Raw genomic sequence first — 55,360 nt, 5'->3', positions numbered from 1 at the left:
CCAGCACGGCGGTGTGGTCGCATCCGATCAGCTCGGCCGCGTCTGGCACCCGGTCCCAGAGCGTGAGCACGCGTTCGAGCAGCGGGACCGCCTCGGTGTAGGCGAACGCCTTGGACGACTTGCGGGCCGCCTCCCAGGCGGAGATCAGCGCCCAGCGGTCGTTGCGGGCGCCGTACCAGTGGTGGGCCAGCTCGACGGCGGCCCGGTCGGGCGGGACGAGCGTGCGGTCCTTGGAGATCGCTTCGGCGAACCTGCTGTGCAGGCGCTGGTGCTCGCCCGGCAGCAGCTCGTCGTGCACGGCCTCGCGGATGAGCGAGTGGCGGAAGACGTACGCGCGGCTGTCGGCGATCTGCAGGACGTTGCCCATGATCGCGGGACGGAGCGCGGTCTCCAGCTCGACGTCGGACAGGCCGCTGACGGCGGCCAGCAGCGCGTGGCCGACCCGGTTGCCGCCGGCGGCGGCGACGCGCAGCACGCGCTGGGTCTCCTCGGGCAGCCGCTCGACGCAGCCGAGGATGAGGTCCTGCATGGAGTCGGGGAACGTGCACTCGTCGCCGCTCTCCAGCATGGCCTCGACGAACAGCGGGATGCCCTCGCTGCGTTCGTAGACCGTGTCCACCTTGCCGTAGGCGGGAGTGCGGCCGAGGATCGCGGTCATCTGCTGGGCGACCTCGTCCCGCGACAGGCGGGGCAGATCGAGGCGGTGCACGCCGTGGACCCGGCCCAGCTCGGCCAGCACCGGCCTGAGCGGATGCTGGCGGTGCAGGTCGTCGGAGCGGTAGGTCATGACGATGAGGACCTGCGGCGTGTGCAGGTTGCGGCTGAGGAAGGCGATGAGGTCGCGGCTGGACCGGTCGGCCCAGTGGATGTCCTCGATGACCAGGATGGTGGGGCGGTGCTCGGCGAGGCGTTCGAGCAGGCTGAGGAACTGCTCGAAGAGCCGGGCGCGGCCGGTCTCGGTCTCGCCGTCGCGGCTGGGCTCGCCGAACTCGGGCAGCAGCCGGGCGAGGTCGCGTTCGGCTCCCTCCGGCAGCAGTCCGGCGACGGCGGCCGGGCCCTGCTCTCTGACGAGCTGGCGCAGGGCGGCGGTGAACGGCGCGTAGGCCAGGCCTTCGGTGGACAGCTCGACGCAGCCCCCGAAGAGCACGTGGGCGCCGTCGGCCGCGCGGCTCTCGGCGAAGCGCTGCACGAGCCGCGTCTTGCCGACCCCGGCCTCGCCCCCCAACAGGACCGCCGTGACCGTGCCCTTGATGGCCTCGTCGAAGCTTTCAGACAGAGCCGCCAGCTCCTCTGCCCGTCCGACGAAGACGGGACTCACCGAACGTCCCCGCATGTCATCCAGCATGCCATCCCACATCCGCTGCTTTCGACGGTTTTTGGAGCACTTGCAGGGCTTTATGGGGCCCGTGCGACCCGGCCGCGCGGGTGCGGGCGGCCGGGTGCTCGTGGGGTGGTCATGAGGAACGGCGCTTGCCGAAGAGCGAACGGCGCTCGCTCTTGTTGCCCTGCTCGGCCTCGCGTACGCGGCGCTGGTGGGCGGCGGCCCGGCGCAGCTCGTTCGCCTGGTTCTTCATGAGCTCGAACTCGATCTCGGGGTTCATCATCGTCTTCCTTCGATGTGGTGCTTTTTCCTGACACCTTTAAGACTCGGGCTAAGGCCCGGTCCGCCACATCGGGTGGATGTCCTATCTCCTGTACGGGCCTCCTGCCGGCATCCCTATGGATTCACGCCGGGATGCCTAGAAGCCGGGGCCGCAGGCGTACGGCATGCCTAGGACCTGCGCCCGCGCTGCCCTAAGGTGATCCGGTTTGGAGGTAGAGGCCCTGGTCGGCGATGCTGTCTAGGTGTCAACTGTGACTACCTCGCTCGCGGACGTCGCTTCGTCCGACTCGGCGTTGCGAGCCTTCCTGCACGGCCTGCCCGGGGTTGACCGGGTCGGCGCGGACCAGCGGGCGGCGATGCTCGGCACCCGTTCGATCAAGACCACGGCCAAGGCCCAGGCCATCGACCTGGCCATCTCCATGGTGGACCTGACGACCCTCGAAGGAGCCGACACGGACGGCAAGGTGCGCGCGATGTGCGCCAAGGCCGTGCGGCCCGGCGGCGACGCCCCCTCGGTGGCCGCCGTCTGCGTCTATCCCGACCTGGTGGCGGTGGCCGTCGAGGCGCTGAAGGGCACGGGTGTCAAGGTCGCCTCCGTCGCCACCGCGTTCCCCAGCGGGCGCACCTCGCTGGAGGTCAAGGTGAGCGACACCGCGCTCGCGGTGGCCGCGGGCGCCGACGAGATCGACATGGTGATCGACAGAGGCGCCTTCCTGTCCGGCCACTACATGAAGGTCTACGAACAGATCGTCGCGGTGAAGGAAGCCTGCGGCGCGGCTCACCTGAAGGTGATCCTGGAGACCGGCGAGCTGGCCACCTACGACAACGTGCGGCGCGCCTCCTGGCTGGCCATGCTGGCCGGCGCCGACTTCATCAAGACCTCCACCGGCAAGGTCGCCCCGGCGGCGACGCCGCCGGTGACGCTGATCATGCTGGAGGCCGTACGCGACTTCCGCGACGCGACGGGCCGCCAGATCGGCGTGAAGCCGGCCGGCGGGATACGCACGACGAAGGACGCGATCAAGAACCTGGTGCTGGTCAACGAGACGGCGGGCGACGACTGGCTCACCCCCGAATGGTTCCGTCTTGGCGCCTCGTCGCTGCTCAACGACCTGCTGATGCAGCGCCAGAAGCTGGCCACCGGCCGCTACGCGGGCCCCGACTACTTCACCCTGGACTGAGACGATGTTCGAATATGCACCGGCCCCCGAGTCGCGCGACGTCGTTGACCTGAAGTCCTCCTACGGGCTGTTCATCAACGGTGAGTTCGTCGACGGCTCCGGCACTCCGTTCAAGACCGTCAATCCGGCCACCGAGGAGACGCTGGCGGAGGTCGCCACGGCCTCCTCCGACGACGTCGACCGCGCCGTGCAGGCGGCGCGCAAGGCGTTCGGCGTCTGGAGCGCGCTGCCCGGCGCGGAGCGCGCCAAATACCTGTTCCGCATCGCGCGGATCATCCAGGAGCGGGCCAGGGAGCTGGCCGTGCTGGAGTCGCTCGACAACGGCAAGCCGATCCGCGAGTCGCGCGACGTGGACGTGCCGCTCGTGGCCGCCCACTTCTTCTACTACGCGGGCTGGGCCGACAAGCTGGAATACGCCGGCTTCGGCAGCGCCAGGCCGCTCGGCGTGGCCGGCCAGGTCATCCCGTGGAACTTCCCGCTGCTCATGCTGGCCTGGAAGATCGCCCCGGCGCTGGCCTGCGGCAACACGGTGGTGCTCAAGCCGGCCGAGACGACGCCGCTGACCGCGCTGCTGTTCGCCGACATCTGCCGTCAGGCCGATCTGCCGCCCGGCGTGGTCAACATCGTCACCGGCGCGGGCGAGACCGGCGCCGCCGTGGTGGCCCACCCCGACGTGAACAAGGTGGCCTTCACCGGCTCCACCGAGGTCGGCCGGATCATCGCGCGGACGGTGGCCGGCACCGGCAAGAAGCTCACCCTGGAGCTCGGCGGCAAGGCCGCGAACATCGTGTTCGACGACGCCGCCATCGACCAGGCGGTGGAGGGGATCGTCAACGGGATCTTCTTCAACCAGGGCCACGTGTGCTGCGCGGGCTCGCGGCTGCTGGTGCAGGAGTCGATCCAGGAAGAGTTGTTGGCCGCGCTCAAGCGCCGGCTCGGCACGCTGCGCCTGGGCGACCCGCTGGACAAGAACACCGACATCGGCGCCATCAACTCCGCCGAGCAGCTCGCCAAGATCCGGCGGCTCAGCGACCTCGGCGAGTCCGAGGGGGCCGAGCGCTGGTCGCCCGCGTGCGAGCTGCCCGGCAAGGGGTTCTGGTTCCCGCCGACGCTGTTCACCGGGGTGGCGCAGTCCCACAGCATCGCCAGGGAGGAGATCTTCGGTCCTGTGCTGTCGGTGCTGACCTTCCGCACCCCGGCCGAGGCGGTGGAGAAGGCCAACAACACGCCGTACGGACTGTCGGCGGGCGTGTGGACCGAGAAGGGCTCGCGCATCCTGTGGATGGCCGACCGGCTCAGGGCCGGCGTGGTCTGGGCCAACACCTTCAACAAGTTCGACCCGGCCTCGCCCTTCGGCGGGTTCAAGGAGTCCGGATTCGGGCGTGAGGGCGGACGCCACGGTCTGGAGGCCTACCTTGAGGTGTGACAGTCGCCGGCCGCGCCGGCGCGATCAGGCGACCCGGGGCCACGCCTTCGCCAGGGCCGGCCGCCCGGTGCGCGAGGGCTGGTTCGCCCACCGCTGCGGCGTCAGCCGGTGCGGCCAGATCTTCGTACCGGTGCAGGTGGAGCAGGAGTCCACGTGGAAGGGGCGCGGCGATGAGTAGGTTGTCCGTCAAAAAGACCTACAAGCTCTACATCGGCGGGGCGTTCCCGCGCTCGGAGAGTGGGAGGTCCTATCCCGTGACCTCGGCCAAGGGAGACTTCCTCGCCAACGCCTCGCGGGCCTCGCGCAAAGACGCCCGCGACGCGGTGGTGGCCGCGCGCAAGGCGTTCCCCGGCTGGTCGGGCGCGACCGCGTACAACCGGGGGCAGATCCTCTACCGCGTCGCCGAGATGCTGGAGGGCCGGCGCGCGCAGTTCGCCGACGACCTCGGCGGCGGCAAGCGGGCGGCCCTGGAGCAGGTGGACGCCACCGTCGACCGGCTGGTCTGGTACGCCGGATGGTCCGACAAGATCGCCTCGGTGCACGGCGCGGCCAACCCCGTGGCCGGGCCCTACTTCAACCTGTCCACGCCCGAGCCGACCGGCGTGGTGGCCGTCGTCGCGCCGGCCGATCCGCTGCTCGGCCTGGTGTCGGTGGTGGCGCCGGTGATCGTGACCGGCAACACGTGTGTCGTGGTCGCCTCGGAGCCGTCACCGCTGGGCGCGATCACGCTGTCGGAGGTGCTGGCCACCTCCGACCTGCCGGGCGGCGTCGTCAACGTGCTGACCGGGCGGCAGGGCGAGCTGGCTCCGTGGCTGGCGGCGCACATGGACGTCAACGCGATCGACCTGACCGGGGTCGCTGACGTCGACCTGGCGCTGAGCTGCGAGCAGGCCGCGGCGGAGAACCTCAAGCGGGTGCTGCGGCCGGCGGCGGCGCAGGACTGGGGGGCCGATCCCGGGATCGGGCGCATGACGGCCTTCCTGGAGACCAAGACGGTCTGGCACCCCGTCGGCATCTGATCGTCGTGTCGGATCCCGGCATCTGATCAGCACATTTGATCACCGTGTTTGATCACCGCGTTTGATCACCGCGTCCCCTCGGCCTCGTCTCAGGCCGGGGGGATGTTGTGGTTCAGGCGGAACAGGTTCTCCGGGTCCCATGCGGCCTTGAGCCTGGTCAGGCGTTCGTAGTCGCCCGGCTCGTACGCCCTGCGCACGTTCTCCGGCGTGGCCTGGTCGCCGTACAGGAAGTTCAGCACCTGTCCGCCCGTCGCCCACGGCGCCAGCGCCCGCCTGACCGCCTCGTGGGCCGCGCGCACGGCCGTCAGGTCCGCGCCGGGGGCCAGGCCGGGGGTCAGCATGCCGGCGTAGTAGAGCGCGTCCCTGTTGCCCACCGAGTTGGCCACCGACTGAGGCTTGGCCAGCGCGCCGCCGAGGTGGCGCACCTCGATCACGGCCCGCGCGCCGAGCAGCGCCTCCAGCGCCTCCTCCGGCAGCTCGCGCAGCAGGGAATGGGTGGAGTGGTAGCCGGACGGCGTCGTGGGGTCGTTGTGGATGGCGGCCGAGCCGGTGTAGGGCAGCTCGCCCACGGTGTCCATCAGCCGGGGGCCGACCGCGCGCAGCGGAGCCAGCAGTTCCTCGCCTTCCGCCGCGTTCCCGGTGAACGCGACGCGGACGTGGGCCACGGTCTGGCCGCGGAAGGGCGCGGGGGCGTGCGGGGAGTCGGGGAACGGGATGACGGCGATCGAGGAGGTCAGCTCCTCGGGCAGGGACCGGGTCCAGTCCCGCCAGGCACGCAGCGCGGGCCCGGCCAGGTCGGTGCCGAAGTAGAGCGCGCCACCGTAGAGCCGTTCGACGGGGACGAGGCCGATCTCCAGCGCGGTGGCCACGCCGAAGTTGCTTCGGCCGCCCACCAGCGCCCAGAACAGATCGGGGTCGCCCTCAGGCGTGACGTGGCGGAGCTCGGCGTCGGCCGTGACGACGTCCACGGCGCGCACCTGGTCGGCGGCGTACCCGTAGCGCCTGGCCATGAGCCCGAGCCCCCCGCCCAGCGTGTACGACACCGCCCCCACGACCGGCGACGAGCCGGACAGCGGGGCCAGCCCGTGCCCGGCCGCCGCGGCGATGACCTGTTCCCAGCGCACGCCCGCCTCGATGCGCGCGGTGCCGGCGGCCGGGTCGATCGTGACGGCGTTCATCCTGCCGGTGGTGACGAGCAGGCCGCCCTCGGCGGGGACGGGCAGGCCGTGCCCGGTGGCCTGCACCGCGACGGGCAGGCCGCGCGCGGCGGCGTGGGACACCGCCCGCCGCACGTCATCGGGGCTCGCGGCCGGGACGATCACCTCGGGACGGTGGGAGGCGAGCGTCTGGAAGCCGGCTCGCTCGGCGTCATATCCGGAATCATGCCGATAAAGTGTGGAACTCATGGTTCCAGCCTGTCGGCGGCGCTTCCATAAGTCCAAGAGATAGATCTTCTGATCGCCAGAAGCAATCGTTATGGAAGCCTCAGTAGGCGAAGCCCGGCGGCCTGAGCGGTGGATGCGCGGCCTGGAGCTGGGCGGCCAGGCCCAGCAGGTGGGGCTCGCCGCCGGGCGGCGCGACGAGCTGCACGGCGATCGGCAGCCCGCTGGAATGGGTGGCCAGGGGCACGGCCATGGCGGGCCAGCCGCACATGTTCCAGGGGCCCGTGGCGGGGGCGTACCTGATGTTGGCCGAGGCGTTGTGCAGCAGGCCACGCCGGCCCCAGCGCTCGGCCCTCGGCGCGACGGCGGCCAGGGCCGGCATGACCAGCACATCCGCGTCGCCGAGCCACTGGTCGGCGCCGTAACCGTGCCAGCGCTCGCGGCCCCGCGCGCCGTCCAGCTTGAGCGCGGCGAGCACCCGGCCGGCCCTGGCCAGCGCGCGGGTACGGCGTTCGAGCCGCCACCGGTCCAGCCCTTCGACCGACTCGGCCGCCCTGACCAGCCACGTCGCGACCGTGGCCGGGCCGAGCCAGGCGGGCAGCGTGCCGTCGTGCTCGACCACCGTGTGCCCGGCCAGGCGCAGCGTCTCCGCCGCCCCGCGCACCGCGGCCCTGAACTCCTTGTCGACCGACAACCCCGGCGGCAGCGGCTGCGGCGCGTACGCCACCCGCAGGTCGAACGGCTCCGGGCCGGCGGGCGGCGGCTGCGGCTCCCACACCTCGTCGTCGTCGGCCCAGACCGAGCGCAGCATGCGCGGCGCGGGCTCCACCCGGCAGCCGCCGCGCCACGCCTCCGCCAGCGACGGGTCCGCGGCCAGCACCGACAGCGCGAGCGACAGGTCCGCGGCGGTGGTGGCGATCGGGCCGTTCTCCGTCAGCCGGTCCCAGTCGTCCGTCGGCGGCGGCACCAGGCCCGCGCCCGGCTTGATCGCCAGAACGCCGCAGCAGGCCGCGGGGATGCGCAACGAGCCCATGCCGTCGTTGCCGAGCGCGATCGGCACCATGCCCGCCGCCACCGCCGCGGCGCTGCCGGCCGACGATCCGCCCGCCGTGCGCGAGGGGTTCCATGGATTGCGTACGATGCCGTACGCGCTGTCGCCGAACGCCACCAGCCCCAGCTCCGGCAGGTTGGTCACGCCGATCACCACCGCGCCCGCCGCGCGCAGCCGCGCCACCGTCACGTGATCCTCGGCCGCCGGCACGTCGGAAGTGGCGGCCGACCCGCCGCGGGTGGCCTCGCCCGCCACCTCCAGGTTGTCCTTGACCGCGACCGGCACGCCCGCGAGCGGCAGATCCGGCAGATCACGCCGTTTCTGCAGCTCCCGCGCCTCCTCCACGGCCTGCTCCCTGACCGCACGGAACGCCCCGACCCTGGTGTCCCGCTCCGAGATGGCATGAAGATGCTCCTCGACGACGGTCGTGGCCTTGATGTCACCGTGCCGTACGGCCGTCGCGATCTCGATGGCGGACCTGCCTGCCCACAACATGATTCGAGTGTGCACATTTTCACTCATCGTGGCGAGGCTCGATAGGGTCGATCCACGTGAACGGACCTTCGCTCGCCCTGCGACAGCGCTCGCTGGGCGACCCCACGGCCGAATATCCCCTGTTCCCGCCGCTGACGCGGGGCTGCCCAAGGACCAGCACCGACGAGATCGCCTATCCGCTCGACGTCGTCTACGACTACGCGAAGGTGGAGCGCGCCCTGTTCGACCAGGCGCCTGGCCCCGATATCGCGCGCTGGTCCCCGCTGCTGCCGCCGCTGGCGGTGCCCACGCTGGGCGAGGGCGGGACACCGCTGGTGGAGTTCGGGGACGTGCACGTCAAGGACGAGTCACGCAATCCGACGTGGTCGCACAAGGACCGGCTCAACCGGGTCGCGGTCAGCGCCGCCGTGGTCGCCGGCGCGCCCGGCGTGGTCGTGGCCTCATCCGGCAACCACGGCGCCTCGGCCGCCGCCTACGCGGCCAGGGCCGGGCTGCCCGCGATCGTGCTCTCCTCGGCGGACTCGCCGCCGGCCGTGCAGACGTTCGCGCGCGCGTACGGGGCCAAGGTCGTGTCCGTGCCGGTCGCGGCGCGCTGGCCGCTGCTGCGGGAGGTCGTGGACCGGCTCGGTTACCATCCGGTCAGCAACCAGACCGTGACCCACACCGGGCACCCGTTCGGGGCCGAGGGCTACAAGACGATCGCGTACGAGCTGTTCCTGCAGCTCGGCAGGGCGGTGCCCGCGGCCGTCTTCGTGCCCACCGGTTACGCCGAGCTGCTCTACGGGGTGTGGAAGGGCTTCACCGAGCTGCGGCTGCTCGGGCTGGCCGAGCGGACGCCGCGGATGTTCTCCTGCGAGACGGCCGCCGGCGGGCCCCACGCCAGGGCCCTGGCCACCGGTGCGCCCGCCGCGATCGTCGAGCTGGGTCCCACGGAGGCGTACGGGGTCGCCGGCACCGTCGGCGGGCACCGGGGCGTGCTGGCCGTGCGCGACAGCGGCGGAGAGGCCGTGCTGGTGACCGATGAGGAGCTGCGGCGGGCCCAGCGGGATCTGGCCGGGCAGGGGCTGTGGCAGGAGCTGTCAGGCGTGGCGGGGGTGGCGGGGTATCGGAGGTCGCGGCGCGCTTTTGACGGGCCTGTGGTGTGTGTGGCGACGTCCAGCGGGTTCAAGGACATGGGGGTGGGTGGGGAGCGTTATCCGGTGATCGAGAACCCGACGCTGGACGATCTCGTGAGCTGAGGTACGGGGCCTCAGGGCTTGATCCAGACACGGAGTGGGCCGGTCGTGGTGAAGCCGTGGCTCATGGCGGTGGTGGGGTCGATCTCGTAGCCGACCAGGGGGCGGCCGGGGAAGAGCTCGGCGGCCATGGCCAGGGTGCCTTGCCAGGCGGCGTCCTCGTCGGGGCCGAAGACGTTGGAGACGCCGACGGCGGGGCCGGTGGCGCTGGTGGTGAGGACCGCGCCGGTGGTGATCTCGCCGTTCGTCCGGCCGTACACGATCGTCGCCTCCGCGAGCAGCGCGGGCGGGAACAGGCCGGGCTCGCCGAACGCCCGCTCCCAATCGCGCAGCGTGGCCGCGTCCTCGACCCTCGCCCAGTCGGTGGGCCTGCGATCGGGGGCGGCGCGGTGGATCCAGCGCGCCTCGAACAGCACCTCGAAGCCCGGCAGGTCGAGCGTGGCGAAGCTGTCCTTGACCGACGCGCCGGGACCCGCGTCGATGCGGCCGAGCACGTCGGCCGCCGTGGCGTCAGGGGAGAGCGTGACGGCGTCGGGGTAGAAGGGCGGGGTCCTGGCCGGGTTGGTCCAGGAGCGCTCGGTGAACGTGCCCGGCCTGCCGTGGGCGCGGCACATCAGGTCGCACCACGCGGCGTTGTCGCGGGCCGCCACGGCCTGCCAGCCGTGCCAGCCGGTCATGGGCGGCGGGACGGCCTGCGCGTCGGTCATGGGCGTCTCCTCGTCCGGCGGGACGGCCTGCCGGTCGGTCATGAGCGTCCCTTCGTGCGGCGGGTGGGCGGCGCGGTGAGCGGGTCTTCCGGCCAGGGGTGCTTGGGGTAGCGGCCGCGCATCTCCGCGCGTACGTGACGATAGGCGTCGCGCCAGAACGAGGCCAGGTCCGCCGTCACCGCCAGCGGACGGCCCGCGGGCGACAGTAGGTGGACGACGACCGGCACGCCCGCGATCCGCGGCGTCTCCTGCCAGCCGAACAGTTCCTGCAGCTTCACCGCCAGCACCGGCTGCTCGCCGGAGTAGTCGAGGCGGATGTGCGAGCCGGTGGGGACCTCCAGGCGTTCGGGGGCGACCGCGTCCAGCCGTTCGCTCCACGGGATCAGGCGGCGCAGCGCCGAGGCGACGTCGATGCGCTCCACGTCGGCGCGGCGGCGGGCTCTGGACAGCTCGGGCTCCAGCCACTGGTCCGCCAGCTCGATGAGCGCGTCCATGGACGGCCAGGGCGGGCCGATCGCCCGGTGACAGAACGCCAGGCGGTCGCGCAGGTCCTTGGCCTGTTTCGTCCAGGTCAGCAGCTCTTCCGTACGCAGGCCGTACCGGATGGCCGCACTGACGTCGGCGTCCTTGAGCGGCCTGGCGGACAGCTCGATCGCGCCCAGGCGCTCGACCCGGCGCGCGGACACGTCGCCGCGGCGCTCGCCCGGCGGCACCTTCCACTCGACCTCGTCCTCCACCGTGGTGCCGGCCGCCAGCCTGGCCGTCGCCTCGTCGATCACCACCGCCTGCCTGACACGGGCCGAGGTCGAGCCGGTCGGGCGGTCGGCGACCGCGACGGCCAGCCACTCAGCGGTCCCGAGCCTGGAACCCTCGGCCGGCTGGGCCTGGGTGCCCGAGGCCATGAGGAACCCGCCGCCACGCCTGCGCGCCACCCGCTCGGGAAACGCCAGCGCCACCGCCATCCCGGCCAGCGCGTCATCCGACAACTCCCGCCCGCGAGCAGCCACGCCGGTGGGGTGGGCGCCGGGGGAGGCGTGGCCGGCGGCTTCTGGGGAGGTGCGCCGAGCGGCGCCGGCGTCGGCGTCTGCGGTGGTGGCGGTGCGGCGGAGGCGGGTGGATTCCTGGCGCCAGCGGGCCGCGAAGCCGGTGCCGCCGCGGCGGGCCGTGCGCCAGACCTCCACCAGGTCGTCGGAGGCGTCCCTGGGCAGTTGTTCCGACAGGAGCGCCACCACCTCGGCGGCCCGGGGGCCGAGGTCGAGGAGGGCCCTGGCCAGCCGGGGGTGCACCCCGGCCAGCGCCATCCGCCGGCCACGGGCGGTGACGCGGGAGGCGTCGTCCAGGGCGCCGAGCAGCCGCAGCGTGCCGGTGGCGGCGGACATGGCGGCGGCGGGCGGCGGGTCGAGCAGGGCGAGGCCGTGGGCGTCGGGGCTGCCCCAGCAGGCCGCCTGGAGCGCGAAGCCGGTCAGGTCGGCGAGCGCGATCTCCGGCCGGGCCTGGCCGGCCAGGCGCTCGTGCTCGGCCGCCGTCCAGCAGCGGTAGACGGTGCCGGGCGCCTCGCGGCCCGCCCGGCCGGCCCGCTGGGCGGCGGAGGACTTCGAGACCCTGACCGTGGTGAGGGAGCCCAGGCCGCGTGCGTGGTCGGTACGCGGCTCGCGGGCCAGCCCGCAGTCCACCACCACCCGCACGCCGGGCACGGTCAGGCTCGACTCGGCGACGGACGTGGCCAGCACCACCCTGCGCCCCGCCCCCGGCGACAGCACGGCGTCCTGGACGTGGGCCGGCGTCTGGCCGTGCACCTGGAGCAACTGCTCGACGTCCCCGGCCAGCATCCCGGCCACCCTGGCGATCTCGCCCACGCCGGGCAGGAAGCACAGCACGTCGCCGTCCCGTTCGGCCAGCGCCCTGCGTACCACCGAGGCCACGTGCGACAGCAGCGCGGGATCGACGCGCAGGCCGTGCGGGGGCGCGACCGGGCGCGGCGGCGGGGCCCAGACGGTCTCCACGGGATGGGTGTTGCCGGTGGCGGCGACGACGGGGCCGCCGAGCAGCTCGGCCCACGGCGCGGCGTCGGCGGTGGCGGAGGTGGCCAGGAGGCGCAGATCGGGGCGGAGCGTCTCGCGTACGTCGAGCAGGAACGCCAGCGCCGTGTCCGCGTCGAGGTGGCGTTCGTGGCATTCGTCCAGCATGACCGCGTCGATCCCGGCCAGCTCCTGGTCCCGCTGGAGCCGTTGCAGCAGCACGCCGGTCGTGACGACCTCGACCCTGGGATCGGCGCCCACGTGCCGCTCGCCCCTGATCGTGTAGCTCACGCCCATGCGCCGGGCCGCCGCGCGTACGGCCAGCCGCCTCGGCTCGGCCACCACGACCCGCATGCCCGCCTCGGCCAGCGCCAGGGGCACCACTGTGGTCTTGCCGGTGCCGGGCGGCGCGGTCAGCACCGCGCTGCCGTGCCCGTCGAGCGCGGACAGCAGCTCGGGCACCACCTGGTGGATGGGCAGGGCACCCTGAGGGGAGGGCGGGACCCTGCCTGGGGAGGGGGCGCCGTCAGGCACGGGCATCGGCCCGCTCGGTGACCTGCTTCTCAGTGACCTGCTCCCTGGCGACCTGCTCCTCGGGGCCTCCCGCAGCGGCCCGGTGCGCGGAGGCCGTGCGTCCTGAGGGTCGGTTCGCCGAGCGCAGGATCGCGTCGAGGAGCCCGGGGAAGCGGACGTCGAGGTCGGCGCGGCGCAGGCTCATGTACTTCAGCCGCCCCTCCTGCTTGGTCACGACCACGCCGGCCTCCCGCAACGCCCGATAGTGGTGCGAAGCGGTGGATTTGTGCACCCCGAGGTCGTCGGCGGCCGTGGTGCAGTTCAGCTCCCCGGCGAGGGCGAGACGGATGGCGATCTGCAGGCGTACGGGGTCGGACAGCGCCCGCAGAACCTCTGTGAGCTCGATGTCCTCCGTAGCCGGGTGCGGTAGCAGGCGCATGGCGGAAGCCTACCTTCGTCTCATTGTTTGACAACGATCCAACTATAGGTCAGTTTGATGGGCGTCAAACTTTTGCTGGAGGAGGCTTCCGTGAGTTCACGGCTCTATCCGATGGCCGCCGGAAATTTCGCGATCGGTACGGGCATGTTCGTCACCGCCGGGTTGCTAGGCCCGATCTCGACCGACCTGGGGGTCTCCCGGTCGGCCGCGGGCCAGCTCATGACGGTGTTCGCGCTGGCGTACGCGGTGCTGTCGCCCCTGCTCGCGGCCCTGACGATCCACCTGCCGCGCAGGACGCTGCTGTTGCTGGCCATGGCGGTGTTCGTGGCCGGGAACGTGCTGAGCGCGCTGGCGCCGACGTACCCGCTGGTGGTCCTCACCCGGGTGATCGCCGCGGCGGGGGCGGCCATGTTCACGCCGACCTCGTCGGCCGTGGCGAACGCGCTGACCCCGCCCGACCGGCGCGGGCGCGCGCTGGCGCTGGTGATGGGCGGACTGAGCGTGTCGTCGGCCATCGGCGTGCCGCTCGGCACCTGGCTGGGCGAGGCGGTGACCTGGCGCGCGACGTTGTGGATGGTCTCGGGGCTGGGCCTGCTCGGGCTCGTCTGGGTGGCCGCGCTGGTGCCCGACGTGCGGCTCCCGACGTCCGGACGGCTGCGGGAACGGTTCGAGCCGCTGCGCGACCGGCGGGTGCTGGCGGTGATGGCCACGCAACTGCTGGTCTTCGCGTCGGGGTTCAGCGCCTACACCTACATCGGCTCGCTGTTCGACCTGCCGCTGCCCGCGCTGCTGTGGGCCTGGGGACTGGGCGGGATCGTGGGCAACCTGCTCGGCGGGCGGCTGTCAGACGCGTACGGGCCGCGCCGGATGATCCTGATCGGGATGACCGCCGCCTTCGTGTTCGTCCTGCTCATCCCCGTCGCGAACCTCGCCCTGCCCATCGCGCTGGTGTGGGGCTTCCTGTGGGGCTCGGTCGGCTGGATGATCGCCCCCGCGCAGCAGTTCAGGACCGTCACCACGATGCCGGGCAACGTCTCGATCGGCCTCGGCCTGCTGTCGTCGGCCCAGTACTTCGGCCTGTTCGTGGCGGGCCTGGCCGGCGGGGTGGCACTGGACGCGTACGGACGGATCGGCGTGATCGCCCTGTCCGCAGGACTGGGCCTGCTGGCCCTGCTGTTCACCCTGGCCACCTACCGCGCACCGAAGCTCGTCCCCCAGGTGACCGAACCGGTCGGCTGAACGTCCGGGGAAGGGTTCTGGAGGAGAGTACGTTGGAGCACTCCGGGACCACGATGACGACGGGGCGGACCGCGTTGCCTCCCCGGGAGGAGACGGGAGCCGATGAGTCTGCGCCAGTTCGAGTACGCCCTGGCGGTCGCCACGGAGGGCTCGGTGACGGCGGCGGCGGAAACGCTGCGCGTCGCCCAGCCGTCGATGTCCCAGCAGATCCGCAACCTGGAGCGCGACCTCGGCGTGACGCTCTTCGACCGGACGCCGGGCGGGCTCGTGCCCACCGCGGTCGGCCGGGCCTTCCTCCAGGAGGCCGAGATCGCGGTGAACGCGGCGCGGCGAGCGCGGGAGACGGCGCGGGCCGGCGCGGACGACCTGGTGGGCGAGCTCGCCGTCGCGGCGCAGCTGGGATTCGGCACCCGCCAGTTGCCGGGCGCGCTGGGCGTGCTGCGCCGCCGTTTCCCGCGGCTGGAGGTCACCGTCTTCGAAGAGTCGAGCTCCGCCGAGCTGGAGCAGCTGTGCCGCAGGCGGGTCACGGACTTCGCCCTGATGGCGGCCTGCCGTCGGGGCCCCGCGGACGCCCATCGCCTCGGCGAGGAGGAGTTCGTCGCGGTGCTGGGCGCCGGGCACCGGCTGCTCGCCGCCGACCGGGTGGACCTGCGTGCGCTGGAGGGGGAGCCGTGGGTCAGGTTCGACCGCGACAGCGCACTCGACGGGGTGCTGCAGGAGGTGTCGGAGGCGAACGGGCTGACGCCGGCCACGGTCGCCCGCGTGTCCCAGACGGCGACGGCGGTGCGCTGGGCCGCCCACGGCCTGGGCGTGACGCTCGTCCCGGCCTCCGCGGTGCCCCGCGGCTACGAGCACCTCGCGCGTCCGATGTCCCCGGTCGTCTCGCAGCCCGTCATCGCCGTGGTCCACCCCGACGCGGGTCCGGCGGCGACCGCGCTGCTTGAGCTCCTGCGCCAGGAGACCTGGGACAGCTCCGCCTCCCTCCGCCGGTCGGACGCCGATGAGCCGCACGACGAGCCGCACGACGAGCCGCACGACGAGCCGCACGACGAGCCACACGACGAGACAGCCGCGACGAACGTCGTGCGCCCGCTCAGAGCCGGGTGAACGCCGTGCGGCCGCTCAGAGCTGGGTGACGCCGCCGTCCACGGCGAGTTCGACCCCAGCGGTGTACGTCGCGTCGAAGGCGAGGAACGCCGCCGCGGCCACGATCTCGTCGAGGGCGCCAAGCCGCTTCATCGGATTGTCCGCGACCCGTTCCGCGATGAACTCCGCGGCGGCCTCCTTGGACATCGTGCGCTCCAGCACCCCCGTGTCGACGGGCCCGGGGCTGATCGCGTTGACGCGGATCTCGCGCGGCAGCAGCTCGCGGGAGAAGCTGCGGGCCATGGAGCGCAGCGCCGCCTTGCCGGCCGCGTAGACGCTGGTGTCCTGGATGCCGACGACGCCGGCCACCGAGGTGGTCAGGACGACGCCGGCGCCCCTGCTCAGCAGCGGGGCGAGCTTCTGCACGGTGAAGAAGGCGCCCTTGACGTTGACCGCGAACAGCTCGTCGTACGCCTGCTCGGTCGTCGAGTCGAGCGGCGTGAGCGCGGTGATGCCCGCGTTGACGAACAACGCCTCGACCGTGCCGAGCTCGGTCTTCACCCGGTCCGCCAGCGTGTCCAGGTCGGAGAGCGAGGACACGTCGCCGCGGACGGCCACCGCGTTCTCGCCGATCCGCTCCCGCGCGGCGTCGAGCGCGGCCTGGGAACGGCCGGTGATCGCCACCCGGGCCCCGCCGTCCGCCAGCGATTCGGCGATGGCGAGCCCGATGCCGCTGCTGCCACCGGTGACCACGACATTCTTGCCACTGTATTTACCCATGAATACAATTCCTTCGTTACAGAACAACGACAGTTCGCCGTCAATTCCTGGGGTATTCGCCGCCGTCCACGGAGAAATTGGTCCCGGTGATCCAGCTCGACTGGTCGGACACGAGGAAGAGCACCGCGTTCGCGATGTCGCCCGGCAGGCCTTCGCGCCCGAGCGGCGGCGTGTCGGTCGCGCCCGACTCCGCGGCGGTGCTCGCCCACCGCCGGCGCGTCTCCTCGCCGCCGGGGGTGGCGGTCCTGCCGGGGGCCAGGGCGTTGACCCGGACCCCGTACGGGGCCAGCTCCGCGGCCAGCGCCCGGCTGTAGCTCTCCAGCCCCGCCTTGGCCGCCTGGTAGTGCGCGAAGACCGGCACCGGCGGGAGCAGCGCGGCGGTGGAGATGTGCACGATCGCCCCCGACCCCTGGTCCCGCATCCCCGGCGTGAGCAGGGCGTTCAGCCGTACGGCCGCGAGCAGGTTGAGGTTGAGCGTGTCCTGCCAGTCCGCGTCGGGGATCGTCACGGCGCTGTCGCCGGCCCGGGCGCCACCCGCGTTGTGCACCACGATGTCCACCCCGCCGAACGTCTCCTGGACGGTCGCGGCCAGCGCCCGCGTTCCGGCCTCGGTGCGGATGTCGGCCGTCACGAAGGCGGCCCCCTCCGGCGCCGGGTACGCGGTCGTCCTGGCGGTGGCCAGCACCTCGGCGCCCTCCTCAAGCAGCCGCCGCACGACCGCCGCCCCGATTCCCCGGGAACCTCCCGTGACGAGGGCTCGTTTTCCCTTGAGCTCTCCTGATCCGTTTCCGAGCGTCATGGCCCCTCCTGAATCGCCGAATTCGCTCGGCGCGGATATTCGCGGGCCGAGCAGGTTCACCGTACGCAAGAAAAAGAATGCGAAGCAAAGACGAAATCCGAGCGGCCGCCATAGGAGATTCCTATGGCGGGTCATTCGCGAAGGGGACGGGCGGTAGCCCGGCAGGCGGACGACGGGCGGTGCTCAAGGCGCCTACCGTCGGCGCCATGTTCAGCGATCAGGTGACCTTTCGCCGCGTCACGGCAGGAGTCCTGCTCATCGTGGCCCCGCTGCTCCAGGCCCTCGCCGTCGTCGTCGATCCCGGCACCTGGGGCGACGAGCGGGAGGCGGTCAGCTTCGGCGCGAACCCCGTGCTCGCCCAGATCCAGTCCGTGCTCTACCACTGGAGCTGGATGCTCATGGCCGTGGCCGTGCTCGGCCTCGTGCATCTGACCAGGCGCGCGGCGACCCGGCTCGGCCACGTCGCCGGTGCGCTCACGGTGCTCGGCTACCTGCAGTTGTCGGGGCTGCTGCTCACCGATCCCGTGGAGTGGTGGCTGGGGCGGCACCACCCGCCGGAGGAGGCGCAGCGGATCATGGACGAGATGCTGGGGCTGCCCGGCGTGATGTTCGGGTTCCAGCTCCCGTGGATGTTCTTCGGCTTCCTCGGCCTGCCGGTGCTGACCGCGGCCGTGTGGCGGGCCGGGTTCGTCGGGTGGTGGGCGCCGGCGGTGGTGACGGCCGGCTATCTCGGGTCGTTCGCGGTCTCGTACGGCCCCGCCACCGTGCCGTTCTGGGCCGCCCCCGTGGCCGCGCTCGGCTGGATCGGCTGGAAGATCCTGCGCATGGGCGACGAGGAGTGGGCGGCCTACTATCCGGCGCCGCGGGTCAGCCCTGAGCGGGAATCCAGCCGAGGCTGACCGCGAAGATGACGAAGACGCCGAGGAGGATTCGGTAGATCACGAAGAGAGTGAAGCGGTGGGTGCTGATGTAACGCAGGAACCAGGCCACCGCCAGATAACCGACGACGAACGAGATGACGGTGGCGAGGATCGTCGGCCCCCACGCGGGGGCCGGGCCCTCGCCGATGTCCTTCAGCTCGAACAGCCCCGAGGCCAGCACGGCGGGGATGGCCAGCAGGAACGAGTATTTGGCCGCGTCCTCGCGGCGGTAGTCGAGCAGCAGGCCGGCGGTCACCGTGCCGCCCGAGCGGGAGACGCCGGGGATCAGGGCCAGTGACTGGGCGAAGCCGTAGATGATGGCGTGGGGGAAGCTGAGGTGCTTCTCCAGCGTGAGCTTGTTGCGGGCGGTGTGGTCGGCGTACCAGAGGATGCAGGCGAAGACGATCAGCGTCGTGCCCACCAGGCGCAGGTCGCGGAAGCTGGTCTCGATCTGGTCCTTCAGCGTGACGCCGAGGATGCCGATGGGCAGGGTGCCGACGATGACGTACCAGCCCATGCGGGCCGCCCAGTGGCCGCGCAGGCTCTTGTCGAACAGCGAGCGCGTCCAGGTGGAGATGATCTCCCAGATCTCCTTGCGGAAGTAGATCAGCACGGCCGTCTCGGTGCCGAGCTGGATCACCGCCGTGAACGCCGCCCCTGGGTCCTTCCAGCCGGCGAGCGCGGAGACCACCCGGATGTGGGCGCTGGAGGAGATCGGCAGGAACTCCGTGAGCCCTTGGACCAACCCCAAGATCACCGCTTCTAGCCAGCCGATCACGACGACACCTTTCCAGCACGCGGAAGTGACGAGGTGAGGTTAGCGGAATCGAGGGTCAAGCAATTGCCGTCGCAGCGCGTTGAGCTGGTGGGAGTTCTCGACCGAACGGGGCTCGTCGAGCGAGTCGAGCGCCAGCAGCAGCGCGTCGGCCACGATGATGCCGGTCAGCGGCTCGGCCGTGATGCCGGTGGGCGTGTGGGGGGCGGCCAGCACGGCGTCCACCCGGTCGGCGAACGATCCGCCGAGTTCATCGGAAATTAGCACGATGTTCGCACCCACGGCGTGCGCCCGGTCGATCAGCACGGTGAGCTCCTTGAGTTTGCGGGCCGGCTGGAAGATCACCAGCACGTCGCCGTGCGCGAGCTGGATCAGGTCGTCGGCCAGGGCGAAGCCGGTGGTGGCGACGGCGCGGGCGCGGTGGCCGCGCCGGTTGAGCTTGAGCGCCAGGTGGTGGCCGGCCGGCTCGGAGGCGCCCGCGCCGTAGACGAACACGCCGGGCGCGTCCACCAGCAGCTCGACCGCCTTCTTGAACGCCTCGGCGTCCAGCAGCCCCCTGCAGTGCTCGACCCGCTCGCGGGCCTCGTCGAAGACCCGCTCCCAGATGCCGGTCAGGTCCTGGCCGACGTGGCTGACGCGCTGCCGCAGGCGGACGTCGGGGGCCACCGCCGAGGTGAACTCGGCCGCCAGCGCCCGCTTGAGCCCCGGCAGGCCGCCGAAGCCGAGCCGCTGCATCGTCCGCACCACCGTGGCGTTGCTGGTGCCGGTGGCGGTGCCCAGCTCCTGCGCGCTGGCGAAGAGGATCTGCTCGGGTGAGGCGGAGATCAGGTATTGGCACACCGCCCGCTCGGCCGGTGACAGCTCCTCCCAGAGCTGTCGTACCTGGGCCCTGAGCTGTTCGACCGGGCTGTGTGTATTTTCCATTACGGCTCTTGACTCCTGTGTAGCGCTCATTACCCTGTCTTGGAAACGACCGCTACAGACTCGCCGCCTCCTGAAATGGACATTACAGGCTCCGGGTCGGTCCAAGGAGCACCATTGAGCCTCACATCCCTGCCTCTCGTCGAGATCTCCGGCGCTCCTCGCGACCGCGGCCGCCAGTACGGCGAGCAGGCGCGCGAGCGCATCGAACGCGCGCTGACCTACTACGCGGAGGCGTTCGCGCACTCCAGCGGCCTGTCATGGGATCAGGTCGTCGAACGGGCGGCGCACTGGATCGAGCCCAGCAGGGCGTTCGCGCCGGAGCTGGTCGAGGAGATGGAGGGCATCGCCGAGGGGGCCGGGGTCGGCTTCCTCGACGTGCTCGCGCTCAACGCCCGTGGCGAGATCATCTACGACACCACCTTCAGCTCCATGGAGCCCGACGGCTGCACGTCGTTCGCGCTGCTCGGTGAGGTGTCCGGCGACGGCCACGTCTACGCCGGCCAGAACTGGGACTGGCGCGACGGCGTGTCCGACACCCTCATGGTGCTCAGAGTCGTCCAGCCGGGCCGGCCGACGGTCATCATGCACGTGGAGGCGGGGCAGGTCGGGCGGCAGGGGGCCAACTCGGCGGGCATCGCGCTCAACGCCAACGGGCTCGGCGGGCGCTTCGACGACACCGTGGGCGTGCCGCAGACTCTGATCAGGCGCAGGGTGCTCGACAGCGACAACCTCAACACCGCGCTGGAGGCGCTGACCAAGTCGCGGGCCCACATCGCCAGCAACGCGCTGATCACCCACCGTGACGGGTTCGCGATCGACCTGGAGACCACGCCCGGCGCCATCGGCTGGATGTACCCCACCGACGGGCTGCTCGTCCACGGCAACCACTACCAGGCGTTCGTGCCGCCGCAATTGGCCGCCACCTACCGGCCCGGCTCGGCCGACTCGCTGTTCCGGGTGCCCCGGGCCGAGGGCGGGCTGCGTACGGTGCGCGAGGCGTCCGGCACCGACGAGGTGCGCAAGCGGATCAGGTTCGCCATGTCCGACCACCTGGGCTACCCCGAGTCCCTCTGCACCCACCCCGACCTCACCCAGCCCGCCGTGAAGCGGTGGGCGACCCTGCTGTCGAGCTGCGTCGACCTGACCACGGGCGACTACTTGATCGCGGCCGGCACGCCCTGCGACCACGAGTACGAGCGCGTGCCCTGGAACCTCTACGACGGACCGCATGGAGAAGTGACCCCGTGAAGAAGCTGCTCGCCCTCGCCGGGCTGGCCGGCCTGGTCGCCGCGTGCGGCGGGCCCGCCGCGACCACCAAGGCGCCCGACCTCGCCAAGCTCACCCTGGTCGATCGCACCGCCAAGGCGGCCGGGGCGCTCGACCGCGCCGTCTGGCTGCTCGACGAGGAGCCGGGCACGCTCGACCTCGACTCCGACGGCGGCACCCCCAACCGCACGGTCATGGCGAACGTCTGCGAACGCCTCATGCAGACCCAGCCCGACATGACCGTCAAACCCTGGCTGGCCGAGAAGGCCGAGCTCCCCGACCCCAAGACGATGGTCCTCACGCTGCGTCAGGACGCCACCTTCCACGACGGCTCGCCGGTCACGGCCGACGACGTCGTGTGGAGCCTGAAGCGGCACGCGGGCGAGGGCATGGACGAATCCGATGAGTTCGAGGACGTCGAGTCCATCGAGAAGAGCGGCGAGCACGAGGTCACGATCGCGTTCAAGCGGCCCAACGCGCTGTTCGAGCAGGCCATCGCCGGCGGCGCGGGCATCGTGCTCAACCGGAAGGCGGTGCAGGCGCAGGGCGAGGACTTCGGCTCGCCGGGACACGACGACGCCTGCTCCGGCCCGTACCGGCTCAAGGAGTGGAAGTCCGGCTCGCACATGACGATCGAGCGCTACGACGCGTACTGGAACAAGGATGTCAAACCGCTCACCAAGACCGTCGAGTTCCGGTGGGCCCAGGACACGGCGCTGGTCAACAGCCTCGTCACGGGAGCGGCGCAGGGGGCCTACCTGTCCGACACCGGGCCGGCCGTGGCGCTGCAGAGCAACCAGGCGGTCAGCGTGGCCTACGGCGCGACCACGCGCGTGTTCGTGCTGCTGCCGACCGATCGCGGCGTGATGAAGGACCCGAAGATCCGGCGCGCGCTGTCGCTGGCCGTGGACCGGGCCGGCATCGCCAAGTCGGGGTTCGCGGGGCTGGCCAGGCCGTGGAAGGTGCCGGTGGGGGCCGGGGCGTGGTCGTACGAGAAGGAGGCGTTCCAGACGGCCTACGACGAGCTGACCGGCGCTCCGGACACGCCCCGGATCGAGGAGGCCAAGAAGCTGGTGGCGGAGGCGGGCTCGCCGAAGGAGCCGATCGTGGTGGCGACCGACGGCGAGCAGTCGCGCTCGGTCATCGCCAACGCCGTCGTGGACGCGGCCACGAAGATCGGCCTGACCGCCCAGATCAAGACCGTGCCCTCGTCCGAGTTCGGCAGCTTCTACACCGACAAGTCGCTGCGCGCCCAGGTCGACCTCGTCCCCGACGACTGGTACATCACCAAGTCCGACCCCATCGGCTTCTACGACAACGGCCTGACCGGCTCGGCCAACAACTGGGTGAAGTACAGCTCGCCCGCCTACGACAAGCTCGTGGCCGAGGCGCTGGAGACCACCGACCCCGCGGCCCGCGCGGGGCACGTCATCGAGCTGCAGCGCATGTTCACCGCAGACATGGTGTGGATCTCGCTGGTCGAGGTGCCGAACGCGGTCGTGCTCGGGGCCAAGGTGACCGGCCCGCCCGCCTCGCAGGTGCACATGGGCTACCCGTGGGCGGCCGATCTCGGGGCCAAGGGCTGAGCCGGTGGTCCGCAAGCTGGCCGGGCTGGTCGCCACGCTGCTCGCCACCTCGTTCGTGATCTTCGCGGCGTCGTACGCGGCCCCCGGCGACCCGGTCACGTTCCTGGCGGGCGGCAAGGAGAACCTGACCCCCGAATACCTGGCCGCGATCCGGGCTCAGTACCACCTGGACGATCCGTTCCTGGTGCAGTACGGCCGCTGGCTCGGCGACGCGCTGACCGGCGACCTCGGCCGCTCCACGCAGTACCACGACCAGGTCGCCGACCTGATGGCGGCCCGGCTGCCGAGCACGCTCGGGCTGGTCGCCTACGCCTCGGTGCTGTTCGTGGTGTTCGGGATCGCGCTGGGGGTGCTGGCCGCGGTGCGCGGCGGGCGTACGGACTCGGCGGTGGTGGCGGGCACGACGTTCGCCACCTCCGTGCCGGCGTTCGTCACCGCGACGGTGCTGATCTCGCTGTTCGGGGTGCAGCTCGGCTGGTTCCCCGTCATGGGCGGCGGCTCGCTGTGGCACCTGACGCTGCCCGCCGTCACGCTGGCGCTCGGCGCGCTGGCCATCATCAGCCGCGTCACCAGGCAGTCCATGATCGAGCAGCGCGAGCTCGACCACGTGAGCGTGGCCCGCGCCGGCGGGCTGTCCGAGCGGCTGATCGTCGTGCGGCACGTCTTCCGCGGCGCGCTGGGGCCGATCGTGACGATGTGCGGGCTGGTCACGGCCGGGATGCTGACCGGGACGGTGACGGTGGAGACCGCCTTCGGGCTCAACGGGATCGGCTCGCTGCTGGTGAACGCGATCAACACCCACGACTTCCCCGTCACGCAGGCGGTGCTGCTGCTCATGGTGACCGCGTACATCGCCGTGACCACCGCGGTCGAGCTGCTGCACCCCCTGATCGATCCCAGAGTGAGGAGCCGGGCATGACCACGCTGGTCGCCACGCTCTCCCCGAAGCCCGCGCGGCCGCTCGGCCACCTGCTGGCCACGGCGTTCCTCGGCCTCGTCGTCGCGGCGGCGGTGCTGGCGCCGCTGGTCTCCCCCTACGCGCCCGAGGCGGTCGACTTCGCCGCCACGCTGGCGCCCATGTCGCCGGGACATCCGCTCGGCGCCGACCAGTCCGGCCGCGACCTGCTCTCCAGGGTCCTGTACGGCGCCCGTACCTCCCTGATCGGCCCGCTGATCCTGCTGGCCATCGCCTCGGTGCTGGGCGTCGCGCTCGGCACGCTGGCCGCCTGGCACCGGGGCTGGGTGGACGCCGTCGTGTCCCGGCTGACCGACGTCATGTACGCCTTCCCGGGGCTGCTGTTCGTGGTGCTGATCGTGGCCGTGTTCGGCAACGGGATGACCACGGCCGTGGTGGCGCTCGGGCTGGCGTACACGCCGACGATCGCCAAGTACACCCGCAGCGTGGCCCTGGGCGAGTGCGGCAAACCGTACATCGACGCCTACCGGGTGCAGGGCATGGGCGGGTTCACCATCTGCGTGCGGCACCTGGTGCCCAACATGGCGCGCTCGCTCGTCGGCTACCTCGTCGTGCTGTTCGGCGAGGGGCTGATGAGCCTGGCCACGCTGAGCTTCCTCGGGTTCGGCGCGCAGCCGCCGTCCTCCGACTGGGGGCTCATGGTCAAGGAGGGACAGCCGGCCATCGTGCAGGGGGCGTTCCTGCCGGTGCTGGTGCCGGGCGCGGCCATCGCCCTGGTGGTCGTGTCGTTCAACGTGATCGGCGTGCGGCTGGCCGACCGCATGGGCGTGAGGGGGACGTGATGCTGCTCTCCGTGGAAGGGCTGACGATAGAGGCGGGCGGGCGGCGGCCGATCCTGCGCGAGGTGTCGCTGTCCGTCGGCAAGGGCGAGATCGTGGGGCTGGTCGGCGAGTCAGGCTCGGGCAAGTCCACGATCGCCCGCTCGGTGCTGCGCCTGCTGCCCGAAGGCGCCCGCGTCTACGGGCGGGTCGCGGTCGAGGGCGAGGACGTGCTGACGATGGGCCAGGCCGCCTTGCGGGACCTGCGCGCCTCGAAGGTGTCGATGGTCTACCAGGACCCGCGCTCGTCGCTCAACCCCGTCCGCAGGATCGGCGACTTCATGACCGAGCGCATGGTCCACACGCTGGGCCGGCCCAAGGCCGAGGCACGGGCGCGAGCGCTGGAGCTGCTGGACGCGGTGGGGATGCCCGATCCCGAGGCGCGGTTGCGGCAGTATCCGCACGAGCTGTCCGGCGGCATGCTCCAGCGGGTGGTGATCGCCGCCGCGCTGGCCGCCGGCCCCGCGCTGCTGCTGGCCGACGAGGCGACGAGTGCGCTCGACGTCACCACGCAGGCCGAGACGCTCGCGCTGCTGCGCAGGGTGCAGGCCGAACGGGAGCTCGGCATGCTGTTCATCACCCATGACCTGCACCTGGCCGCGGCCTTCTGCGACCGCGTCCACGTGCTCTACGCGGGCACGGTGGTGGAGTCGCGGCCGGCCAAGGAGCTGTTCGCCGACCCCCGCCACCCCTACACCGCCGGCCTGCTGGCCTGCACGCCCGAGCTGGGCGACCCGCGGCCGATCCGGCCCATCCCCGGACGGCCGCCCTCGCTGGACGACGCCTTCACGGGCTGCCCGTTCGCGCCCCGCTGCCCCGAGGTCACGAGTGCCTGCGAGGAACGGCCGCCGGCGCCCGTGGCCGTCTCCGGCGGCTCCGCCGCCTGCCGCCTGGTGGAGGTCTAGATGTTGTCCGTACGCGAACTGCGCAAGTCCTTCGGCGCCACGGTGGCGGCCGACGACGTCACGTTCGACCTGGCCGCGGGCGGCTCGCTCGGGCTGGTCGGCGAATCGGGGTCGGGCAAGACCACGATCGCCCGCATGCTCGTCGGCCTGGTCGCCCCCGACTCGGGCACGATCGCCGTGGCCGGGCGTGAGCGGGGCACGAGAGAACGCGGCCGGGCCGCCAGGCTGCGCAGGGCCAGGGAGATCCAGATGGTCTTCCAGGACCCGTACCTCTCGCTCGACCCCCGGCTGACGGCCGAGGAGTGCCTGCACACGGCGCTCAGGCTGCACGGCAGGCCCGAAGCGCGGGCCGCCGAGCTGCTTGAGCAGGTGGGGCTCGGCGCCAGGGAGGCGGGGGCGCGCCCCCACCGGCTCAGCGGCGGCCAGCGGCAGCGCCTGGCCATCGCCAGGGCGCTGGCGGTGGAGCCGTCGGTGCTGGTGCTGGACGAGGCGGTGGCCGCGCTCGACGTGTCGATCCAGGCGCAGATCCTGGAACTGCTGGCCCGCGTGCGCCGGGAGTCGGGGGTCGCGCTGCTGTTCGTCAGCCACGACCTGGCCGTGGTGCGGCACCTGTGCGAGGAGACGCTGGTGCTGCACCGGGGGGTCGTGGTCGAGCGGGGGCCGGTGGAGCGGGTGCTGGCCGAGCCTGAGCACCCGTACACGCGGCTGCTGCTGGACTCCGTGCCCAGGCCCGGCTGGGACCCGGCGGCGGTGGTGCGCTCCTGACCTTCGCCTGACCTTCAGCGGTCCTGAGGCTTCCGCACCTGCGGGGAGTCCCGGGGCTTCAGCGCTTCCAGACCTGTGCGTTGGCCCGCGCGAAGTCGGCGAAGTCCCTGGCCGGGCGACCCAGGGCCTGGCGCACGCCGTCGGAGACGGTCGCGTTGCGGCCGTCCAGGATGTCGGTGAACAGGTGGGCCAGGCCCTGCGCCTCGTCGAGGGTCACGCCGTGCTGGACGGCCGAGGTCATGTACTCGTCGGGCGTGACCCGGAGGAACACGATCGTCCTGCCGGTGGCCCGGGAGAGCTCGGCCGCCACGTCGGCGAACGTCAGCAGCCGCGGCCCGGTCAGCTCGTACAGTTTGCCCGCGTGGCCCTCCTCGGTGAACGCCGCCACCGCGACGTCCACGATGTCCTCCACGTCCACGAACGGCTCGGGCACGTCGGCGGCGGGCAGCGCGATCACGCCGTCGAGGACCGAGCCGAGGAGGAAGTCCTCGCTGAAGTTCTGCATAAACCAGGAGCAGCGCAGCACCGTCCATTCCGCGCCCGACTCGGCCATGGTCCGCTCGCTGGCCTGCGCCTCCGGCTCGCCCCGCCCGGAGAGCAGGACCAGCCGCCGCACGCCCGAGCTCACGGCCAGCTCCGTGAACGCCTTGACGTCGTCGTACGCGCCGGGAAAGGCCAGGTCGGGATAGTAGGACAGGTAGACGGCCGTCACGCCGTCGAGGGCGTCCCGCCAGGTCGAGCGGTCCTGCCAGTCGAAGGCGGGGGAGGCGGAGCGCGAGCCCAGCCGTACGGGCAGGCCGCGCGCGCTGAGCCGGTCGGCGATGCGGCGGCCGGTCTTGCCGGTGCCGCCGAGAACGAGAATCGTCATGCCTCTAGTAAGTCCCGATACCGATAAGACGCTCCATGGTTGAGAAGCGCAATCCCATATGCGATCGTCTACCCCATGGACCAGCTCGCGGCGCTCCTGGACGGCCCGAGAGCGCGCGGCGCCTTCCTGCTCCGGACGATCCTCTCCCCGCCCTGGGGGCTGCGCATCCAGGACGAGGCGCCGCTGTCGCTGGTGGCGCAGGTCCGCGGCCATTCGTGGATCATGTTCGACGGGGGCGACCCCGTGCACCTGGAGCCCGGACAGGTGGCCATCGCGCGGGGGCCGCAGCCGTACACGATGGCCGACGCCCCCGGCACCAAGCCGCAGATCATCATCGACCCGGGCCAGCGGTGCACCACCCTCGACGGCGAGTCCCTCTACGAAAGCATGGACCTCGGTGTGCGGACGTGGGGCAACGACCCGGAGGGCCCCACCGTGCTGCTGACCGGCACCTACACCATGGAGGGCGAGGTCACCCGGCGGCTGCTGGAGGCGCTGCCCCAGCTGATCGTGCAGCCGGGCGGCCCGCTGATCTCTCTGCTCGGCGCCGAGATCGTCAAGGACGAGCCGGGCCAGGAGGCGGTCCTCGACCGGCTGCTCGACCTGCTGCTCATCGCGGTGCTGCGAGCCCACTTCGCCACGAACGAGGCCCCCGCCTGGTATCGCGCGATGAGCGACCCCGTCGTCGGCAAGGCCATGCGCCTGCTGCACAACAACCCCGCCCACCCGTGGACGGTGGCCGCGCTGGCCACCGAGGTGGGCGTGTCCAGGGCCTCGCTGGCCCGGCGCTTCACCGAGCTGGTCGGCGAGCCGCCGATGGCCTTCCTCACCGACTGGCGCCTCGCGCTGGCCGCCGACCTGCTGCGCGAGCCCGACGCCACGATCGGCTCCGTGGCCAGGAAGGTCGGCTACGGCAGCCCGTTCGCGCTCAGCGCGGCCTTCAAACGCGTCCGCGGCATCACCCCGCAGGAACACCGGGCCGTCCGGTGAAGCCGCTGCTGCTGCTCGACGTGGACGGCGTGCTCAACCCGATGGGACGGCCGAACCCCGACTTCCGCCGCTACCGGTGCACGGTCGCCGGCGAGGTCTACACCGTGCACCTCAACCCCCGCCACGGCCGCCGCCTGCTCGACCTGGCCCTGACCACCGGCGCCGAGCTGGTCTGGGCCACCACCTGGGAGCACCACGCCAACGACTGGATCGCCCCCCGGATCGGCCTGCCCTCCCTGCCGGTCATCACCATGAACCCCGACGTGCCCTGCGAGCGGGGGGAGAACTTCAAGACGCCGCACGTGGCGGCGTACGCGGGGCGGCGGCCGTTCGTCTGGTTCGACGACCAGGTGTGGGCGGAGGACGAGGAGTACCTCAGGGGGCGTCAGGGTCTGACCGACTTCCTGCTCGTCCACGTGGACCCGGAACAGGGACTGACCAGCCGACATCTGGGCATGGCACATGAGTGGCTGACCCTTACAGGGTTTTCTCAGGGTTCCTGACGGGAGTCTGACGGCCCGCTCGTCCGTTCTCCCAGTAGGTCAACACCACATGGAGGAACAGCATGTACCGCTCACGAGAGCACAGGATCCTGGCCGGCGTCTGCGGCGGTCTGGCCGACAAGATGGGCCTGCCCCCTACCCTCGTCCGGATCCTCTGGCTGCTGCTGTCGCTCATCCCGGGACCGCTGTGGGTGGTCTACGTCGCCATGTGGATCCTCGTCCCGGAAGAGCCGAAGGGCTACCGGGCGGCCTGAACGTGAATGGGCGGGGACGCGAGTCCCCGCCCGTCCCGCGTGCGTCTTCATTAAAGGCCAGGCATATCCTCGAACCATGAGGGCAAGGCCGCTGACGCTCATCCAGGATGAGCTGGTCGACTACGACAAAGCGATGGAGCGCATGACCGACCTCGTCGGGCAGCGCCAACGGGACGAGCGCGCTGACACGCTCTGGCTGCTCAGCCATCCGTCCATCTACACGATCGGGCGCCGCACCCCGATGGCTCACCTGCCCGATCCCTCCCGCGGCATCCCCGTCATGGAGACCGGGCGCGGCGGCCAGCTCACCTATCACGGGCCAGGCCAGCTCGTCGGCTACCTCATCGTCAAGCTGGGCGAGGACGAGGGCATCGTCGACTACGTGCGCGAGGTGGAGTTGCGGCTGGTGGAGGCGCTGGGCAAGCTGGGGCTGCCCGCCGAGCGCCGGGACACGCCGCCGGGCTCCGAGCTGCTGACCGGGGTCTGGACGGCCGAGACCGGGCGCAAGATCGTGTCCATCGGGATGCGGCAGAGCCGGGGCGTCACCAGCCACGGGTTCGCGCTCAACGTCGACGGCGACCTGACGCCGTGGGACTGGGCGGTCGCGTGCGGGATGCCGGACGTGGACATGACCTCGCTCAAACGCGAGCTGGGCGCCACTTCCATGGACGACGTACGGGCGACCGTGGCGGCGGCCTTCGAGACGTCCTGACGGGGGCACCTCGCGGACGACGGCGGGGCCACCCACAGACGACGGCGGGGCCACCCCACAGGCGACGACGGGGTCGCCTCGCGGATGACGCCGCCTGACCGGTGGCGTCATCCTTTCGGAGGAAATCTGTCATTTCCCGCACGGTCAAGGCCGTGAATACGCGATGATCCGCTTCGATCGCACGCCCCGACGGGGGATCGACCGAAGACAGGAGCCTTGTGCGAAGCAGATTTTCCCTGGTCGCCGCCGCTTTTCTGGCGCTGGCCACAGTGTTACCCGGCTCGGCCGCGAACGCGGACACCGAAACGACGACGAGTACGACCACTGGCGCGGCCGACACCATCGCCTGGGCGCCGTGCGCGGAGGAGCCCGAGGCCGAGTGCGGCACGCTGAGCGTGCCGATCGACTGGGCGAAGCCCACGGGGGCGAAGGTCGACATCGCGGTCGCGCGGCGCAAGGCGACCGACCCGGCCGCCAGGATCGGCTCGCTGGTGATCAACCCGGGCGGGCCCGGCGGCTCGGGGGTCGAGGCCGTCTACGGTGCTCCCGGCTCCTACACCGAGGAGCTGCAGCGGCGCTTCGACATCGTCGGCTTCGACCCGCGGGGTGTCGGGCGCAGCCATCCGGTGATCTGCTCGGCGTCCGTCTACAACCAGATGCCGCACACCGTGATGAAGAGCCAGGCCGACTTCGACGCCTGGAACACGTTCACGAAGAAGCTGCACGCCGACTGCCGCGCCCGTACCGGACCGCTGTACGACCACGTCGACTCCACCGACGTCGCCCGCGACCTGGACGCGCTGCGGGCCGCCCTCGGTGAGGAGAAGCTCACCTACTACGGCATCTCGTACGGCACCCTGATCGGCCAGATGTACGCCGAGCTGTTCCCCGGCCGCGTCCGGGCGCTCGGCCTCGACAGCAACATGGACCACAGCCTCGGCGTCGCGGGCTTCCTGTCCACCGAGGCCATCGCCGTCGAGGACGCGTTCGACCAGTTCGTCGGCTGGTGCGAGCAGGACACCACCTGTGTGCTGCACGGCCAGGACATCCGCGCGATCTGGAAGTCGCTGCGGGAGAAGGCACAGCGCGGCGAGCTCGTCTACCCGAGCACCGGCACGAAGATGACCGAGCTGCAGGTCATCTACAACGCCGCGCTGGGCAACGAGGGGCCCGACTGGCAGACGCTCAGCCAGGTGATCAACTGGCTGAACGGCGGCGCCGAGCCGGAGTGGGTGCCCCCGCTGCCCGGCCGCGGGCCCGTGGAGGGGGACGTGGCCGAGCTGCCGACCACGATCCTGTGCCAGGACTACAACCTCAGGCTGCGCAACTACACCGAGTACGCCGCGCTCATGCGCGTGTCCAACGCCCTCGCGCCGGACACGCGGTACCACCCGTACCCGATCGACGACCTGCCGATCTGCATGAACTACCCGACCACCAACCCGCCGCACGAGCTCCGGTACACCGGCGAGGCCCCGCTGCTGCTCGGGAACTCGCTGCACGACCCGGCCACGCCGTGGATCTGGTCGGCCAACGCGGCCCGCCAGCTCGGGTCCAAGGCGGTGCTGCTCACGTACGAGGGCTGGGGCCACCGCATCTACGGCAAGGACAAGTGCCAGACGGACATCTTCGACGAGTACCTGATCTCGCTGAAGGTGCCGCCGCACGGCACGCGTTGCGCCGTGGGCACGCCTGAGGAGAGCCTGCTCAAGCAGCGCTCCCAGCGGCCTGCGTGGCCGACGGACCGGCTCTCCTGGGCCGCTCCGGGTACGAAGTAGCACATTCGACGGGTACGGCGCGGCCAGGGGGGTCGCGCCGTACCCCTTTCTTACGGGACGGGGAGCTCGTCGACCGTGCGGCGCGGACCCGTGAACCAGTGGCGGGCCGACAGCGCCCACCACAGCGCGATCCCGATCAGCACCATTCCCACCGCGATGGGCGCGTAGTTGACCGACGTCCAGGTGAAGTCCGGGCTGCCGGGCACGCCGGCGGGGGAGAACGGCATCACGAAGTAGATCGACACGATGACGATCTCGACGCAGGCGATCCAGCACAGCGCCTTGTACTTCCTGCCCAGCGTCCACGGCCCGGGTTTGAACTCGTCTCCCATGCGCAGCCGCAGCCAGATCGGGATGAGGAAGGCCAGGTACAGGCCGATGACCGCGATCGAGACGACGGCGTAGAACGCGACCGGCGTGGTCAGCCCGGGAGGGGCGTAGAGCGCGGGCAGCGTGAGCAGGGCGGCGGCGGCGCAGCCGGCGATGATCGCGTTGACCGGGGTGCGGTTGCGGTCCACCTTCGACCACAGCCGCCAGCCGGGCACCGCGCCGTCGCGCGAGAACGCGTACGTCATCCGCGACATCGACGTCACGCAGCTCATCCCGCAGAAGAACTGGCCGATCGTGGAGATGGCGAAGATCGCCGTGGCCAGCGGGGACGACAGCGCGCTCTCGAAGATGGAGCCGACGAAACCGCCGTCCTTGTTCAACTGGTCCACGTTCGTGGCGGCGAACAGGAACGACAGCAGCAGGATCCAGCCGCCGATCGCCGAGTAGAAGATCGACTGCCACAGGCCGCGCGCCGCGCTGGTCGCCGCGCCCTGGGTCTCCTCCGACACGTGGGCGCAGGCGTCGAAGCCGGTGATCGTGTACTGGGTGAGCAGGAAGCCGAGCGGCAGCACGTACATCCAGAAGGGCAGCCCGTCGGAGCCGTCGCCGAAGCCCGAGTTGTTGTTGGTGCCGAAGAAGACGAAGGACGCCGACTGGTGGTCGGACGGGGCGAAGATCAGGATGGCCACCACGATCGCGGCGCCGGCGACGTGCCACCAGACCGAGACGTTCTGCAGCAGCGAGATCAGCCGGTGGCTGAAGATGTTGATCAGAGCGTGCAGCGCCAGCACGATCACGAACAGCAGGAACGCCTGCGGCAGCGTGCCCTCCCAGGCGCCGCCGGTCAACCGGTTGAGGGTGATGTTGAGAAAGGTCGCGCAGCCGTAGTCGACCGACGCGGTGACGGCGATGAGGCCGATCAGGTTGAGCCAGCCGGTGAACCAGCCGTGGATCGGCTTGCCCAGCTTGGCGGCCCACCAGTAGATGCCGCCCGCCGTCGGGTACGCCGACACCAGCTCCGACATGCAGAAACCGATGATCAGGATGAACAGCGAGATGATCGGCCAGCCCCATGAGATGGCGATGGGGCCGCCGTAGTTCCAGGCTTGGCCGAAGGTCGTGAAGCAGCCGGCGAGGATCGAGATGATCGAGAAGGAGATGGCGAAGTTCGAGAAACCGCTCCAGGTGCGGGCGAGCTCCTGCTTGTAACCGAGCTCGGCGAGTCGCCTGGAATCCTCTTCGGTGGTCATTGAGGTCTCCCTGGGGGGCGGGACGCTCCTTTTGGTCTACCTCTAGACCATTTCCGCCCAGGGAACAAGGCGTTACAGCCGGTTTTCGATCGCGTCAGGCCCGCGCGTAGGCCGGGCCCGAGGCCCGGCCCGCGCGTTCACGTCACTGGCCGAAGAGGTCGGTGACGGCCTGGCAGAACGCCTTGAGGTCGTCCGGCTTGCGGCTGCTCACCAGCGTGTTCGGCCCGTCCGTGCAGACCACGACCTCCTTGTCCACCCAGGTCGCCCCGGCGTTGCGCAGGTCGGTGCGCAGGCTGGGCCAGGACGTGATCGTCCGGCCGCGTACGACGTCCGCCTCGACCAGCGTCCACGGCGCGTGGCAGATGGCGGCCACGGGCTTGCCCGCGTCGAAGAAGGCGCGGGCGAAGCGCACGGCGTCGTCGTTCATGCGCAGGAAGTCGGGGTTCGCCACGCCTCCCGGCAGGACGAGGCCGTCGAAGGAGGCCGCGTCCACGTCGTCCACCGTGTCGTCCACGGCGAAGGTGCCGGCCTTGTCCAGGTGGTTGAACGCCTGGATCTGGCCGGGGGCGGTGGAGACGAGCCGGGGCGTGCCGCCCGCCTGCTTGACCGCTTTCCAGGGTTCGGTGAGCTCGACCTGCTCGACTCCCTCGGGGGCGACCAGGAACGCGATGGTCTTGCCGTCCAGCATGTCCGTTCTCCCTTGAACCGGGTCTTTGCCGTTCTCCTAACCGAGGCGGGGTGATGTATGCGCCTCTACCCCTGGGGGGTATATAGTCGGGCTCATGACTGTCACGACATACCAGGTTGAGGGCATGACCTGTGGCCACTGTGTGAACGCTGTGACCCAGGAGGTGGGCAAGGTCGCCGGGGTGAGCGGCGTCGAGGTGGATCTCGGGTCCGGGTCGGTCAAGGTGACCAGCGCGGCGCCGGTCGACGCCGCGCTCATCGGCGCGGCCGTGGAGGAGGCGGGTTACGAGCTGGGCGGCACGGTCGAGCTGCTGCCCCAGGCGGGCGGGTCGTGCTGCGGCTCAGGCGGCTGCCACTAACTGCCGCTCACCTGACCGGCCGGCCCGTGTGGATGCGGGCCGGCCGCGTCACCACGCAAGGGGGCTTGCGTCACCACGGGAGCGGGCCGGCGAGCGTGAAGAAGCCCCCGGTGGGTCCGTCGGGGCCTACCTGGGCCATCCTGACGATGATCTCCGCGCCCTCCTCCACGGTCTGCGTACCCGTGCGGCCGTTCAGGTCCGTGGCGGTGTAGCCGGGCTCGACCGCGTTGATCCGCATCTCGGGGAACGCCTTCGCGTATTGCACGGTCAGCACGTTGACCGCCGCTTTGGAGGCCGGATAGGCCACGCCCGGGTACGCGTACGTCGGCGTCCCCTCCGCCGTGATGCCCGCCAGCGAGGCCAGGCCGCTGCTCACGTTCACTACGACCGGGGCCGCGGAGCGCCGCAGCAGCGGCAGGAAGGCGTGCGTCACGCGTACCACGCCGAAGGTGTTCGTCTCGAAGATCGTGCGCATGTCGGCGGCGGTCAGGTCGGCCGCGCCGATCACGCTGTTGTCCGCCCGCCGCCCCTCGACGCCGGCGTTGTTGACCAGCACGTCGAGCCCGCCGTCGGCCTCGACGGCCTTCGCGGCGGCGGCGACGGAGGCGTCGTCGGTCACGTCGATGAGGAGCGGGCGCGCGCCCAGCCGCTCGGCGGCCTCACGCCCTCGGCCCGCGTCGCGGCTGCCGACGTAGACGGTGTGGCCCGCGGCGATGAGCCGGCGGGCGGTCTCGAAGCCGAGACCCTTGTTCGCTCCGGTGATGAGTGTCGTCGTCATGTCATCAACCCTGCTCACGGCAGGGGTGGGTAACCAGGCGTCCCGCTTTCCGGGGACTGGCAGTGCCAGGATGAATCCGCCGGAAGGGTGTTGACTGGGGACATGGCGGCGAGCGAGTTCGGACAGGCGGTGCGGCGCTGGCGCGACCGCGTCTCGCCCGCGACGGTGGGGCTGCCCGCCGGCGGCCGGCGGCGCGCGTCCGGGCTGCGCCGCGAGGAGCTGGCCCTGCTGGCCGGCGTCTCCGTCGACTACGTCACCCGCCTCGAACAGGGCCGCGCCGACAACCCGTCCCCGCAGATCGTGGAGGCGCTGGCCCGGGCGCTGCGGCTGTCGGCGGAGGAGCGGGCCTACCTGTTCCGGGTGGCCGGCCTCGCGGTCCCCGGGCCCGAGACGGTGCCCGCCTACATCACCCCGAGCGTCCAGCGGCTGGTGGACCGGCTGGACGGCGCCGCCGTCGGGGTCTACGACGCGGCCTGGACGCTGCTCATGGCCAACCCGCTCTACGCGGCGCTCATGGGCGATCCGTCCGAATGGCGCGGCATCGAACGCAACGGGGTGTGGCGCAACCTGGTCGGCTCCGGCGGCCGGGTCCGGTACACGCCTGAGGAGCGGCGCGCGTTCGAAGCCGCGCTGGTCGCCGACCTGCGCGCGACCGCCAGCCGCTATCCGCGTGACCAGCGGTTGCGCCGGCTGATCGCGCGGCTGCGCGCCGACAGCGAGCGCTTCGCCGAGCTCTGGGACGCGGGTGTGGTCGAGTGGCTGCGCGCCTCCCGCAAGATCGTCGACCATCCGCAGGTCGGGGCCATCACGCTCGACTGCGACGTGCTCAGCGTGCTCGGCGACGACCTGCGCGTCATGGTCTACACGGCCGAGCCCGGCACGGCCGACGCCGAACGCCTCCGGCTGCTCGCCGTCCTCGGCACGCAGTCGCTCGTCGGGTGAGCCTCAGGATGGCGCGCACCTGAGCCCGGGGTCGGCTATCCGGCGGGAGCACGCCTGAGCCACAGCGTGTGGGCGATCAGGCAGATCGCCGCGCCCACGGCGTACCAGAGCAGGTCGGGTGGGGAGAACGTGCTGCCCAGCAGCGGCCACAGGACCTCGGGGATCCCTCCGAGCTGGGCGAGCTCGATCGCCCAGCTCAGCCCGCCCGACACCGCCGCGGCGGCCCAGGGCCGCGCGTCCGGCCGGGCGAGCAGCACCACCCCGTAGATCGCCGCCGTGTAGAGCGCGTCGCCCGCGATTTTGGGCGCCGGGCCGTCCCAGACTGCCCGTACGATGAGCCCGCAGGCCACGATCGCCACCATGATCAGGGCGGTCAGCAGGCGGGGTAGCGGGCGGGACACCAGCTCAACGTACTGCCAAGCGCACTGAAAATTTACACCGCCGAAAGAAACGAGACTGAAACAATTTTCCGCCACTCGTTGACACGCGGTCTCCCTATGGTGTGCCTTTTGCTACACAGGAAACCCCCGCCTGAAGGTGAGGCACTTATGAGGAAATGGTTCGCACGCCTGGCTGCGCTGGGCGTCGCGCTATTAGTGGCCGGTCAGGGCGCCACGGCTGCCCTAGCCCAAGACCCGGCGGCGGGGAAGAAGATCGTGCGGGTGGGCGCGACACAGTCGATGGACTCGATGAACCCGTTCCTCGCGGTCCGCCTGGTCTCCACGTCGATCCACCGCTGGATGTACGGATACCTCACGGTGCCCGACTCCAAGACGCTTGCGCCCAGCCCCGACCTGGCCGAGTCGTGGACCACGTCCGAGGACGGGCTCACCTGGACGTTCAAGATCCGCGCGGCCAAGTGGTCCGACGGCAAGCCCGTCACGGCCGACGACGCCGCCTGGACGTTCAACAAGATGATGACCGACGAGGCCGCGAAGACCGCGAACGGCCCGGCGGTGGAGAACTTCGAGAGCGTCACGGCCAGCGGCCAGGACCTGACGATCAAGCTCAAGTCCCCGCAGGCCAGCATGCTGGAGAACCCGGTCCCGATCATGCCCAAGCATGTCTGGGAGTCGGTCACCGACATGGCCAACTACGACGCGGAGAAGTACCCGTCGGTCAGCAGCGGCCCGTACATCGCGGTCGAGCACAAGAAGGACCAGTACGTCAAGCTGCAGGCCAACCCCAACTACTGGCGGGGCAAGCCCAAGATCGACGAGCTGCAGGTCATCTTCTACGACAACCCGCAGGCCGCCGTCGCCGGGCTCAAGACGGGTGACATCGACCTGCTCGGCCGGATGACCCCGCAGGAGTTCGAGGCCATCCAGAACGACGCCAACATCGAGGCGTGGAACACCCAGGGCCGCCGCGCGGCGTACCTTCAGGTCAACCACGGCGCCACCACGACCGACGACAAGCCCGTCGGCGACGGCCACCCCGCGCTGAAGGACGTCAAGGTCCGCCAGGCGCTGCACTACGCCATCGACAAGCAGAAGCTGGTCGACGAGGTGCAGAACGGCCTGGCCAAGCCCGCCGACGGCTCGATCGTGCCGCCGCTGTTCAAGGAGTTCTTCTGGGAGGCCAGCGGCGAGGAGAAGGTCAGCTACGACCCCGCCAAGGCCAACAAGATCCTCGACGACGCCGGCTACAAGAAGGGCGCCGACGGCGTCCGCACGATGCCCGACGGCGACCGCAAGCTGGAGTTCCGCTTCACCATCCACACCGAGACGCCGATCGAGGACAAGCTGGCCGAGTACCTGACGGCCTTCTTCAAGGAGATCGGCATCACGCTCACCACGGTGAAGCTCGAATCGAGCAAGTTCACCGAGGAGACCGGCGTCACCGGCAACTTCGACATCGCGATCAGCGGCTGGTCGGTCAACCCCGACCCCGAGGAGGTCATGGCCACCCACCTGTGCAGCCGCAGGCCCGCCCCCAACGGTGAGGGCGGCGGCACCGAGTCGTTCTTCTGCGACGACACCTTCGAGCAGCTCTACAAGGACCAGCTCAAGGAGCTCGACCGGCCCAAGCGGGTCGAGCTGCTCAAGCAGATGCAGGAACGCCTCTACACGCAGGCGCCGGTCATCGCGATCTACTACCCGAACGACCTTGAGGGCTACCGCAAGGACAGGATCACCAGCATCACCCCGATCCCCGAGGACAAGGGCCTGCTCTACGGCGGCAGCGGCTACTGGCCGTTCTACACCGTGGACGCCAAGGCGACGGGAGGCGGCAGCACCGGCGCCGAGGGCGGCTCCAACACGGGGCTGATCGCCGGCGTCGTCGGTGGCGTGGTGGTCATCGGACTGGCGGCGTTCTTCCTGACCAGGCGACGCAAGGCCGTCGCCGACGAACGCGAATGACAACACCGCTCGAAACGACGGAGCCCGCCGCCGCCCAGGCGGCGGCGGGCGCCGGCGATGAGCGCCCCGCCTGGCGCGGCACGCTGCGGTACGCGCTGGCCAAGGCCGGCGGGGCGCTGTTCAGCATCGCCATGGTGATCGTCGGCACGTTCTTCGTGTTCCGGCTGCTGCCCGGCGACCCCGTGCGCAACCTGGCCCAGGGCCGCAACATGACCCCGGCCCAGCTCGACCTCGAACGCCACCGGCTCGGCCTCGACCAGCCGCTGATCCAGCAGTTCTTCGACTTCGTCGGCGACACGCTGAGGCTCGACCTCGGCACGTCGTACGAGTACAAGCGGCCCGTCCTCGACCTGATCGGCGAGCGGCTCGGCCCGACGCTGCTGCTGGCCGGCACCGGCCTGGTGATCGCCGTCAGCCTCGGCATCTGGCAGGGCATCCGCGCCGGCTGGCGCCACGGCAGCCGCTTCGACCGCTTCTCCAGCGCCACGTCGCTGCTGCTCTGGTCGGTGCCCACGTTCTGGCTCGGCCTGCTGCTCATGATGGTCTTCGGCGTCGGCGTCGGGCCCATCCCGGGCATCTTCCCCTTCCGCGGCATCGAGAGCGTGGACGCGCCCGACGGGTTCGCGTACGTGCTCGACGTGGCCTCCCACATGGTGCTGCCGTGCCTGACGCTGGTCGCCGTGGTCTACGCCCAGTACCTGCTCGTCATGCGCTCCTCGCTGGTCGAGGAGATCAGCCAGGACTACGTCACCGTGGCCCGCGCCAAGGGGCTGCGCGACGACGACGTTCGCCGCCGGCACGCCGTGCCGAACGCCCTGCTGCCCACGGTGACGCTCGTGTTCATGCGCATCGGCTTCGTGGTCGGCGGCGCGGTCACCGTCGAGACGATCTACACCTGGCCCGGTCTCGGGCAGCTGTTCTACGAGGCGGTCAGTGTGCCCGACTTCACGCTCATGCAAGGGACGTTCATGCTGATCACGGTGGCCGTCATCGTGATGAACACGCTGGCCGACGTGGCGTACCACATTCTCGACCCGAGGGTGAGGTCGGCGTGACCAGTGTCGCCGCGGCCCGCAGGAGACTGGCGCTCAGCCGGTTCTGGGCCGAATACCGCCGCAACCGCGCCGGAGTGGCCGGCCTCGTGATCCTCGTCGCCGCCGTGCTGCTCGCGCTGATCGCCCCGCTGTTCATCGGCGAGGAGGTGACCAGCGTGGTCAAGAGCGTCGGCCCGAAGTTCGCGCCCCCGAGCCTCAGTGAGCCGTTCGGCACCGACGAGTCGGGCCGCTCCATCCTGCTCATGGTGTGGTGGGGCTCGCGCACCTCCCTGCTCATCGGCTTCCTGGCCGCGCTGCTCAGCATCGTGATCGGCCTGGTGCTCGGCGTGGCCGCCGGACACTTCCGCGGCTGGGCGGGCGCCGCCCTGATGCGGGTCACCGACTGGTTCCTCGTGCTCCCTTCGCTGGTCACCGCCCTCGTACTGGCCGCCATCCTGGGCGGCAGCACCTGGACGATCATCATGGCCATCGGCATCACCACCTGGCCGTCCACCGCCCGCCTGATCAGGGCCCAGACGCTCGCCGTGGAGGCCAGGCCGTACATCGAGCGCTCCAAGGCGCTCGGCGGCGGCCACTGGCACATCACCACCCGCCACGTGCTGCCCAACGTGGCGCCGCTGCTGCTGGCCAGCACCACGCTGGAGGTGGCCAGCGCCATCGTGACCGAGTCCACCCTCGCCTTCCTCGGCGCCAGCTCCAACCGCACCTCGTGGGGCACCATGCTGCGGGCCTCGTACGACTTCGGTGCGGCCACGCAGGGCGCGTGGTGGTACATCCTCATCCCCGGCCTGGCCATCCTCGCCGTCGTCATGGCGTTCACCCTGGTCGGGCGGGCGCTGGAGGCGGTCCTGAACCCCAGGCTCAGGAGGGCCGCGTGACCGAGCGAAGCGAAACGACCGCGAGCCTGCTCGAACTCGACGACCTGTCAGTGACCTACCGCATCGCCTCGGGCGAAGTGCCCGCCGTACGCGGAGTGTCGCTGACCCTCGACTCCGGAGCGGCACTCGGAGTCGCCGGTGAGTCGGGATCCGGCAAATCGACGCTGGCCATGGCGCTGCTCCGGCTCCTGCCCCGGGACGCGCGGGTCGGCGGCCGGATCCTGCTCAACGGCGAGGACGTGCTCGCCATGAAGTGGGGCCGCATGCGCGCCGTACGGTGGGCCGAGGCGTCCATCGTCTTCCAGGGCGCCCAGCACGGACTCAACCCCGTCCGCAGGATCGGCGACCAGATCGCCGAACCGCTGCTCGTCCACGGCCTGGCCAGGCCCGACGCCGCCCGCAAGCGCGTGGCCGAACTGCTCGACCAGGTCGGCCTGCCCGCCTGGCGGGCGCGCAGCTACCCGCACGAGCTGTCCGGCGGGCAGCGGCAGCGCGTCATGATCGCGATGGCCCTGGCCTGCTCGCCGCGCCTGATCATCGCCGACGAACCGACCACCGCGCTCGACGTGATGGTGCAGGCCCAGGTGCTCAGCCTGATCAAGGACCTCATCGCCGAGCACGGCATCTCCCTGATCATGATCTCGCACGACCTGTCGGTGCTGGCCGACGTCTGCGACCGGCTCGCGGTCATGTACGCCGGTCGGGTCGTCGAGCACGGCCCGTCGGCCGAGGTCTTCCACAAGGCCGCACATCCCTACAGCCGGGCGCTGGCGGCGGCGTTCCCGACCGTGGGCGACCCGGTCTCGCGGATGGCGCCCAAGGGGCTCGGGGGCGATCCGCCCGACCCGATGCAGCTGCCTGGGGGGTGCTCGTTCCACCCGCGCTGCCCGGTGGCCCTGGACGAATGCTCGACCCTGGACGTCCAGCTGTGGCCGGCGGGGGCGGGGCGTGCGGCGGCGTGCGTGCATGTCCGACCGGCGGGTACGTCGGGTGCTGGGACGACCGCCGAGACCGGCACCGTGGACATCGGACCGGACGATACCCCTGACACAGGAGGGGGCAGCACCTCGGACACGCCGGCTCCTTCGAACGTTGACCAGGCTGCTTCGAACGACGACCCGACTCCTGCGAACGACGACCAGACTCCTGCGAACGACGATCAGGACAAGGAAGACGAGGAAGACATCAGGGCGAAGAAGGAGGTCTCATGACCGAGACGCAGACCGCCGACGAGGCGGTCGCGACCACGCGCCCGACCCTGCTGGAGGCCCGCGACCTGCATGTCGAGTTCTCCTCCCGAGGCCGGCGGGCCCGTGCCGTGGACGGCGTGAACCTCGCCATCGGCGCGGGCGAGATCGTCGCCCTCGTCGGCGAGTCCGGCTGCGGCAAGACCACGCTCGCCCGCACGCTGCTCGGCCTCGAACGCCCAACCTCCGGCGAGGTCCGCTACGACGGAGACGTCCTGGACTACAGCTCCAAGGCGCTCAAGGCGTACCGCAGGCAGGTGCAGCTCGTCCTCCAGGACCCGACCGGCTCGCTCAACCCCCGGCACACGGTGTACGAGGCCGTCGCCGAGGGCGCGCGCATCCACGGCCTGCCGGACGAGCAGGACGTCGTGACCACCGCCCTGTCCAGGGCCGGGCTGCGACCGCCCGACCGCTTCTTCCTGCGTTACCCGCACGAGCTGTCCGGCGGGCAGCGCCAGCGCGTGGTGATCGCCGGAGCGCTGGCCCTGAACCCGAAGGTGCTCATCGCCGACGAGCCCGTGGCCTCGCTGGACGCCTCCGTACGCGGCGAGATCCTGGCCCTGCTGCTCAAACTCCGCGCCGACCTGGGCCTCTCGGCACTGGTCGTCACCCATGACCTGGGCCTGGCCTGGAACATCGCCGACCGCGTGGCCGTGATGTACCTGGGCAGGATCGTCGAGTCGGGGCCGGTGGAGCAGGTGCTGACCGCGCCACGGCACCCGTACACGCAGGCTCTGATGTCGGTGCTGCCCGAGTCGCCCGAGCGGGTCGTGCTGACCGGCGAGCCACCGGATCCGACCAGGATCCCCGGCGGCTGCCGCTTCCACGCCCGCTGCCAGGTCCTCGCCTCCGGCAAGGCGGCCGAGGCCGGGGTGGACGCCCGCTGCCGCACCGAACCCCTGCCCATCCTCCCCAGCATCCCCGACGCCCAAGCAGCCTGCTACTACGCCAACGCCACCTGATCCGCCCCGCCTCCGGGCTGGTGAGGACACGACCTGCCCGGCTCAGGCCGGCGGCCGGACGACATCCTTGCCTGACTCGGGCCGGCGAACGAACGACGCTCCCGCCCGTCCCCGGTAACCGCGCGAGGGGACGCCCCTGTCCGCTCCGGCAGGGAGACGACACCTGTGCCCGGCCCGGGGCGGCAGGCGGTTGGCTCCCTTGCCCACCTCCCCACCCGCAGGGAGACGATCCGCTCGTCCACCCCCGGGATGGTGTGGTGGTGCGGTTTCAGGCGAGGTCGGCGTCGTGGACCAGGATGGCGGCCTGGACCCGGTTGGCCAGGCCCAGCTTGGCCAGCACCCGGCTGACGTGGGCCTTCACCGTGGCCTCCGTCAGGCGTAGCTCGCGGCCGATCTCGGCGTTGGACAGGCCACGGGCCAGGGCCCTGATCACGTCCTCCTCGCGCCCGGTGAGCCCGGCGAGCTGCTTGCGGGCAGCCTGCGCCCGGGAGGGGGCGCGGTCGGCGTAGGAGGAGATCAGCCGCTTGGTGACCGACGGGGAGAGCATGGCCTGGCCCCCGGCCACCGTCCGGACGGCGGAGGCCAGCTCTCTGGGCGGCGTGTCCTTGAGCAGGAACCCGACCGCACCCAGCCGCAGCGCCTCATGCACGTATTCGTCCAGGTCGAACGTGGTCAGCATGATCAGCTTGGGCGGCTGGGACTCCGAGAGAAGATGCCTTGCGGCGGTCATGCCGTCCATGACCGGCATGCGTACGTCCATCAGCACCACCTCGGGCCGCAGCCGCCGCACCGCCGAGACGGCCTCGGCCCCGTCGCGCGCCTCACCGGCGATCGCGATGTCTCCCGACGCCTCCAGAATCAGCCGCAACCCGGACCGCACCAGCTCCTCGTCATCCACGAGCAGAACCCTGATCACCCGCACCCTCTCACCGTGAGCTCGTTCCCCCGGCCGGGAGTCTGGCGCTCACCAGGAAGCCGCCGCCGTCGTCGTCCGCGCTGGTGCGCAGGGTGCCGCCGAGCAGTTCGACCCGTTCGCGCAGCCCCACCAGGCCCCAGCCCGCGCCGGGCACGTCTTCTCTGGGCGCGTGCGGCGCCTGGTTGCGTACCTCGACCTCCAACTGCCCCGTGCCGTAGCGGATCAGGACGTCGGTGCCGGCGTTTCCGGCGTGTTTGTGCACGTTGGTGAGGGCTTCCTGGATCACCCGGTACGCCGTCCGCTCCACGGTCGCCTCCACCGGTCGCGGCTCGCCCTCGTCGTGCCTGGTCACCGTGATGCCCAGGGCGCGGGACTGGTCGAGCAACTGGTCGAGGTCGCCGAGCGTGGGCGGCGGGCGTACGTCGGCGTCGAGCGCCTCCTGCCGGGGTGAGCGCAGCACGCCGAGCACGTCGCGCAGGTTGGTCAGGGCCTCCCTGCCGATCCCGCCGATCAGGGCGGCGGCCCGCGCGGTCTCCTCGTCGGACGTGCGCACCTCCAGGGCCCCGGCGTGCAGCACGATCAGCGACACCCGGTGGGCCACCACGTCGTGCATCTCCCTGGCGATCCTGGCCCGCTCCTGTGTCCTGGCCTGCTCGGCCCGCATGACCTGCTCGCGTTCGAGCCGTTCCGCCCGCTCCTTGGCGGCCTCCAGCACCTCGTGCCTGGCCCGCGCCCACAGGCCCGCGACCAGCGGCAGGCCCATCACGGCCAGCGCCGTGAGCAGGGCATTGCCCAGGGTCGCGGTCATCATCTCCCGCAGGCCGCCGAGCCACCCGCCGGCCAGCGCCGAGACGCCGCACACCGCCACGCAGCCGCCGCCGTAGGCGAGCAGGCCGCGTCTGCTCAGCGTGCGGCCGGCGTGGAAGGAGGCCACCATCAGCGGCGGCCACATCACGAGCCAGCCGTACGTCACGGCGCCCACGGCGGCCAGCGGCCACCAGGAGCGCCGGGCGTGCCAGGCGGTCACGCCCGCGACGGCCGCGACCGCGACGAGCACCGGGAGCGGCAGGCTCGACGGCACCCCGACCTGCCCGTGCAGGGTGAGGAGCGAGGCCGCGAAGACTCCGGCGCCGAGCAGAACGAACCGCATGGTCACAGGGTATGGGCAGGGCCGGAGGTGGCATTACGACGAAAGTAGTAAGAGGCGGTCGACCTTCGGGGCATCCGCGATGGCGTCCCTCCCGGCCAGTGTGAAGCCCATGCGTAGAACTCTCACCGTGACCACCGTGACGACGCTGTGGCTGAGCGTCCTCGGCACCGCCACCCAGGCACAGGCCGCCACCCAGACACAGGCCACCACCCAGACTCGGGCCGCCAACCTCGCCGGGACCGCAGGGCTGGCCGGGACCGCCGACCCGGCCAAGGCAGCGCGCCTCGCTCTGCCCGCGCCTACAGGTAAGCGGCCCATCGGTACGACCGCTCTCCACCTGGTCGACAAGAGCCGCCCCGACCCGTGGAACCCCGAGGCGAAGGAGCGGGAGCTGCTGGTCTCGCTCTGGTACCCGGCCAAGAAGGCCACCGGCAAGCGGGCCCCGTACATGACCACGGCCGAGTCGCAGGCCGTACTGAAGGACTATCCCGTCGCGGAGAAGGACGCCCTGGCGAAGGTCAGGACGCACGCCAGGGTCGGCGCTCCACCGCTGGGCGGGCGGCGGCCGTTGGTCGTGATGTCGCCGGGGTTCAGCTTCCCCCGCGCCACCCTGACCTCCCTGGCCGAAGACTTCGCCAGCAGGGGTTACCTGGTCGCGGCCATCGAGCACACGTACGAGTCGGTCGGCACCACCTTCCCCGACGGCCGCACGACCTCCTGCCTGGCGTGCGTGAAGGGCCAGGACAACGCGAAGGTGGCGGCGAGCCGGGTGAAGGACGTGCGGTTCGTGCTGGATCGCCTGGTCGAGGGCCGGTGGGGCAGGACGATCGACCGGTCGAGGATCGCCATGGTGGGTCATTCGATCGGCGGGTACGCCGCCGCCCAGACCATGCTCGCCGAGCCCAGGATCAAGGCCGGCGTCAACCTGGACGGCACGTTCGAGCTCGCCGAGCCGATCAAGCGCCCGTTCCTGCTGGTCGGGACGGCCACCGGGCACACGCCGGAGGACGAGAAGTGGCGGCAGGCGTGGGCCCACCTGACCGGCTGGAAGCGGTGGATCACGGTGGACGGCACCGACCACTCGGCGTTCGTCGACTACGCCGTGCTGAGGCCGGCGCTGGGATTGCCGGCGCAGGAGCTCGACGGCGCACGGGCACTGGAGATCACCCGCGCGCACCTGGCGAGCTTCCTCGACCTGCACCTGAGGGGCGAGCGGACCCCGGTCAAGAAGTATCCAGAGGTCACCGATCACACGCAGAACGTGTCAGCGCACTGAGTGAAGCCGCGGGTGTCCCGTCACGCGCGGAACGCCTCGGCGTTCTCCGCGGCCCACTGAGCGAAGCCGCGCGCGTCCCGGCCGGTCACCTCGCGTACGGTCGGGACCACCGTGTAGCCGTCCTCAGGGGTGCTGCCGAGCGCGCTCACGAGGAACTCGATGGTCTGCTCGGCCATACCGTCCGCGGCCCACTTGGCACGCGCCTCGTCCACGGTCAGCTCCACGAAGCGCACGTCCCTGCCGATGGCGTCGCCCAGGATCTCCACCTTCCGCCTCAGTGTGATCGCCTCGGGCCCGGTGATCGTGTACGTCCTGCCGCCGTGTCCCCCCTCGACCAGCACGGTCGCGGCCACGGCGGCGATGTCGCGTTCGTGCACGAGGGCGCTCAGCCGGTCGCCGAACGGCTCCTTGATGACGCCTTCCGTCCTGATCGGGTGCGCCCACCACCGCAGCGTGTTGGACATGAACTCGACCGGGTTGAGCAGCGTCCACTCCAGGTCGGTGGCGGCCAGCGCCTGCTCAAGGGCCCCGTCCGCGCGCCCGCCGAGCACCGTGGCCCGCCGTACGCCGGCCGCGACGGCCAGCTCCACCAGCCGGCCCGGGTCGGGCAGGGGCGCGTAGTCGTCGCCGGCGAACTTGATGAGGTGCACCCCCGTGACGCCCTCGAAGGCGGCGGCCACGGACTCGGGCCTGGCCAGGTCGCCGGCGACGACCTCGACGCCCGCGGGCAGGGCGGCCTTGCCGGGGTCACGGGTCAGCGCCCGCACCCGCTGCCCCGCGTCGAGAAGCTCCTGGACGACGAGACGGCCGACGGTACCGGTGGCGCCGGTGACGAGGAAGGTCATGGCGAACCTCTTTCACAGAAAGGAACGGAACGTTCTGATTCCAATAATACCAGAACGGAACGCTTCATTCCATATACGACTTGAGCGAGATGGCGTTCGCCGCCCGCGCGATCGGGCCGGTGATCCGTTCGATCATCCGGTCCCTGCCGGGCAGGCGCGGCAGCAGCCGCATCATCCTCAGCTGGAACCACAGCGCCGCCCGCGACCCGCTGACCATGCCCTTGATGTTCGTGGGCCCCAGCGCCTGGTTCGCCTCGACGAACGGCCGCAGCTCGCGCTCGTACCCCTCCAGCCCGCCGCCCCCGCTCAGCTCGCCCGCCAGCACGTACGCCCCCACAAGCGCCAGGCTCGTCCCCTGCCCCGAGGCCGGCGAGGCGCAGTAGCCCGCGTCGCCGACCAGCACGACCCGTCCCCGCGACCAGCGGTCCATGTGGATCTGGCTGACCGAGTCGAAGTAGAAGTCGTCGGCCTCGCGCACGTCCTCCAGCAGTGCGGGCACCCGCCAGCCGACCCCGTCCATGGCCCGCTCCAGCAGGTCCTTCTGCCCGGCGACGTCCCTGTGGTCGTAACGCAGCGGCTCGGACGACCACATGAACAGCGCCTTGGCGCTGCGGTCGCGCCGCGTGCTGTAGACGTTCGCGGTCCTGCCGACGGTCGCGTGCACGGCCTCCTCGCGGTCCAGGCCCAGGGAGTTGGGCACGGTGCAGATCGAGATGTAGTGGCCGAGGTCGCGGGTGAAGCCCGGCTCCTCGCCGAACGCGATCCGCCTGGTGGCGGAGTGCATGCCGTCGGCCCCGACGACCAGGTCGAACCGGCGCGGGCTCGCCTGCTCGAACGTCACCGTGCCGTCCTCGGCGATGCCGGTGATCGAGTCACCGAAGACGTACTCGACGTCGTCGCGGGTCAGGTCGTACAGGAGCTCGTTGAGGTCGCCGCGCATGATTTCGAGGTCCTCGCCCGTACGCCCGCCGAACAGGTCGGCGTCCAGCGTGCACACGACCCGGCCCTTGGTGTCGTACGTGGTGGCGACGCGCATGTCGGTGCTCCGGTCGCGGACCGCGTCCAGTAAGCCCATGCGCTCGACGACCGTGAGCGCCGCGCCCCGGATGTCCACCTTGTAGCCGCCTGTGCGGATCGCGGAGGCGCGCTCGACCACTGTGACCGAGTGTCCGTGCCGCCGCAGCCAGTACGCCGACGCGGTGCCCGCGATGCCCGCGCCCGAGATGAGAATGTTCGTCATGGCTGTGACGGTACATCTGTCTAAGACGGATGTCTAGTACAAATGTGTTAGACTGTGAGCATGGGAAACAGGGAAGATCTGCTGGCCGGGGCGAAGCGGTGCCTGATCGAGAAGGGCTACTCACGCACGACGGCGCGCGACATCGCCGCCGCCTCTGGCGTGAGTCTGGCGGCCATCGGCTACCACTTCAGGTCGAAGGAGGCGCTGATGAACGAGGCGCTGTTCCAGGCGATGCAGGAGTGGGGCGACGAGCTGGCGGCGACCCTGTCCGCCGACGTCAAGGCGGATGCCACGCCGCTGGAGCGGTTCGAGGCGGCGTGGGATCGCGTGGTGGAGTCGTTCACGCGGCTGCGGCCGTTGTGGGTGACGCAGTTCGAGCTGCTCGGGCAGATCGACCACGTGCCGGAGGTGCGCGAGCAGCTCGTGCGCGGCATCAAGGAGGCGCGGCTCGGGCTCGCGGAGCTGTTCGAGGGGGTGCCGCAGGGCACCGACCCCGAGCACGAGCGCCTCACCGGCACGCTCTACCAGGCCATGCTGACGGGTTTCCTGTCGCAGTGGCTGCTCGACCCGGACAGCGCACTGTCCGGGCGCGAGGTCACCGCCGCGCTGCGCCTGGTCGCGGGCTAAGCCCTCCCTGAACGGCAGGCGTACGGTCGGATCGGGTCGGCAGGCGCCCGAAGACGGCTGGTTCGAGACGGCGGGCGTCCGAGAACGACCGCCGTACCGCCGTACCGTCGAACCGGGTCAGAGGGTCAGAAGGCGCTGATGGTGGCCGGAGCGCGTTCGGCGCGGCTCAGCGTGCGGATGACCGCCGTCGCCCCATGACGGTGTACGGCCAGGCGTGCCAGCAGCTCGACCACCGGATCGATCACCGACGTCGGCAGTTCGGGGGTCTCCAGGCCGACACTGGCCGCCAGATCGTCGGAGTGCACGACCAGCTCGACCAGCCGGGTCAGCAGCAGGTCGTCCAGCCGCAGCGACCAGCCCGCCCAGGGCAGGTGCACGACGCGGTCGGCGGGTTCGGCGGCCAGGGCCGCGCTGAGCATCTCCAGCAGCGCCTGCGCCCGCTCGACCAGCACCGCGGGCCCGGCCGCCGCCGACGCTTCGCCGCCGCGCCGGATGCTCAGGTTGCTCTCGTGGTCGAGCCCCGCCTGCACCCACGGCGAGCGGGTGAAGTGCTCGATGAGCGCGATCGGCTCCTGGACCTGGTCGTTCGGCTGCAGCACGTCCGCGACCCTGACCAGCTGGTGAGCCAGATGCCCGGCCAGCCCGGCGACGCTGAACTCGACGAGCGCGCTCGGCTTGTCCCATGACGCGGCCACGGCCGGGTCGCGCAGGAGCGACACCGCCGACGCCGCGGCCACCAGATAGGACTGCCTGCTTTCCCCCATTTGCCGCCCTCTCCCGGGTTTCAGGTGGTGATGTGCGATGACACTATGCACCTAACAAACCGGCCGCGCATTGCCATCCTGCCTGATGAGACAGCTCTCACCCTGTGGATCTCAGGCGGGGGACCTCAGCCGGCGGACCTCAGGCGAGGGCCCGCCTGATCGCGGACCTGACGAACGCCCGCGCCAGCCGCGCCCTCCTGAACCGGCTGAGCACCGGCCGCTGCGTGCCGTACCGGCGGGCGCGGATGTCGGCCACCACCGTCTCGGGCGCCCCCAGCTCGGCCAGCACGTCGAACGCCTCCCGCTTGCTGATCAGCCGCCCCTCCCGCAGCGTGACCGTGGCCCTGGCGACCGTCAGCATGCCTAAGTCCACCCAGATGTCCTTCAGCCAGCGCCGCCGCTGCTGCGCCTTGACCAGCCAGAAGTCCCGCAGGTCCGTACGGATGAACCGGGTCAGCTCCTCGTCCGACACCGGTGGCAGCAGCCCGTCCGGCGGCGGCCCGTACAGCACCCTGGCCCCCTCGTGCAGCTCGCGCCGCGTGACCGCGGTGACCGGACGGCGGAAGATCTCCCCGAACGCCCACGTGATGTGCTCGGCCGAGAGATCGTCCAGCTCCTGCCTGGCCATGTACGAGCAGTGCAGGTGCTCGGCCAGCGGCAGGCGGAGCCGGCGGTGCACGGCCTTGATCCGGCGCCAGTGCTCCATCGTCGCGGGGGTGTCGGTGATCGCGATCAGGTCGAGGTCGCTGCGCCCCGGCTGGTAGTCACCGCCCGCGAGCGAGCCGTGAGCCCAGAGCGCGACCAGGGGGACGGCCGATTCGACACCCTCCTGAAAATCTTTGAGCAGTCGTTCGGTGGCTGCGTGCATGATGGCAACTATGATCGATTCCAGGCTCGGAGGAAAGGTCGCGCTGATCACCGGCGCCAATCACGGCATCGGCGCCGCGACCGCGGTGGCGCTGGCCGCGCAGGGCGTCGCGGTCTTCCTCACCTACAAGCGGCTGGCCCCGTCCAATGTGCCGGCCTATCCCGCCGCCTACGACCAGCAGCGGGCCGGGGGCGCCGACGAGGTGGTGCGGCGCATCAGGGCGGCGGGCGGCTCGGCCGAGGCGGCCGAGGCCGACCTGGCCGACCCGCAGACCCCGCAGGTGCTGTTCGACTTGGCCGAGAAGGCGTTCGGCCCGGTGGAGATCCTGGTCAACAACGCCAGCGGCTGGCTCAGCGACACGTTCACGCCGGCCGGGCGCGACGACTTCGGCCGCCCCCTGCGCATGGTGGACGCGGAGACGTACGACCGGCAGTTCGCGGTGGACGCGCGGGCCCCCGCGCTGCTGATCGCCGAGTTCACCCGCCGGCACCTGGCGCGCGGCGCCACCTGGGGCCGCGTCATCGGCCTGACCTCGGGCGGCCCCGACGGCTTCCCGACCGAGGTCTCCTACGGCGCGGCCAAGGCCGCTCAGGAGAACTACACCATGTCGGCCGCGCACGAGCTCGGCCGGTACGGCATCACGGCCAACATGGTCTACCCGCCCGTCACCGACACCGGCTGGATCAACGAGGAGGTGGAGCGCGCGGTCGTCGCCTCCAGCGTGCTGCGTGACATCGCCCAGCCGGAGGACGTGGCCGAGGTGATCACGTTCCTGGCCTCGCACCAGGGGCGCAGGGTGACGGGGCAGCGGCTCAGGATGTACTGAACAGGGCGCTCACCGACTCGCCGTCGTGGATCCGGCGCATGGCCTCGGCCAGGGCGGGCGCGATCGACAGGACGGTCAGTTTGTCGCTGGGCTTGGGCGGTGGCACGGTGTTGGTGCAGACGATCTCCTCGACCTCGGGCAACTCGCTCAGCCGCTCGATCGCCCCGCCGGCGAACAGGCCGTGGGTGCACGCGATGCGTACGGACCTGACCCGCTGCTCGCGCAGGCGGTCGAGCAGCTCGATGACCGTGCTGCCCTTGGCGATCTCGTCGTCGAGAACGATCACGTCCTTGCCCGTCACCTCGCCGATCACCGAGCTGATCACCACCCGGTCGTCGCTGAAGCGCTGCTTGGCGCCCATCGCGACGCCGGTGCCGAGCAGGCGGGCGAAGTGGGCGGCCTCCTTGGCGTTGCCGAGGTCGGGGGAGACCACGACCGTGTTGGACAGGTCGTAGCGGCGGAAGTGCCTGGCCAGCTCGCGCAGCGCGTGCAGGTGGTCCACGGGGACGCTGAAGAAGCCGTGCACCTGCGGCGAGTGCAACGTCATGGCCAGCACCCGGTTGGCGCCCGCGGCCACCATCAGATCGGCCACCAGCCGCGCCCCGATCGAGATGCGCGGAGCGTCCTTCTTGTCGCTCCTGGCATAGGCGTAATGCGGCATCACCACGGTGGTCCTGGCCGCGGAGGCGCCACGGGCGGCGTCGAGCATGAGTAGCAGCTCGACCAGGTGCTCCTGGACGGGCGGCACGAGCGGCTGGATGAGGAACACGTCGCGTTCGCGGCAGTTGGCCTGGAGCTGCACTTCGATGACGTCGTTGGCGAATCGGTTGAGCTGGACGGGGTGCAGAGGGGTGCCCAGGTGGGCGCAGATCTCCTCGGCCAGTTCGGGATGGGCGCTGCCACTGAAAACCGTGATGTCTCGCACGATTCCGTAATCGTAGCCACAAGGTCCGACGTTCTCCGAGGCGGCACGCGTACAAACGCGCCACGACAGCGGCGGCACGCGTACGGGCGGCTACGCCAGCGCCTCAGGGGTGAGGGCATCGAGGTCGGGCAGCACGCGCCAGGCCAGGGCGAGCGCGTCCGGTGCGGGCGGGTAGCGGGGGTGCGCTACGGCGATCACGCGCATGCCGGCGGCGTGCGCCGAGCGCAGCCCGTTGCTGGAGTCCTCGACCGCCACGCAGCCGCCGGGATCGGCCCCGATCCGGCGGGCCGCCTCCAGGTAGCCGTCGGGCGCGGGCTTGCCGCGCGGCACCTCCTCGGTGGAGACCGTGGCGGCGAAACACTCCGTCAGCCCGGCCGCGTCGAGCACCACGTCGATCAGCCGCCGCGGTGACGAGCTGGCCAGCCCCAGCGTGGTCCGCTCCGCCAGGCGCCGCACCGCCTCGACGGCGCCGGGCATCAGCGGCACCTCGTCCCGGTAACGCGCGGCCATCTGGTCGACCACCCCGCGGGCGATCTCGCCGGGCGGCAGGTCCACACCCAGTTCGTGCAGGTACGCGGCCCACTCGGGGGTGCTCATCCCCATCAGCCTGGACTGCGTGTCAGGCTGCCAGGCGCCGCCGTGGCCGGCGACGAAGGCCCGCCGTACCTCCTCCCACACCGGCTCGGAATCGACCAGCACGCCATCGAGGTCGAACACGCACGCTTCCATGGACGACAAGCCAATCACACGGCCGGAGCCGGCTCCGCCTCGACCGGCGCTGTCCTTATTGTCCATGATTAGGGGTTTTGTTGAGCTATGTCGGCTGAATCCAGGGCATGCGGCAGGGCATGGCAGACCTTCCCTTCCACGACAGAGGCGACTTCGAGGACGCCGACCGCGGCTTCCTCGCCAAGCTCAGCCCCGCAGTGATCAAAACGGTGGACGGCCGGGTCGTGTGGGACAACGACTCCTACGACTTCCTCCAGGAGGACTGCCCCGCCACGGCCCACCCCAGCCTCTGGCGGCACGGCAAGCTCTGCGCGAAACAGGGCCTGTACGAGGTCACCGAGGGCATCTACCAGGTACGCGGCCTGGACCTGTCCAACATGACGCTGGCCGAGGGCGAACACGGCGTCATCGTCATCGACCCGCTCATCTCCACCGAGTGCGCTGCCGCCGCGCTCAAGCTCTACCGCGCCCATCGCGGCGACCGCCCCGTGACCGGCGTCGTCTACACCCACGCCCACGCCGACCACTACGGCGGCGTCCGCGGCGTCACCTCGGGCGGCGTGCCGATCCTGGCCCCGGCCGGTTTCATGCGGCACGCGGTGACCGAGAACGTCTACGCCGGCCCCGCCATGACCCGCCGTGCCGCGTACATGTACGGCCCCGCCCTGCCCCGCTCCCCGGAGGGCCAGATCGGCGCGGGCCAGGGCCTGACCGCCTCGACCGGCACCATGTCGCTCATCCCGCCCACGGTCGAGATCGCGCGTACCGGCCAGGAGGAGACGATCGACGGCGTCAGGATGATCTTTCAGCTCACGCCGGGCGCCGAGGCCCCGGCCGAGATGAACTTCCTCCTCCCCGCCCGCCGCGCCCTCTGCCTGGCCGAGAACGCCACCCACAACCAGCACAACGTGCTGCCCCTGCGCGGCGCCGCCACCCGCGACGCCCGCGCCTGGGCGCGTTACCTGGGCGAGGCGCTGTCCATGTTCGCCGGCCTGGCCGACGTGGCCTTCGCCTCCCACCACTGGCCCACCTGGGGCGCCGAGCGCATCGAACGCTTCCTGTCCCAGCAGCGCGACATGTACGCCTACCTGCACGACCAGACCCTGCGCCTGCTCAACAAGGGCCTGACGGCGGCCGAGATCGCCGAGACCGTACGGATGCCGCCCGAGCTGGAGCAGATCTGGCACACCCACGGCTACTCCGGCTCGGTCAGCCACAACGTCAAGGCCATCTACCAGCGCTACCTGGGCTGGTTCGACGGCAACCCCGCGCACCTGTGGGAGCACCCGCCGAGGGAGAGTGCGATCCGGTACGTCGAGTGCATGGGCGGCGGCGCGGCCGTGGTCGCCTACGCCAGGCGCTACATCGACGAGAACGACCTGCGCTTCGCCGCCCAGCTCCTCAACCACGCCGTCTTCGCCGACGAGGGCAACAAGGAGGCCAGAGACCTGCTGGCCGAGGTCTACACCCGGCTCGGCCACGGCGCCGAGAACGCGACCTGGCGCAACTTCTACCTCATGGGCGCCCTGGAGCTGTCGGACGGCATCGCGCCCACCCTCATGGAGACGGCCTCGGCCGACTTCTTCAACGCGCTGAGCGTGGAGCAGATCTTCGACTCGATCGCCATCCGGGTGGACGGCCCCAAAGCCTGGCACGAGCGGCTGAACATCGACTGGCATCTGATCGACCTGGGGGAGCGCCATCGTACGACGCTGTCCAACGGCGTGCTCATCCAGCAGTTCGACCCGCCGGGAGAGAGCGCGGAGCTGACGTTGCGGCTGACCAAGGCCCAGCTCGTCGGGCTGCTGTCGGGCAAGGGGGTGGAGGGCATCGAACGTGAGGGTGACACGACGGTGTTGCAGCGGCTGGTGGCCGTACTGGACCGGCCGCTGCCCGACTTCGCCATCGTGACGGCCTAGGGAGCCCGTTCATGACGGTCGTTCGTGGGCGGTGCTCATGGCCTCGCAGGCGAGCGCGAGCAGCGTCACCACGACCGCCGCGACGCCGGGACCGACCAGGAGCGGCACGGTCAGCTCGCCCGCGTGCCAGGCCGCCGCGATGATCGCCGACGAGGTCAGCACCGTCACGCCGAACATGGCCGCCCACAGCGGCAGCACCCGCAGGTAGGCGAAGAGCAGCGGGAACGCCAGCCACACGAACGGCGCCGCCGCCACGGCCAGCACGGCCCACCCGGCGGTCGCCAGCCCCAGCCACACATGTGCGAGCCGTACGTACCTGGGGCCCTCCCGGCGCCGGAACACGGGCGCGGCGGCGTACACGAGGCCGAGCAGCGCGCCTCCGGCCGCCACCGCCGCGCGCTCCTCGCGCAGCATGGTGATCACGGCCATCGCCAGCAGCCCACCGGCGGTGGCATGCACCGCCCACCTCAGCAGTCGCAACGGAACGTCCATCATCAATTACCAAGGGTAACGGACGTTCAGACGTGCGCGTCCCCCCGGCGACGGCCGCCGACGGCGGTGATCGCGAAGTAGAGCAGCCCGGCCAGCACCAGCGCGATCACCACGCCGATGTTCGCGCTGCCGAACGTGCCGCCCTTCAGCTCGTCGCTCATCAGGAAGCCGACCACCCTGGCGATGTACGGATCGGCCGACACGATGAGCCCCAGCCCCACGATCGAGGCCACGACCAGCGACACGAGCCCCGCGCCGTTGAGCGCCGGCGCGCCCTGCCGCAGCAGCCGCTCGTCGTACGACGCGCCGCCCGCCCGCAGCCGCCACATGTCCACCAGGAAGATCGCCACCCAGGCCGCCATCACCACGCCCGCGATGGCGAGGAACGCCTGGAACGTGGCCAGGAAGCTGGTGGAGACGAACAGCAGGTAGTAGCCGCCCAGCAGCATCAGCACCCCGTCGATCAGCACCGCGTAGTGCCGCCTGACGGGCACGCCCAGCGCCAGCATCGACAGCCCGGACGAGTAGATGTCCATGATCGCGCCGGCCAGGAATCCGCCGATGGCGGTCAGCAGGTACGGCAGCAGGAACCAGGTGGGCAACGCCTCGGCCAGCGCCGCCACCGGGTTGGCGCCCGCCGCCTCGGCCAGCTTCGGATCGCCCCCGGCCAGCAGCACGCCGAACACGAGCAGCACCATCGGCGGCAGCGCGCCCCCGAGCATCGTCCACAGGGCCACCGAGCGCGGCCTGGAGTTCGACGGCAGGTAGCGCGAGTAGTCGGCGCCGCAGTTGACCCAGCCCAGGCCGAGCAGGGTCATGGCGAAGATGACCCCGCCCACCCAGCCGCCGGGCCCGGCCGTGGTCTCCAGCGAGCCGCCCAGCCTGGGCGCCATCAGGGCCATGTAGACGACCGTGAGCA

At 71.2% G+C, this 55,360-nt stretch carries 55 protein-coding genes and 1 pseudogene (2 of these 56 only partly in view); 30 read left to right on the top strand and 26 right to left on the bottom strand.

Features of this window, described 5'->3' with window-relative positions; all coding sequences use genetic code 11:
• Both AB0C27_RS19950 and AB0C27_RS19945 read right to left on the bottom strand, forming a co-directional pair.
• Positions 1-1,333, bottom strand: partial view of an AAA family ATPase gene (locus AB0C27_RS19950; protein WP_357845960.1) — the start only. The gene continues 1,520 nt to the left of window position 1, outside the view; the window shows 1,333 of its 2,853 coding nt (coding positions 1-1,333); it begins with the start codon at positions 1,331-1,333; the stop codon falls past the left edge of the window.
• A 121-nt stretch (positions 1,334-1,454) separates the two neighbouring features.
• Positions 1,455-1,604 carry a hypothetical protein gene (locus AB0C27_RS19945; protein ID WP_357845958.1) on the bottom strand — a complete coding sequence of 50 codons (150 nt, stop codon included), beginning with the start codon at positions 1,602-1,604 and terminating at the stop codon, positions 1,455-1,457.
• Positions 1,605-1,854: 250 nt separating this feature from the next.
• Here AB0C27_RS19945 and deoC point away from each other — a divergent pair, with 250 nt between their 5' ends.
• Genes deoC through AB0C27_RS19925 form a run of 4 tightly spaced genes read left to right on the top strand, consistent with a single transcriptional unit; the run spans position 1,855 to position 5,229 of the window.
• Positions 1,855-2,784, top strand: coding sequence for a deoxyribose-phosphate aldolase (deoC, locus tag AB0C27_RS19940; protein ID WP_346105433.1), 930 nt, complete (start codon positions 1,855-1,857; stop codon positions 2,782-2,784).
• 4 nt (positions 2,785-2,788) lie between these two features.
• On the top strand, positions 2,789-4,210 hold the full coding sequence (locus AB0C27_RS19935; protein ID WP_357845955.1) for an aldehyde dehydrogenase family protein: 1,422 nt from the start codon (positions 2,789-2,791) through the stop codon (positions 4,208-4,210).
• Positions 4,200-4,388 (top strand): hypothetical protein, encoded by a 189-nt coding sequence (locus AB0C27_RS19930; RefSeq protein WP_357845954.1) that lies wholly within the window; start codon positions 4,200-4,202, stop codon positions 4,386-4,388. Before AB0C27_RS19935 ends, AB0C27_RS19930 begins: the two co-directional genes overlap by 11 nt.
• Positions 4,381-5,229, top strand: a complete 849-nt coding sequence (locus AB0C27_RS19925) for an aldehyde dehydrogenase family protein (RefSeq protein WP_357845952.1) — start codon at positions 4,381-4,383, stop codon at positions 5,227-5,229. Before AB0C27_RS19930 ends, AB0C27_RS19925 begins: the two co-directional genes overlap by 8 nt.
• Positions 5,230-5,318: 89 nt before the next feature.
• Here the strand turns inward: AB0C27_RS19925 and AB0C27_RS19920 are convergent, their stop codons facing one another.
• Both AB0C27_RS19920 and AB0C27_RS19915 read right to left on the bottom strand, forming a co-directional pair.
• A complete protein-coding gene (locus AB0C27_RS19920; protein ID WP_357845950.1) occupies positions 5,319-6,635 on the bottom strand; it encodes an FAD-binding oxidoreductase in 1,317 nt (438 codons plus the stop codon).
• 79 nt (positions 6,636-6,714) lie between these two features.
• A complete protein-coding gene (locus AB0C27_RS19915) occupies positions 6,715-8,157 on the bottom strand; it encodes an amidase family protein (RefSeq protein ID WP_357845948.1) in 1,443 nt (480 codons plus the stop codon).
• A gap of 56 nt (positions 8,158-8,213) precedes the next feature.
• On the opposite strand from AB0C27_RS19915, the gene AB0C27_RS19910 reads away from it, so the two are divergent.
• Entirely contained in the window at positions 8,214-9,395 is a 1,182-nt protein-coding gene (locus AB0C27_RS19910; protein WP_357845946.1) for a pyridoxal-phosphate dependent enzyme, read from the top strand.
• 11 nt (positions 9,396-9,406) lie between these two features.
• Here AB0C27_RS19910 and AB0C27_RS19905 read toward each other — a convergent pair whose 3' ends face one another.
• From AB0C27_RS19905 to AB0C27_RS19895, 3 genes are read right to left on the bottom strand one after another with little or no spacing between them, the layout of a single operon-like run.
• Positions 9,407-10,141 (bottom strand): hypothetical protein, encoded by a 735-nt coding sequence (locus tag AB0C27_RS19905; RefSeq protein WP_357845944.1) that lies wholly within the window; start codon positions 10,139-10,141, stop codon positions 9,407-9,409.
• Complete coding sequence (hrpB, locus tag AB0C27_RS19900; RefSeq protein WP_357845942.1) at positions 10,138-12,657, bottom strand: ATP-dependent helicase HrpB; 2,520 nt, start codon at positions 12,655-12,657, stop codon at positions 10,138-10,140. The genes AB0C27_RS19905 and hrpB overlap by 4 nt, the downstream gene beginning before the upstream one ends.
• The gene (locus AB0C27_RS19895) at positions 12,644-13,069 is read right to left on the bottom strand and encodes a metalloregulator ArsR/SmtB family transcription factor (RefSeq protein WP_357845940.1); all 426 of its coding nucleotides are present in this window, start codon (positions 13,067-13,069) and stop codon (positions 12,644-12,646) included. The genes hrpB and AB0C27_RS19895 overlap by 14 nt, the downstream gene beginning before the upstream one ends.
• 90 nt (positions 13,070-13,159) lie before the next feature.
• Here AB0C27_RS19895 and AB0C27_RS19890 point away from each other — a divergent pair, with 90 nt between their 5' ends.
• Together AB0C27_RS19890 and AB0C27_RS19885 are read left to right on the top strand one after the other, a co-directional pair.
• Positions 13,160-14,308 (top strand): MFS transporter, encoded by a 1,149-nt coding sequence (locus tag AB0C27_RS19890; protein ID WP_357845938.1) that lies wholly within the window; start codon positions 13,160-13,162, stop codon positions 14,306-14,308.
• A 102-nt stretch (positions 14,309-14,410) separates the two neighbouring features.
• Positions 14,411-15,415, top strand: a complete 1,005-nt coding sequence (locus tag AB0C27_RS19885) for a LysR family transcriptional regulator (protein WP_357845936.1) — start codon at positions 14,411-14,413, stop codon at positions 15,413-15,415.
• A gap of 15 nt (positions 15,416-15,430) precedes the next feature.
• Here the strand turns inward: AB0C27_RS19885 and AB0C27_RS19880 are convergent, their stop codons facing one another.
• On the bottom strand, positions 15,431-16,174 hold the full coding sequence (locus AB0C27_RS19880) for an SDR family oxidoreductase (RefSeq protein ID WP_357845934.1): 744 nt from the start codon (positions 16,172-16,174) through the stop codon (positions 15,431-15,433).
• Positions 16,175-16,214: 40 nt separating this feature from the next.
• Positions 16,215-16,973: an oxidoreductase gene (locus AB0C27_RS19875; protein ID WP_357845932.1), complete on the bottom strand. Its 759-nt coding sequence runs from the start codon at positions 16,971-16,973 to the stop codon at positions 16,215-16,217.
• 206 nt (positions 16,974-17,179) lie between these two features.
• Between AB0C27_RS19875 and AB0C27_RS19870 the strand changes: the two genes are divergently transcribed.
• Positions 17,180-17,872 (top strand): hypothetical protein, encoded by a 693-nt coding sequence (locus tag AB0C27_RS19870; RefSeq protein ID WP_357845930.1) that lies wholly within the window; start codon positions 17,180-17,182, stop codon positions 17,870-17,872.
• Here AB0C27_RS19870 and AB0C27_RS19865 read toward each other — a convergent pair.
• Positions 17,841-18,671: an undecaprenyl-diphosphate phosphatase gene (locus AB0C27_RS19865; protein ID WP_357845928.1), complete on the bottom strand. Its 831-nt coding sequence runs from the start codon at positions 18,669-18,671 to the stop codon at positions 17,841-17,843. The genes AB0C27_RS19870 and AB0C27_RS19865 overlap by 32 nt on opposite strands.
• A gap of 39 nt (positions 18,672-18,710) precedes the next feature.
• A complete protein-coding gene (locus AB0C27_RS19860) occupies positions 18,711-19,592 on the bottom strand; it encodes a MurR/RpiR family transcriptional regulator (RefSeq protein WP_357845926.1) in 882 nt (293 codons plus the stop codon).
• A gap of 114 nt (positions 19,593-19,706) precedes the next feature.
• Between AB0C27_RS19860 and AB0C27_RS19855 the strand changes: the two genes are divergently transcribed.
• From AB0C27_RS19855 to AB0C27_RS19830, 6 genes are read left to right on the top strand one after another with little or no spacing between them, the layout of a single operon-like run.
• Positions 19,707-20,840: a C45 family peptidase gene (locus tag AB0C27_RS19855; RefSeq protein ID WP_357845924.1), complete on the top strand. Its 1,134-nt coding sequence runs from the start codon at positions 19,707-19,709 to the stop codon at positions 20,838-20,840.
• Entirely contained in the window at positions 20,837-22,444 is a 1,608-nt protein-coding gene (locus AB0C27_RS19850) for an ABC transporter substrate-binding protein (protein WP_357845922.1), read from the top strand. The genes AB0C27_RS19855 and AB0C27_RS19850 overlap by 4 nt, the downstream gene beginning before the upstream one ends.
• Before the next feature lie 4 nt (positions 22,445-22,448).
• Entirely contained in the window at positions 22,449-23,363 is a 915-nt protein-coding gene (locus tag AB0C27_RS19845; RefSeq protein WP_357845920.1) for an ABC transporter permease, read from the top strand.
• Positions 23,360-24,202, top strand: coding sequence for an ABC transporter permease (locus tag AB0C27_RS19840; RefSeq protein WP_357845918.1), 843 nt, complete (start codon positions 23,360-23,362; stop codon positions 24,200-24,202). Before AB0C27_RS19845 ends, AB0C27_RS19840 begins: the two co-directional genes overlap by 4 nt.
• Complete coding sequence (locus AB0C27_RS19835) at positions 24,202-25,143, top strand: ABC transporter ATP-binding protein (RefSeq protein ID WP_357845916.1); 942 nt, start codon at positions 24,202-24,204, stop codon at positions 25,141-25,143. The genes AB0C27_RS19840 and AB0C27_RS19835 overlap by 1 nt, the downstream gene beginning before the upstream one ends.
• The gene (locus AB0C27_RS19830; RefSeq protein ID WP_357845914.1) at positions 25,144-25,908 is read left to right on the top strand and encodes an ATP-binding cassette domain-containing protein; all 765 of its coding nucleotides are present in this window, start codon (positions 25,144-25,146) and stop codon (positions 25,906-25,908) included.
• A 58-nt stretch (positions 25,909-25,966) separates the two neighbouring features.
• Here AB0C27_RS19830 and AB0C27_RS19825 read toward each other — a convergent pair whose 3' ends face one another.
• Complete coding sequence (locus AB0C27_RS19825) at positions 25,967-26,776, bottom strand: NAD(P)H-binding protein (protein WP_357845912.1); 810 nt, start codon at positions 26,774-26,776, stop codon at positions 25,967-25,969.
• A gap of 75 nt (positions 26,777-26,851) precedes the next feature.
• Between AB0C27_RS19825 and AB0C27_RS19820 the strand changes: the two genes are divergently transcribed.
• The 5 genes from AB0C27_RS19820 to AB0C27_RS19800 all read left to right on the top strand — a co-directional run bounded on the left by AB0C27_RS19820 (position 26,852) and on the right by AB0C27_RS19800 (position 31,013).
• Positions 26,852-27,766: an AraC family transcriptional regulator gene (locus tag AB0C27_RS19820; protein ID WP_357845910.1), complete on the top strand. Its 915-nt coding sequence runs from the start codon at positions 26,852-26,854 to the stop codon at positions 27,764-27,766.
• Entirely contained in the window at positions 27,763-28,269 is a 507-nt protein-coding gene (locus AB0C27_RS19815; protein ID WP_357845908.1) for an HAD domain-containing protein, read from the top strand. Before AB0C27_RS19820 ends, AB0C27_RS19815 begins: the two co-directional genes overlap by 4 nt.
• Positions 28,270-28,331: 62 nt before the next feature.
• Positions 28,332-28,523: a PspC domain-containing protein gene (locus AB0C27_RS19810; RefSeq protein WP_106243857.1), complete on the top strand. Its 192-nt coding sequence runs from the start codon at positions 28,332-28,334 to the stop codon at positions 28,521-28,523.
• 76 nt (positions 28,524-28,599) lie between these two features.
• On the top strand, positions 28,600-29,235 hold the full coding sequence (lipB, locus tag AB0C27_RS19805) for a lipoyl(octanoyl) transferase LipB (RefSeq protein ID WP_357845906.1): 636 nt from the start codon (positions 28,600-28,602) through the stop codon (positions 29,233-29,235).
• A 218-nt stretch (positions 29,236-29,453) separates the two neighbouring features.
• Positions 29,454-31,013: an alpha/beta fold hydrolase gene (locus tag AB0C27_RS19800; RefSeq protein WP_357845904.1), complete on the top strand. Its 1,560-nt coding sequence runs from the start codon at positions 29,454-29,456 to the stop codon at positions 31,011-31,013.
• A 50-nt stretch (positions 31,014-31,063) separates the two neighbouring features.
• Here the strand turns inward: AB0C27_RS19800 and AB0C27_RS19795 are convergent, their stop codons facing one another.
• Both AB0C27_RS19795 and AB0C27_RS19790 read right to left on the bottom strand, forming a co-directional pair.
• Positions 31,064-32,593, bottom strand: coding sequence for an amino acid permease (locus tag AB0C27_RS19795; RefSeq protein WP_357845902.1), 1,530 nt, complete (start codon positions 32,591-32,593; stop codon positions 31,064-31,066).
• Positions 32,594-32,735: 142 nt separating this feature from the next.
• Positions 32,736-33,281: a type 1 glutamine amidotransferase domain-containing protein gene (locus AB0C27_RS19790; RefSeq protein ID WP_357845900.1), complete on the bottom strand. Its 546-nt coding sequence runs from the start codon at positions 33,279-33,281 to the stop codon at positions 32,736-32,738.
• Between the two features lie 94 nt (positions 33,282-33,375).
• On the opposite strand from AB0C27_RS19790, the gene AB0C27_RS19785 reads away from it, so the two are divergent.
• A complete protein-coding gene (locus AB0C27_RS19785) occupies positions 33,376-33,639 on the top strand; it encodes a copper ion binding protein (protein ID WP_357845898.1) in 264 nt (87 codons plus the stop codon).
• 70 nt (positions 33,640-33,709) lie between these two features.
• Here the strand turns inward: AB0C27_RS19785 and AB0C27_RS19780 are convergent, their stop codons facing one another.
• A complete protein-coding gene (locus AB0C27_RS19780) occupies positions 33,710-34,417 on the bottom strand; it encodes an SDR family NAD(P)-dependent oxidoreductase (RefSeq protein WP_357845896.1) in 708 nt (235 codons plus the stop codon).
• 102 nt (positions 34,418-34,519) lie between these two features.
• Between AB0C27_RS19780 and AB0C27_RS19775 the strand changes: the two genes are divergently transcribed.
• Positions 34,520-35,359 (top strand): helix-turn-helix transcriptional regulator, encoded by an 840-nt coding sequence (locus tag AB0C27_RS19775; protein ID WP_357845894.1) that lies wholly within the window; start codon positions 34,520-34,522, stop codon positions 35,357-35,359.
• 35 nt (positions 35,360-35,394) lie between these two features.
• Here AB0C27_RS19775 and AB0C27_RS19770 read toward each other — a convergent pair whose 3' ends face one another.
• A complete protein-coding gene (locus AB0C27_RS19770) occupies positions 35,395-35,760 on the bottom strand; it encodes a DUF2809 domain-containing protein (protein ID WP_357845892.1) in 366 nt (121 codons plus the stop codon).
• A 147-nt stretch (positions 35,761-35,907) separates the two neighbouring features.
• Here AB0C27_RS19770 and AB0C27_RS19765 point away from each other — a divergent pair, with 147 nt between their 5' ends.
• The 5 genes and pseudogenes from AB0C27_RS19765 (at position 35,908) to AB0C27_RS19745 (ending at position 41,864) form a co-directional block, all read left to right on the top strand.
• Positions 35,908-37,722, top strand: a complete 1,815-nt coding sequence (locus AB0C27_RS19765) for an ABC transporter substrate-binding protein (protein ID WP_357845890.1) — start codon at positions 35,908-35,910, stop codon at positions 37,720-37,722.
• On the top strand, positions 37,719-38,777 hold the full coding sequence (locus AB0C27_RS19760; RefSeq protein WP_357845888.1) for an ABC transporter permease: 1,059 nt from the start codon (positions 37,719-37,721) through the stop codon (positions 38,775-38,777). The genes AB0C27_RS19765 and AB0C27_RS19760 overlap by 4 nt, the downstream gene beginning before the upstream one ends.
• Positions 38,774-39,655: an ABC transporter permease gene (locus AB0C27_RS19755; protein ID WP_357845886.1), complete on the top strand. Its 882-nt coding sequence runs from the start codon at positions 38,774-38,776 to the stop codon at positions 39,653-39,655. The genes AB0C27_RS19760 and AB0C27_RS19755 overlap by 4 nt, the downstream gene beginning before the upstream one ends.
• Positions 39,652-40,626, top strand: a pseudogene (locus AB0C27_RS19750) (ABC transporter ATP-binding protein); the annotation flags it as partial. The gene AB0C27_RS19755 and the pseudogene AB0C27_RS19750, both read left to right, overlap by 4 nt.
• Before the next feature lie 236 nt (positions 40,627-40,862).
• On the top strand, positions 40,863-41,864 hold the full coding sequence (locus tag AB0C27_RS19745) for an ABC transporter ATP-binding protein (protein ID WP_357845884.1): 1,002 nt from the start codon (positions 40,863-40,865) through the stop codon (positions 41,862-41,864).
• 268 nt (positions 41,865-42,132) lie between these two features.
• Here the strand turns inward: AB0C27_RS19745 and AB0C27_RS19740 are convergent, their stop codons facing one another.
• Both AB0C27_RS19740 and AB0C27_RS19735 read right to left on the bottom strand, forming a co-directional pair.
• Positions 42,133-42,780: a response regulator transcription factor gene (locus tag AB0C27_RS19740; RefSeq protein ID WP_357845882.1), complete on the bottom strand. Its 648-nt coding sequence runs from the start codon at positions 42,778-42,780 to the stop codon at positions 42,133-42,135.
• A gap of 10 nt (positions 42,781-42,790) precedes the next feature.
• The gene (locus tag AB0C27_RS19735) at positions 42,791-43,930 is read right to left on the bottom strand and encodes a histidine kinase (protein ID WP_357845880.1); all 1,140 of its coding nucleotides are present in this window, start codon (positions 43,928-43,930) and stop codon (positions 42,791-42,793) included.
• Between the two features lie 109 nt (positions 43,931-44,039).
• Here AB0C27_RS19735 and AB0C27_RS19730 point away from each other — a divergent pair, with 109 nt between their 5' ends.
• Positions 44,040-45,206, top strand: coding sequence for an alpha/beta hydrolase (locus AB0C27_RS19730; protein ID WP_357845878.1), 1,167 nt, complete (start codon positions 44,040-44,042; stop codon positions 45,204-45,206).
• Positions 45,207-45,226: 20 nt separating this feature from the next.
• On the opposite strand, the gene AB0C27_RS19725 is transcribed toward AB0C27_RS19730, so the two are convergent.
• Both AB0C27_RS19725 and AB0C27_RS19720 read right to left on the bottom strand, forming a co-directional pair.
• Positions 45,227-46,051 (bottom strand): NAD(P)H-binding protein, encoded by an 825-nt coding sequence (locus AB0C27_RS19725; RefSeq protein WP_357845876.1) that lies wholly within the window; start codon positions 46,049-46,051, stop codon positions 45,227-45,229.
• Positions 46,052-46,115: 64 nt separating this feature from the next.
• Positions 46,116-47,291, bottom strand: a complete 1,176-nt coding sequence (locus AB0C27_RS19720; RefSeq protein ID WP_357845874.1) for an FAD-dependent monooxygenase — start codon at positions 47,289-47,291, stop codon at positions 46,116-46,118.
• Positions 47,292-47,351: 60 nt separating this feature from the next.
• On the opposite strand from AB0C27_RS19720, the gene AB0C27_RS19715 reads away from it, so the two are divergent.
• Positions 47,352-47,918, top strand: coding sequence for a helix-turn-helix domain-containing protein (locus AB0C27_RS19715; RefSeq protein WP_357845872.1), 567 nt, complete (start codon positions 47,352-47,354; stop codon positions 47,916-47,918).
• Between the two features lie 125 nt (positions 47,919-48,043).
• On the opposite strand, the gene AB0C27_RS19710 is transcribed toward AB0C27_RS19715, so the two are convergent.
• Both AB0C27_RS19710 and AB0C27_RS19705 read right to left on the bottom strand, forming a co-directional pair.
• On the bottom strand, positions 48,044-48,682 hold the full coding sequence (locus AB0C27_RS19710; protein WP_346105359.1) for a maleylpyruvate isomerase N-terminal domain-containing protein: 639 nt from the start codon (positions 48,680-48,682) through the stop codon (positions 48,044-48,046).
• A gap of 139 nt (positions 48,683-48,821) precedes the next feature.
• Positions 48,822-49,550, bottom strand: a complete 729-nt coding sequence (locus AB0C27_RS19705) for a nucleotidyltransferase domain-containing protein (RefSeq protein ID WP_357845870.1) — start codon at positions 49,548-49,550, stop codon at positions 48,822-48,824.
• 10 nt (positions 49,551-49,560) lie between these two features.
• Between AB0C27_RS19705 and AB0C27_RS19700 the strand changes: the two genes are divergently transcribed.
• Complete coding sequence (locus AB0C27_RS19700) at positions 49,561-50,376, top strand: SDR family oxidoreductase (RefSeq protein ID WP_357845868.1); 816 nt, start codon at positions 49,561-49,563, stop codon at positions 50,374-50,376.
• On the opposite strand, the gene AB0C27_RS19695 is transcribed toward AB0C27_RS19700, so the two are convergent.
• Positions 50,363-51,301 carry a ribose-phosphate pyrophosphokinase gene (locus AB0C27_RS19695; RefSeq protein WP_357845866.1) on the bottom strand — a complete coding sequence of 313 codons (939 nt, stop codon included), beginning with the start codon at positions 51,299-51,301 and terminating at the stop codon, positions 50,363-50,365. The genes AB0C27_RS19700 and AB0C27_RS19695 overlap by 14 nt on opposite strands.
• Before the next feature lie 90 nt (positions 51,302-51,391).
• Positions 51,392-52,018 carry an HAD family phosphatase gene (locus AB0C27_RS19690; protein ID WP_357845864.1) on the bottom strand — a complete coding sequence of 209 codons (627 nt, stop codon included), beginning with the start codon at positions 52,016-52,018 and terminating at the stop codon, positions 51,392-51,394.
• Between the two features lie 131 nt (positions 52,019-52,149).
• On the opposite strand from AB0C27_RS19690, the gene AB0C27_RS19685 reads away from it, so the two are divergent.
• Complete coding sequence (locus tag AB0C27_RS19685; protein ID WP_357845862.1) at positions 52,150-53,949, top strand: alkyl sulfatase dimerization domain-containing protein; 1,800 nt, start codon at positions 52,150-52,152, stop codon at positions 53,947-53,949.
• A gap of 9 nt (positions 53,950-53,958) precedes the next feature.
• Here the strand turns inward: AB0C27_RS19685 and AB0C27_RS19680 are convergent, their stop codons facing one another.
• Positions 53,959-54,447: a hypothetical protein gene (locus AB0C27_RS19680; RefSeq protein ID WP_357845861.1), complete on the bottom strand. Its 489-nt coding sequence runs from the start codon at positions 54,445-54,447 to the stop codon at positions 53,959-53,961.
• 20 nt (positions 54,448-54,467) lie between these two features.
• Positions 54,468-55,360, bottom strand: the 3' portion of a protein-coding gene (locus tag AB0C27_RS19675) for a cytosine permease (protein WP_357845859.1). Its footprint extends 526 nt past the window's final position; 893 of the gene's 1,419 nt are visible here — the last part of the coding sequence; its start codon lies off the right edge, out of view; it ends in the stop codon at positions 54,468-54,470.

The organism is Nonomuraea sp. NPDC048882 (assembly GCF_040649755.1).
Classification (GTDB): Bacteria; Actinomycetota; Actinomycetes; order Streptosporangiales; family Streptosporangiaceae; genus Nonomuraea; species Nonomuraea maheshkhaliensis.
Note: the sequence above shows the minus strand (reverse complement) of the source record. Positions and strands in the feature narration are given on the sequence as shown.

Excerpts from the sequence above, each read along its gene's own strand:
- AB0C27_RS19735 (WP_357845880.1), bottom strand. The coding sequence starts at position 43,930 with ATGCGGTTCGTTCTGCTCGGCGCCGGAGTCTTCGCGGCCTCGCTCCTC.
- AB0C27_RS19775 (WP_357845894.1), top strand. The coding sequence starts at position 34,520 with ATGGCGGCGAGCGAGTTCGGACAGGCGGTGCGGCGCTGGCGCGACCGC.
- AB0C27_RS19925 (WP_357845952.1), top strand. The coding sequence starts at position 4,381 with ATGAGTAGGTTGTCCGTCAAAAAGACCTACAAGCTCTACATCGGCGGG.
- AB0C27_RS19790 (WP_357845900.1), bottom strand. The coding sequence starts at position 33,281 with ATGCTGGACGGCAAGACCATCGCGTTCCTGGTCGCCCCCGAGGGAGTC.
- AB0C27_RS19810 (WP_106243857.1), top strand. The coding sequence starts at position 28,332 with ATGTACCGCTCACGAGAGCACAGGATCCTGGCCGGCGTCTGCGGCGGT.
- AB0C27_RS19885 (WP_357845936.1), top strand. The coding sequence starts at position 14,411 with ATGAGTCTGCGCCAGTTCGAGTACGCCCTGGCGGTCGCCACGGAGGGC.
- AB0C27_RS19895 (WP_357845940.1), bottom strand. The coding sequence starts at position 13,069 with ATGCGCCTGCTACCGCACCCGGCTACGGAGGACATCGAGCTCACAGAG.
- AB0C27_RS19870 (WP_357845930.1), top strand. The coding sequence starts at position 17,180 with ATGTTCAGCGATCAGGTGACCTTTCGCCGCGTCACGGCAGGAGTCCTG.
- AB0C27_RS19780 (WP_357845896.1), bottom strand. The coding sequence starts at position 34,417 with ATGACGACGACACTCATCACCGGAGCGAACAAGGGTCTCGGCTTCGAG.
- AB0C27_RS19875 (WP_357845932.1), bottom strand. The coding sequence starts at position 16,973 with ATGACGCTCGGAAACGGATCAGGAGAGCTCAAGGGAAAACGAGCCCTC.
- AB0C27_RS19715 (WP_357845872.1), top strand. The coding sequence starts at position 47,352 with ATGGGAAACAGGGAAGATCTGCTGGCCGGGGCGAAGCGGTGCCTGATC.
- AB0C27_RS19915 (WP_357845948.1), bottom strand. The coding sequence starts at position 8,157 with ATGTTGTGGGCAGGCAGGTCCGCCATCGAGATCGCGACGGCCGTACGG.
- AB0C27_RS19935 (WP_357845955.1), top strand. The coding sequence starts at position 2,789 with ATGTTCGAATATGCACCGGCCCCCGAGTCGCGCGACGTCGTTGACCTG.
- AB0C27_RS19760 (WP_357845888.1), top strand. The coding sequence starts at position 37,719 with ATGACAACACCGCTCGAAACGACGGAGCCCGCCGCCGCCCAGGCGGCG.
- AB0C27_RS19795 (WP_357845902.1), bottom strand. The coding sequence starts at position 32,593 with ATGACCACCGAAGAGGATTCCAGGCGACTCGCCGAGCTCGGTTACAAG.
- AB0C27_RS19705 (WP_357845870.1), bottom strand. The coding sequence starts at position 49,550 with ATGCACGCAGCCACCGAACGACTGCTCAAAGATTTTCAGGAGGGTGTC.
- AB0C27_RS19830 (WP_357845914.1), top strand. The coding sequence starts at position 25,144 with ATGTTGTCCGTACGCGAACTGCGCAAGTCCTTCGGCGCCACGGTGGCG.
- AB0C27_RS19840 (WP_357845918.1), top strand. The coding sequence starts at position 23,360 with ATGACCACGCTGGTCGCCACGCTCTCCCCGAAGCCCGCGCGGCCGCTC.
- AB0C27_RS19745 (WP_357845884.1), top strand. The coding sequence starts at position 40,863 with ATGACCGAGACGCAGACCGCCGACGAGGCGGTCGCGACCACGCGCCCG.
- AB0C27_RS19785 (WP_357845898.1), top strand. The coding sequence starts at position 33,376 with ATGACTGTCACGACATACCAGGTTGAGGGCATGACCTGTGGCCACTGT.
- AB0C27_RS19860 (WP_357845926.1), bottom strand. The coding sequence starts at position 19,592 with ATGGAAAATACACACAGCCCGGTCGAACAGCTCAGGGCCCAGGTACGA.
- AB0C27_RS19700 (WP_357845868.1), top strand. The coding sequence starts at position 49,561 with ATGATCGATTCCAGGCTCGGAGGAAAGGTCGCGCTGATCACCGGCGCC.
- AB0C27_RS19825 (WP_357845912.1), bottom strand. The coding sequence starts at position 26,776 with ATGACGATTCTCGTTCTCGGCGGCACCGGCAAGACCGGCCGCCGCATC.
- AB0C27_RS19765 (WP_357845890.1), top strand. The coding sequence starts at position 35,908 with ATGAGGAAATGGTTCGCACGCCTGGCTGCGCTGGGCGTCGCGCTATTA.
- AB0C27_RS19920 (WP_357845950.1), bottom strand. The coding sequence starts at position 6,635 with ATGAGTTCCACACTTTATCGGCATGATTCCGGATATGACGCCGAGCGA.
- AB0C27_RS19905 (WP_357845944.1), bottom strand. The coding sequence starts at position 10,141 with ATGACCGACCGGCAGGCCGTCCCGCCGGACGAGGAGACGCCCATGACC.
- hrpB (WP_357845942.1), bottom strand. The coding sequence starts at position 12,657 with ATGCCCGTGCCTGACGGCGCCCCCTCCCCAGGCAGGGTCCCGCCCTCC.
- AB0C27_RS19685 (WP_357845862.1), top strand. The coding sequence starts at position 52,150 with ATGGCAGACCTTCCCTTCCACGACAGAGGCGACTTCGAGGACGCCGAC.
- AB0C27_RS19725 (WP_357845876.1), bottom strand. The coding sequence starts at position 46,051 with ATGACCTTCCTCGTCACCGGCGCCACCGGTACCGTCGGCCGTCTCGTC.
- AB0C27_RS19880 (WP_357845934.1), bottom strand. The coding sequence starts at position 16,174 with ATGGGTAAATACAGTGGCAAGAATGTCGTGGTCACCGGTGGCAGCAGC.
- AB0C27_RS19730 (WP_357845878.1), top strand. The coding sequence starts at position 44,040 with ATGCGTAGAACTCTCACCGTGACCACCGTGACGACGCTGTGGCTGAGC.
- AB0C27_RS19820 (WP_357845910.1), top strand. The coding sequence starts at position 26,852 with ATGGACCAGCTCGCGGCGCTCCTGGACGGCCCGAGAGCGCGCGGCGCC.
- lipB (WP_357845906.1), top strand. The coding sequence starts at position 28,600 with ATGAGGGCAAGGCCGCTGACGCTCATCCAGGATGAGCTGGTCGACTAC.
- AB0C27_RS19945 (WP_357845958.1), bottom strand. The coding sequence starts at position 1,604 with ATGATGAACCCCGAGATCGAGTTCGAGCTCATGAAGAACCAGGCGAAC.
- AB0C27_RS19710 (WP_346105359.1), bottom strand. The coding sequence starts at position 48,682 with ATGGGGGAAAGCAGGCAGTCCTATCTGGTGGCCGCGGCGTCGGCGGTG.
- AB0C27_RS19835 (WP_357845916.1), top strand. The coding sequence starts at position 24,202 with ATGCTGCTCTCCGTGGAAGGGCTGACGATAGAGGCGGGCGGGCGGCGG.
- AB0C27_RS19720 (WP_357845874.1), bottom strand. The coding sequence starts at position 47,291 with ATGACGAACATTCTCATCTCGGGCGCGGGCATCGCGGGCACCGCGTCG.